General features: G+C 54.3%; 41 protein-coding genes, 1 pseudogene, 4 CRISPR repeat arrays and 1 riboswitch. Of the genes and pseudogenes, 29 read left to right on the forward strand and 13 right to left on the reverse strand.

What is annotated here, in order from left to right; translation table 11 throughout:
• The first annotated feature begins 195 nt into the window (after positions 1–195).
• The 5 genes from aroF (at position 196) to DQG13_RS23985 (ending at position 7,700) form a co-directional block, all read left to right on the forward strand.
• On the forward strand, positions 196–1,254 hold the full coding sequence (gene aroF / locus DQG13_RS23965; protein WP_113022705.1) for a 3-deoxy-7-phosphoheptulonate synthase: 1,059 nt from the start codon (positions 196–198) through the stop codon (positions 1,252–1,254).
• Positions 1,255–1,512: 258 nt separating this feature from the next.
• The gene (gene glnA / locus DQG13_RS23970) at positions 1,513–2,937 is read left to right on the forward strand and encodes a type I glutamate--ammonia ligase (RefSeq protein ID WP_113022706.1); all 1,425 of its coding nucleotides are present in this window, start codon (positions 1,513–1,515) and stop codon (positions 2,935–2,937) included.
• A gap of 161 nt (positions 2,938–3,098) precedes the next feature.
• Positions 3,099–3,254, forward strand: a riboswitch (cyclic di-AMP (ydaO/yuaA leader).
• A gap of 40 nt (positions 3,255–3,294) precedes the next feature.
• Positions 3,295–4,134 carry a stalk domain-containing protein gene (locus DQG13_RS23975; RefSeq protein WP_113022707.1) on the forward strand — a complete coding sequence of 280 codons (840 nt, stop codon included), beginning with the start codon at positions 3,295–3,297 and terminating at the stop codon, positions 4,132–4,134.
• Positions 4,135–4,782: 648 nt separating this feature from the next.
• On the forward strand, positions 4,783–5,865 hold the full coding sequence (gene serC / locus DQG13_RS23980) for a 3-phosphoserine/phosphohydroxythreonine transaminase (RefSeq protein ID WP_113022708.1): 1,083 nt from the start codon (positions 4,783–4,785) through the stop codon (positions 5,863–5,865).
• 155 nt (positions 5,866–6,020) lie between these two features.
• Positions 6,021–7,700 (forward strand): methyl-accepting chemotaxis protein, encoded by a 1,680-nt coding sequence (locus tag DQG13_RS23985; protein ID WP_258525833.1) that lies wholly within the window; start codon positions 6,021–6,023, stop codon positions 7,698–7,700.
• Between the two features lie 22 nt (positions 7,701–7,722).
• Here DQG13_RS23985 and DQG13_RS23990 read toward each other — a convergent pair whose 3' ends face one another.
• Complete coding sequence (locus DQG13_RS23990; protein WP_113022710.1) at positions 7,723–8,445, reverse strand: response regulator transcription factor; 723 nt, start codon at positions 8,443–8,445, stop codon at positions 7,723–7,725.
• A 164-nt stretch (positions 8,446–8,609) separates the two neighbouring features.
• On the opposite strand from DQG13_RS23990, the gene trmL reads away from it, so the two are divergent.
• Positions 8,610–9,074, forward strand: a complete 465-nt coding sequence (gene trmL, locus DQG13_RS23995; RefSeq protein WP_113022748.1) for a tRNA (uridine(34)/cytosine(34)/5-carboxymethylaminomethyluridine(34)-2'-O)-methyltransferase TrmL — start codon at positions 8,610–8,612, stop codon at positions 9,072–9,074.
• Positions 9,075–9,205: 131 nt separating this feature from the next.
• Positions 9,206–9,460: an AbrB/MazE/SpoVT family DNA-binding domain-containing protein gene (locus DQG13_RS24000; protein WP_113022711.1), complete on the forward strand. Its 255-nt coding sequence runs from the start codon at positions 9,206–9,208 to the stop codon at positions 9,458–9,460.
• Between the two features lie 113 nt (positions 9,461–9,573).
• Here DQG13_RS24000 and DQG13_RS24005 read toward each other — a convergent pair whose 3' ends face one another.
• From DQG13_RS24005 to DQG13_RS24020, 4 genes are all read right to left on the reverse strand, one after another.
• Positions 9,574–10,653, reverse strand: coding sequence for a phosphodiester glycosidase family protein (locus DQG13_RS24005; protein WP_113022712.1), 1,080 nt, complete (start codon positions 10,651–10,653; stop codon positions 9,574–9,576).
• A complete protein-coding gene (locus DQG13_RS24010; RefSeq protein WP_113022713.1) occupies positions 10,650–11,081 on the reverse strand; it encodes a hypothetical protein in 432 nt (143 codons plus the stop codon). Before DQG13_RS24010 ends, DQG13_RS24005 begins: the two co-directional genes overlap by 4 nt.
• Before the next feature lie 113 nt (positions 11,082–11,194).
• A complete protein-coding gene (locus tag DQG13_RS24015; protein WP_113022714.1) occupies positions 11,195–12,790 on the reverse strand; it encodes a response regulator in 1,596 nt (531 codons plus the stop codon).
• A complete protein-coding gene (locus DQG13_RS24020) occupies positions 12,768–14,582 on the reverse strand; it encodes a cache domain-containing sensor histidine kinase (RefSeq protein ID WP_181592963.1) in 1,815 nt (604 codons plus the stop codon). Before DQG13_RS24020 ends, DQG13_RS24015 begins: the two co-directional genes overlap by 23 nt.
• A gap of 166 nt (positions 14,583–14,748) precedes the next feature.
• On the opposite strand from DQG13_RS24020, the gene DQG13_RS24025 reads away from it, so the two are divergent.
• The 5 genes from DQG13_RS24025 to DQG13_RS24045 all read left to right on the forward strand — a co-directional run bounded on the left by DQG13_RS24025 (position 14,749) and on the right by DQG13_RS24045 (position 20,303).
• A complete protein-coding gene (locus DQG13_RS24025) occupies positions 14,749–15,696 on the forward strand; it encodes a carbohydrate ABC transporter permease (protein WP_113022716.1) in 948 nt (315 codons plus the stop codon).
• Positions 15,696–16,532 carry a carbohydrate ABC transporter permease gene (locus tag DQG13_RS24030; RefSeq protein ID WP_113022717.1) on the forward strand — a complete coding sequence of 279 codons (837 nt, stop codon included), beginning with the start codon at positions 15,696–15,698 and terminating at the stop codon, positions 16,530–16,532. The genes DQG13_RS24025 and DQG13_RS24030 overlap by 1 nt, the downstream gene beginning before the upstream one ends.
• A 245-nt stretch (positions 16,533–16,777) precedes the next feature.
• Complete coding sequence (locus DQG13_RS24035) at positions 16,778–18,037, forward strand: ABC transporter substrate-binding protein (protein ID WP_113022749.1); 1,260 nt, start codon at positions 16,778–16,780, stop codon at positions 18,035–18,037.
• A gap of 164 nt (positions 18,038–18,201) precedes the next feature.
• Entirely contained in the window at positions 18,202–19,473 is a 1,272-nt protein-coding gene (locus tag DQG13_RS24040; RefSeq protein WP_258525834.1) for an MFS transporter, read from the forward strand.
• Positions 19,474–19,604: 131 nt separating this feature from the next.
• Complete coding sequence (locus DQG13_RS24045) at positions 19,605–20,303, forward strand: CTP synthase C-terminal region-related (seleno)protein (RefSeq protein WP_113022718.1); 699 nt, start codon at positions 19,605–19,607, stop codon at positions 20,301–20,303.
• Between the two features lie 660 nt (positions 20,304–20,963).
• Here DQG13_RS24045 and DQG13_RS31610 read toward each other — a convergent pair.
• From DQG13_RS31610 to DQG13_RS24060, 3 genes are all read right to left on the reverse strand, one after another.
• A complete protein-coding gene (locus tag DQG13_RS31610) occupies positions 20,964–22,022 on the reverse strand; it encodes a polysaccharide deacetylase family protein (protein WP_258525835.1) in 1,059 nt (352 codons plus the stop codon).
• A 65-nt stretch (positions 22,023–22,087) separates the two neighbouring features.
• Positions 22,088–22,795: a DUF2161 domain-containing phosphodiesterase gene (locus tag DQG13_RS24055; RefSeq protein ID WP_113022719.1), complete on the reverse strand. Its 708-nt coding sequence runs from the start codon at positions 22,793–22,795 to the stop codon at positions 22,088–22,090.
• Between the two features lie 57 nt (positions 22,796–22,852).
• The gene (locus DQG13_RS24060; protein ID WP_113022720.1) at positions 22,853–23,434 is read right to left on the reverse strand and encodes a thermonuclease family protein; all 582 of its coding nucleotides are present in this window, start codon (positions 23,432–23,434) and stop codon (positions 22,853–22,855) included.
• 361 nt (positions 23,435–23,795) lie between these two features.
• On the opposite strand from DQG13_RS24060, the gene DQG13_RS24070 reads away from it, so the two are divergent.
• The 7 genes from DQG13_RS24070 to DQG13_RS24100 all read left to right on the forward strand — a co-directional run bounded on the left by DQG13_RS24070 (position 23,796) and on the right by DQG13_RS24100 (position 34,087).
• Positions 23,796–24,479 (forward strand): DUF6483 family protein, encoded by a 684-nt coding sequence (locus DQG13_RS24070; protein ID WP_113022722.1) that lies wholly within the window; start codon positions 23,796–23,798, stop codon positions 24,477–24,479.
• A gap of 764 nt (positions 24,480–25,243) precedes the next feature.
• Positions 25,244–27,472: a formate C-acetyltransferase gene (gene pflB / locus DQG13_RS24075; RefSeq protein WP_397334016.1), complete on the forward strand. Its 2,229-nt coding sequence runs from the start codon at positions 25,244–25,246 to the stop codon at positions 27,470–27,472.
• Between the two features lie 295 nt (positions 27,473–27,767).
• Positions 27,768–28,016, forward strand: coding sequence for a (2Fe-2S) ferredoxin domain-containing protein (locus DQG13_RS24080; protein WP_220094440.1), 249 nt, complete (start codon positions 27,768–27,770; stop codon positions 28,014–28,016).
• 2 nt (positions 28,017–28,018) lie between these two features.
• Entirely contained in the window at positions 28,019–29,713 is a 1,695-nt protein-coding gene (locus tag DQG13_RS24085; RefSeq protein ID WP_113022723.1) for a [Fe-Fe] hydrogenase large subunit C-terminal domain-containing protein, read from the forward strand.
• A gap of 4 nt (positions 29,714–29,717) precedes the next feature.
• Positions 29,718–30,890 carry a SpoIIE family protein phosphatase gene (locus DQG13_RS24090; protein ID WP_220094441.1) on the forward strand — a complete coding sequence of 391 codons (1,173 nt, stop codon included), beginning with the start codon at positions 29,718–29,720 and terminating at the stop codon, positions 30,888–30,890.
• Between the two features lie 109 nt (positions 30,891–30,999).
• Positions 31,000–32,025 (forward strand): TRM11 family SAM-dependent methyltransferase, encoded by a 1,026-nt coding sequence (locus DQG13_RS24095; protein ID WP_258525836.1) that lies wholly within the window; start codon positions 31,000–31,002, stop codon positions 32,023–32,025.
• Between the two features lie 166 nt (positions 32,026–32,191).
• Complete coding sequence (locus DQG13_RS24100) at positions 32,192–34,087, forward strand: PrkA family serine protein kinase (protein ID WP_113022724.1); 1,896 nt, start codon at positions 32,192–32,194, stop codon at positions 34,085–34,087.
• Between the two features lie 77 nt (positions 34,088–34,164).
• Here DQG13_RS24100 and DQG13_RS24105 read toward each other — a convergent pair whose 3' ends face one another.
• Positions 34,165–34,497 (reverse strand): helix-turn-helix domain-containing protein, encoded by a 333-nt coding sequence (locus DQG13_RS24105; protein ID WP_113022725.1) that lies wholly within the window; start codon positions 34,495–34,497, stop codon positions 34,165–34,167.
• A gap of 169 nt (positions 34,498–34,666) precedes the next feature.
• Between DQG13_RS24105 and DQG13_RS24110 the strand changes: the two genes are divergently transcribed.
• Together DQG13_RS24110 and DQG13_RS24115 are read left to right on the forward strand one after the other, a co-directional pair.
• Positions 34,667–34,933, forward strand: a complete 267-nt coding sequence (locus tag DQG13_RS24110) for a hypothetical protein (RefSeq protein ID WP_113022726.1) — start codon at positions 34,667–34,669, stop codon at positions 34,931–34,933.
• A 56-nt stretch (positions 34,934–34,989) separates the two neighbouring features.
• Positions 34,990–36,960 carry a methyl-accepting chemotaxis protein gene (locus DQG13_RS24115; protein WP_181592964.1) on the forward strand — a complete coding sequence of 657 codons (1,971 nt, stop codon included), beginning with the start codon at positions 34,990–34,992 and terminating at the stop codon, positions 36,958–36,960.
• A 797-nt stretch (positions 36,961–37,757) separates the two neighbouring features.
• On the opposite strand, the gene DQG13_RS24120 is transcribed toward DQG13_RS24115, so the two are convergent.
• Together DQG13_RS24120 and DQG13_RS24125 are read right to left on the reverse strand one after the other, a co-directional pair.
• Positions 37,758–38,969, reverse strand: a complete 1,212-nt coding sequence (locus DQG13_RS24120; RefSeq protein ID WP_181592965.1) for a DUF4097 family beta strand repeat-containing protein — start codon at positions 38,967–38,969, stop codon at positions 37,758–37,760.
• Positions 38,966–39,298 (reverse strand): PadR family transcriptional regulator, encoded by a 333-nt coding sequence (locus DQG13_RS24125; protein WP_113022729.1) that lies wholly within the window; start codon positions 39,296–39,298, stop codon positions 38,966–38,968. Before DQG13_RS24125 ends, DQG13_RS24120 begins: the two co-directional genes overlap by 4 nt.
• 212 nt (positions 39,299–39,510) lie before the next feature.
• On the opposite strand from DQG13_RS24125, the gene DQG13_RS24130 reads away from it, so the two are divergent.
• The 4 genes and pseudogenes from DQG13_RS24130 to DQG13_RS24145 all read left to right on the forward strand — a co-directional run bounded on the left by DQG13_RS24130 (position 39,511) and on the right by DQG13_RS24145 (position 46,416).
• Positions 39,511–40,158 carry an SGNH/GDSL hydrolase family protein gene (locus DQG13_RS24130; protein WP_113022756.1) on the forward strand — a complete coding sequence of 216 codons (648 nt, stop codon included), beginning with the start codon at positions 39,511–39,513 and terminating at the stop codon, positions 40,156–40,158.
• Positions 40,159–40,845: 687 nt separating this feature from the next.
• A CRISPR array of direct repeats spans positions 40,846–43,896; the repeat unit is 33 nt; unit sequence GTCGCACTCCGTATGGAGTGCGTGGATTGAAAT.
• Between the two features lie 331 nt (positions 43,897–44,227).
• Positions 44,228–45,109 (forward strand): annotated as a pseudogene (locus tag DQG13_RS24135) (suppressor of fused domain protein); the annotation flags it as partial.
• Positions 45,110–45,233: 124 nt separating this feature from the next.
• Complete coding sequence (locus tag DQG13_RS24140; RefSeq protein ID WP_113022731.1) at positions 45,234–45,971, forward strand: tRNA(His) guanylyltransferase Thg1 family protein; 738 nt, start codon at positions 45,234–45,236, stop codon at positions 45,969–45,971.
• A 1-nt stretch (position 45,972) separates the two neighbouring features.
• Positions 45,973–46,416, forward strand: coding sequence for an ATP-binding protein (locus tag DQG13_RS24145; protein ID WP_113022732.1), 444 nt, complete (start codon positions 45,973–45,975; stop codon positions 46,414–46,416).
• A gap of 539 nt (positions 46,417–46,955) precedes the next feature.
• A CRISPR array of direct repeats spans positions 46,956–48,798; the repeat unit is 33 nt; unit sequence GTCGCACTTCGTATGGAGTGCGTGGATTGAAAT.
• A 196-nt stretch (positions 48,799–48,994) separates the two neighbouring features.
• Here the strand turns inward: DQG13_RS24145 and DQG13_RS24150 are convergent.
• Together DQG13_RS24150 and DQG13_RS24155 are read right to left on the reverse strand one after the other, a co-directional pair.
• Entirely contained in the window at positions 48,995–49,969 is a 975-nt protein-coding gene (locus tag DQG13_RS24150) for an aldo/keto reductase family protein (RefSeq protein WP_113022733.1), read from the reverse strand.
• 479 nt (positions 49,970–50,448) lie between these two features.
• A complete protein-coding gene (locus DQG13_RS24155; RefSeq protein WP_181592966.1) occupies positions 50,449–51,825 on the reverse strand; it encodes a response regulator transcription factor in 1,377 nt (458 codons plus the stop codon).
• Between the two features lie 17 nt (positions 51,826–51,842).
• On the opposite strand from DQG13_RS24155, the gene DQG13_RS24160 reads away from it, so the two are divergent.
• From DQG13_RS24160 to cas6, 4 genes are all read left to right on the forward strand, one after another.
• Entirely contained in the window at positions 51,843–52,181 is a 339-nt protein-coding gene (locus DQG13_RS24160; protein WP_113022735.1) for a glycosylhydrolase-like jelly roll fold domain-containing protein, read from the forward strand.
• A 189-nt stretch (positions 52,182–52,370) separates the two neighbouring features.
• Entirely contained in the window at positions 52,371–53,306 is a 936-nt protein-coding gene (locus tag DQG13_RS24165; protein WP_113022736.1) for a bifunctional helix-turn-helix transcriptional regulator/GNAT family N-acetyltransferase, read from the forward strand.
• An 18-nt stretch (positions 53,307–53,324) separates the two neighbouring features.
• On the forward strand, positions 53,325–53,492 hold the full coding sequence (locus DQG13_RS30980; protein ID WP_181592967.1) for a hypothetical protein: 168 nt from the start codon (positions 53,325–53,327) through the stop codon (positions 53,490–53,492).
• Between the two features lie 143 nt (positions 53,493–53,635).
• The gene (gene cas6 / locus DQG13_RS24170) at positions 53,636–54,445 is read left to right on the forward strand and encodes a CRISPR system precrRNA processing endoribonuclease RAMP protein Cas6 (protein WP_258525838.1); all 810 of its coding nucleotides are present in this window, start codon (positions 53,636–53,638) and stop codon (positions 54,443–54,445) included.
• Positions 54,446–54,721: 276 nt separating this feature from the next.
• Positions 54,722–56,104: direct repeats of the CRISPR family, unit length 33 nt.
• A 421-nt stretch (positions 56,105–56,525) separates the two neighbouring features.
• A CRISPR array of direct repeats spans positions 56,526–57,571; the repeat unit is 33 nt; unit sequence GTCGCACTTCGTATGAAGTGCGTGGATTGAAAT.
• Positions 57,572–57,671 lie beyond the last annotated feature (100 nt).

Raw genomic sequence — 57,671 nt, forward strand, 5'->3', positions numbered from 1 at the left:
GACGCTAGCCGGTGACAAAGGCTTATAGCCGCAGAGCAAACCACCCGTTTGACGGGTGGTCATGATTGCATGAAAAAAAGTATGAAAAAGGGCTTGACGCGGGGAGTAGAATAGTCTATATTTTCTTTAACGATTAAAAGCGACGAAGCGCACAAGCGTTGAAGCGAAACAATTAGCTAAGGGAGAGTGCCAGGGATGATCGTAGTCACTTCGAATAAAACCAGCCAAGAACGGATTAATGAAATCGTCCGTTATATAGAAAAGCACGGTTTGAGCGCACATGTTTCCATGGGAGAGGACCGCACCGTTATCGGCATCGTCGGGAAATTTGATTCCCAGCTTGCCGAGCATCTGCGCCAGATGTCGGGTGTGGAGCAGGTTGTCCGCATCTCCAAGTCCTACAAGATGGCCAGCCGGGAATTCCATCCCGCGGATACCGTTATCAAGATCAAGGGTGTGGAAATCGGCGGCAGCGAGCTGGTGATTATGGGCGGTCCCTGCGCGGTGGAAACGCCGGAGCAGATCGACGAGATTGCCCGTCTGGTGAAGCTGGCCGGCGGCCAGGTTCTCCGGGGCGGCGCCTTCAAACCCCGCACAGGTCCTTACAGCTTCCAGGGCATCGGCACCGAGGGACTCAAGTGGATGAAGGATGCCGGCGACAAGCACGGCCTTCTGACCATCACTGAGGTGATGACTCCTGAATATGTGGATGTTTGCGCCGAATACGCGGATATTCTCCAAGTGGGCACCCGGAACATGCAGAACTTCGACCTTCTGCGCAAGCTGGGCACCATCCAGACTCCGGTCCTGCTGAAGCGCGGCTTCAGCGCCACCTACGACGAGTTCCTGAATGCGGCGGAATACATTCTGGCCGGCGGCAACCCCAATGTTATGCTGTGCGAGCGGGGCATCCGCACCTTCGAATCCTACACCCGGAACACCCTGGATTTGGCGGCGATTCCCGTGTTGAAGTCCCTGTCCCATCTTCCGGTCATTTCCGACCCCAGCCATGGCACCGGCCGCAGAGAGCTGGTTGTGCCCATGACCAAGGCATCAGTAGCCGCAGGCTGCGACGGACTGATTATCGAAATGCACACGGACCCGGACAATTCCATGACCGGCGACGGCGTACAGTCCCTTTTCCCGGATCAATTCTCCGATCTGCTGGCTGATCTGGAGAAGCTGGCTCCCTTGTGCGGGAAGACCCTCAGCACACGCAAGGAACCGATTCTGGCCGGCTCCTGGAAGAAGTAATATTCGGATTTTGAAATTCCAAATTCATGTAGAAAAGGCTTATTTCCCTGGTGCTCCAGTGGAATAAGCCTTTTTGGGGTGATTTTGTGAAGGATTCATTATGGGGTGTGAACAATGCTGACATGTGCCAAAAAAATACCTTACATAAGTATTGACGCCCTAAAATGAAGGCTATATAATAATGGCAAGTTAAGTAGAAACTTGAACAATGATCGCCATTTCAACGGTGAATGTTCGGAATTAGGGAGGGTAATTATCATGTCTGTTCAAAAAGTACTGGATACCATTAAGGAAAAGGGTATTGAGTGGGTTGATTTTCGGTTTACTGACATTGGCGGCAAATCCCATCACTTGTCTATTCCCGCTGTAGAGGTAGAAGCTGAGACCTTCGAAAACGGCGTTGCATTTGACGGCTCCTCTATTGTTGGCTTCCGGGGCATTGAAGAATCCGACATGGTAATGATGCCGGACACAGAGTCCGCTTTTGTTGACCCGTTCACTGCACATCCCACGCTTGTTCTGCTTTGCGACATTTATACTCCGGACGGAGTGCGTTATGACCGTGACCCCCGCAGCATTGCGGTAAAAGCCGAAGAATATCTGAAAACCACCGGAATCGGAACAGATGCATTTTTTGCTCCTGAATCCGAGTTTTTTATCTTTGATGATGTGCGCTACGAAAGCGGCATGAACAAATCCTTCTACGAAGTGGATTCCGAAGAAGCGGCATGGAACACCGGCCGCAAGGAAGAAGGCGGCAACCTGGCCTTCAAAACCGGCATTAAGGGCGGTTATTTCCCGGTTGCTCCCACAGATACCCAACAAGACATCCGCTCCGAAATGTGCCGTCTTCTGCAAGAAGCTGGCCTTCGCGTTGAACGCCACCACCACGAGGTTGCCACCGCCGGCCAAGGCGAAATCAACTTCCGCTTCAGCACATTGACCAAAACAGCCGACAACCTGCAAAAGTATAAATATATTGTGCAAAATGTAGCCCGCCAATACGGCAAGGTTGCAACCTTCATGCCGAAGCCGCTTTTCGGCGACAACGGCAGCGGCATGCACGTACACCAATCCATCTTCAACGACGGCGCTCCGCTGTTCTACGAGAAGGGCGCATATGCCAACCTGAGCCAGCTGGCTTTGTACTACATCGGCGGTATCCTGCACCATGCACCGTCCCTGATCGCTCTCACCAACCCCTCCACCAACTCCTTCAAGCGTCTGGTTCCGGGTTATGAAGCGCCGGTTAACCTGGTATTCTCCAAGGGCAACCGTTCCGCGGCTGTTCGTATCCCGATTGCTGCCGTAACTCCGAAGGGCTGTCGCATCGAGTTCCGTACTCCGGACTCCACTGCCAACCCGTACCTGGCTTTCGCCGCAATGCTCTTGGCCGGTCTGGACGGCATCAAGAACAAGATCGACCCGACTGCTCTGGGATATGGTCCGTTGGACAAGAACATCTACGAGCTGGCCGACGAAGAGAAGAAGGAAATCCGCAGTGTACCGGGCTCCCTGGAGGAAGCTTTGGACGCTCTGGAAGCGAACCATTCCTTCTTGACCGAATCCGGCGTATTCACCGAAGACTTCATCGCCAACTTCATCGAGCTGAAGCGCGCTGAAGCCAAGTCTGTAGCTATCCGCGTGCACCCGCACGAATACTCCCTGTACTTCGGAGTATAATTCATACCAACTTTAATGATCGCAGCCCCCGGGTTCATCCGGGGGTTTTTTGTTTGGGCGGGCCAGTCCACGATAAGCGCTTCTCATTTCCGGTAAGAGACGGGAGCGCTAAGCCCAACTGTAATATTTTGTGGGTTGATGGAGCTTTGGCCGGTGTGGTAGCCTAAATAAAGCCGAATCCGGTATAGATGCTTCTATATGAACAACCGGTACGGGGGATGATTTACAGGGGTGAATGAGCGCTTGTTATTTTGAGCGCCTAGGGAGCAACCTTCTTCCCGAACCCGTCAACTAACCTCGGAGGCAGGAGACTCATCCGGCAGCAATGCGGATGAAAAACTCAGGAGGCCCACGTTCATGCCAATGGTCAACAAAATGCAAAAATGGGTTGCAGGCGCATGTGCTGCAGCAATTTCTTTCTGTGCCTTTGCGGTTCCCGCTGCACATGCTGAAGTATCCCCGCTGGCGGAAACGCTTACTGTCAAGGTGCAGGTCAACAGCAATCTGATTCAATTTCCCGACGCCCAGCCCTTTATTGATGACCAGGGACGTACCCAGGTGCCTGTACGCTTCGTAAGCGAGGAGCTGGGGTATCAGGTGGATTGGTCCCGCCTGTCCGACGGACAAATCAATGTGCAGCTGAAAAATGACGCGGGGAAAACCCTGACCCTGGAAACCGGCAAATCGACGGCTGTGGTGGACGGTAAAGCCGAAGCCATGGACACGGCTGCGGTGCTGCGGGACGGCAGGGTGTATGTGCCCTTGCGGTTTATTTCCGAGTCAAAGGGAATCCGGGTGCAGTGGGACTCCAACAATTTTATTGCCATTCTCAATGAAGACGGCAACTACCATGCTCCGGCCTGGTATGCGACGCGGATGAAGCTGCTATCCACGTTTACGGCTACGGCATACTCAGCTGATCCTAAGGAAAACGGCGGCTACGGAGCGGTGGATTACTTCGGCAATCCCCTTAAGGTGGGAACCGTCGCGGTAGACCCGGCAGTTATCCCGCTGGGAACCAAGCTGTATGTGGAGGGGTATGATTTTAACGGCCTGCCGGCAGGCGGCATGTATGCGGAGGCGACGGACACAGGCAATGCCCTCAAGGGGAACCGGATCGATCTGTTTGTGCCGGGGTCCCGGGAAGAACTGAAGAAGTTTGGGTTCCAACAGGTCAAAGTATATCTCCTTCCCTAAAAACCACAAACACAAAATGCCAGCCATCCGGAGCAATCCGGGTGGCTGGTTGTTTTTGAGGGGGAAGGCGACGACGGAGACGGCGACTGCAAACGGACGGGTGGGCGAAACGGTGGATGAGAGGCGATGGAGACGGTAACTGTAATCGGACGGTGAGGCGAAACGGTGGTTGAGGGACAGCGGCGTGTGCGTTTTTTGGGCGGCTTCGCCCTTTAGTCATCTGTAGCGGAACTCAGCGACTCTTATGGCGGAAAAAAGCGGGGATTTGGATTTTTGCGGAACTGAGCGACTCTTATGCCGGCCTTATGTGGTGAAAATGGGGGTAATGAGGCTGTGGCAGGGGGATAAGGGCTTCTGGGTTCCGTTAGGACACGAATAAGCCTCAAAAGCTGCTTTAAGGGCTGCTCAGTTCCGCTACGCACGTCCGGGAGCAGGGGTACGCAGTGAATGGGAGAAAACTTCACATGAAACCTTTGAAATTGCTTTCGGTTTATTCTTACGATAAAATAAATTTATCGAACGAAAATTTGGTCCGTAATCGCGGTAAAGAATAAAAGAAAATTTATGTGAATGCGCTTAAACCTACTTGATGATCCTATTGAATCTTGCTATCATAGACACAAACGTGAAGGGTTGGTGTGGAATTTCATGACTAGAGCCTATAATTTTAATGCAGGGCCTGCGGCGCTCCCGCTGGAAGTATTGCAGAAGGCGCAGGAAGAGATTGTTGATTTTAAAGGGATCGGCATGTCCATCATGGAGGTATCCCACCGCAGTAAGGAATACGAAGCGGTCAACGACGAGACCCAACAGCTGCTTCTGGAGCTTCTGGAGCTTCCCGCCGGCTACAAGGTGCTGTTCCTGCAAGGCGGCGCAAGCACACAATTCGCGATGCTTCCTATGAACCTGCTCTCCGCGGGCAAGGTGGGCAGCTATGTCATGACCGGTTCCTGGGCGGAGAAAGCCATCCAGGAGGCCAAACTCATCGGAGAAACCCACATCGCCGCCAGCTCCAAGGAAGGCGTTCTACATATCCCCGCTTTGAGCGAAATTGAAATTCCGGAGAACGCGGCATATCTGCACGTCACCTCCAATGAAACCATCGCCGGCACCCAGTATCAGGAATTCCCGGATACCGGAAGTGTTCCGCTGGTATCGGACATGTCCAGCGACATCCTGTCCCGCCGCATCGATGCCTCCAAGTTCTCGCTGATCTATGCAGGCGCACAGAAGAACCTGGGTCCTTCCGGCGTTACCGTCGTGGTGGTGAAGGAGGATCTGTTCAAGGACGCTCCCAAGACCATTCCCACCATGCTGCGCTATAGCACCTATTTGAAGAACAACTCCCTGTACAACACACCTCCCGTATACTCCATTTACATGGTGAATCTGGTGCTGAAGTGGGTCAAGGAGCAAGGCGGCGTAGCGGCTGTTGAGAAGCTGAACCGCGAGAAGACGGATCTGATCTACAACGCCCTGGATAACAGCGGCGGCTTCTATGAAGGCCTGGCACAGAAGGACAGCCGGTCCATCATGAACGTTACCTTCAAGCTGCAAACCGAGGAGCTGGAGAAGGAATTCCTCGCTTTGGCCAAGAAGAACGGCTTCGTGGGTCTGGGCGGCCACCGCAGCGTAGGCCATCTCCGCGCTTCCACATACAATGCCGTACCTTACGCAAGCTGCAAGGCGCTCACGGATCTGCTGGACGAATTCAAACGCACTCACGGCTGATTTATAGACTGTATGGCAGTTTCTCTAACCCGACAGGATGGTTCCTGTCGGGTTTTTGTGTTTTTATGATATCCGTCACAGAACAATTTGTTAAACGTAGGTAAAATAATGTCAAAAAACCTGACGTAACATTGAAGGAAAAGGGCGGATGCATAGTGAGGCTGACAATAGCACGTAAGCTTATTGGTGGTTTTTTGGCAGTAGTATGTTTTATGGTCATTGTCATTGGCCTGTTCTACCGTTCCCTAAGTGACGTCGAAACACGGTTTCATGCATTGGTGGACACGCGGGTAAAGGTGCTTACCCAGGCCCAATTGATCCAATCCGCAGGTCTTCAGCAGAATGACTACATCCGGGAATATTATTTGACCCAGACCCCGGCTTCAATCGAGCGGATGGCCGAAGCCAATAAACGGGTCATCAGCCTGGTGGAGGAGACGCTCCCCTTTGTCAGCTCCGACGAGGATGCAGAGCGGTTTGAACGCTTGAAGGCTCTGGCGCTGGATTACAAGGAAAGAGTGGACGCCGCATTGGCGATGCCGGCGGACAAGGGCCTGCGGGAGGCGGAGTTCAGTGTATTCCCGGTGGCGACTCAGCTGGCCATACTGGCGGAGAACATGGCCAATGACCAGTTGGCCTTGATGAATCGGGAGCAGCAGACGGTGAAGGACTCCGTTTTGTTCGATAAGCAGCTTGCCTTGGGGGCTGGGATCGGCGCAACGGCGGTCTCTCTGGCCATCGGCTTTCTGATCGCGTATGCCATCTCCCGGCCCATCCGCAAAATCACCGCAGCCGCCAGAGAAATTGCCGCAGGCGATCTCCGGCCCAAGGAATTGAATGTGCGGACCAAGGATGAAATCCAAGACCTGTCCGAGGCCTTCCTGGACATGATGGGCCAGCTTCGGGGGATCATCGGCAAGGTGGAGCTGGAAGCCGCGCAGCTGGTTGAGAGCGCACGGATGCTGAGCTCCAATGCCGAGCTGACCGCGGCGGCCACCCAGCATATTACCGGAACGACCCAGGAGGTGGCTGCAGGCTCCGAGCAGCAGGTCCGCGGCGCAGAGGACAGCGCTAGAGCCATGGAGGAAATGAGCCAGGGCATCACCCGCATAGCCGAGTCATCATCGGCGGTACATGAGGTATCCGTCCAGGCCAGGCAGCAGGCGGACGAAGGCAATGCGGCAGCGCAGCGCGCAGTAAAGCAGATGAACACGGTCTATCTGTCCGCAAGCCGAGGGGCCGAGAATGTGAAGAGACTGGGCGAACGTTCGGAGCAGATCGGGGAAATCATCGGGGTGATGTCGGGCATCGCTTCCCAAACCAGTCTGCTTGCCTTGAATGCTTCCATTGAAGCCGCCCGGGCGGGAGAGCAGGGCAGAGGCTTTGTGGTGGTGGCATCGGAGGTGAAGAAGCTGGCTATCCAGTCGGAGGAGGCCGCCAAGCAGATCAGCGGGCTGATCCGCGAGGTGCAGCTGGAAACGGCTGCGGCGGTGAAAGACATGCAGGAGGGAATGCTGCAAAGCCGGGAGGGGCTGGCTGTGGTGGAATCGGCGGGAGAGGCCTTCGGCAACATCCGCACCGCCATCATTGAAGTGGCGTCCCAAATCGAAGAAGTGTCCGCCACCGCCCAGGAGATATCTGCCGGCACACAGGAGGTGGCAGCCTCCGTAGAGGAAACCTCCCGCATTGCCCGGCAATCCAGCCGGCAAATCCAGGAGGTTGCATCCACCACAGAGGAGCAGCTGGCCTCCATGCAGGAGATCACCGCCTCCGCCAATTCCTTGAACAATATGGCCGAGGAGCTGCAGCAGGCGGTTTCCAACTTCAAGCTGTAATAGCCTGCTTTTTGCCGAGCCGTCAGGAGGTGGAATACTCCCTTGCCGGCTCGCGCAGCTTATATCCCACATTGCGTACGGTAACAATATATTGGGGATTTTTTGCATCCGTCTCAATTTTGTCGCGAAGATGGCTGATGTGCACATCGACAATCCGGGTGTCCCCTACGAAATGGTAGTCCCAAACGCCCAGCAAGAGCTGCTGCCGCGACAGCACCATGCCGCGGTGTTTGCACAAAAAGACCAGCAGCTCAAATTCCTTCGGCGTCAAATCCAGCGGCTTCTCATTCAGCAGCGCCTCACGCTGCTCAGGCGAAACCAGCAGCCCGCCCACCTGGTAAGCAGGGGCCGGCTCCTGCTGCTCCTCAAGCCCGTGCATCCGGGCCCGCCGGAGCAAGGCGTGAATCCGGGAGACCAGCTCCATCGGACTGAAGGGTTTGGTCATATAATCGTCAGCGCCGTTGTCCAGTCCGGCGATTTTGTCGTTTAGCTCCTGCATGGCCGACAGCATAATAATCGGGGTGCGGATGCGGGAATTTCTCAGCTTGCGGCATACCTGAATGCCGTCCAGCTTGGGCAGCATCAGATCCAACACTACCAGATCGGGTTTAAAGGAATGGACCGCCTCAAATACCGCTTCCCCATCCATGACGCACTTGACATCATAACCCGCCTGCTTCAAATTGAAGTCGATGAGGGTGGAAATGGAAGGCTCGTCATCGACAACCAATATTTTTGTCTTCATGGCGACTCTCCTTTGGCTTTTCGGACAAGAAAATGTCTATTGTTTCATCCAGTATGACAGCTTCCTGCTAAGGCGGTATTATGGGATCGTAAAGCTAGTGTAAATTTTTCTGAAAAATGTTGTATAATAGAAAGCCGGAGTCTTAATTTTGCGAGGTGACCATCGTGGCTTTTCATATTGTGCTGGTAGAACCGGAAATTCCGGCAAATACCGGCAACATTGCGCGTACCTGCGCCGCTACGGGGACGCATCTTCATTTGGTGCGGCCGCTTGGCTTTAATACCGATGACAGAACCCTGAAGCGTGCCGGACTGGACTACTGGCATGCGGTGCAGGTTCATTATCATGACAGCTTTCAAGAGGTGAAGGAGCTGTACCCGGAGGGCCGTTTCTTCTGCGCCACCACCAAAACGGACAAGCTGTATACGGACATGTCCTACCGGGACGGGGACTTTCTGGTTTTCGGCAAGGAAACCAAGGGTTTGGGACCGGACATTATCCAGGCCCATGCCGATACTGCCATCCGGATGCCCATGACCGATGCCGTGCGTTCCCTGAACCTGTCCAATTCGGCTGCCATTATTTTGTATGAAGCCTTAAGACAAAACGGGTTTTTGCAACTGAAATAAATCAGCAAACCTTCTATTTACATATTTTTTTAACAATTTTAAGTCAATATTTATGTTTCTAGCAGGGTTTTTTGTATTAATATTGAATTGTTATAGAGCAAGAATAATTATCTTTTAAGGGAGGGGACGTCATGAAACCAGCAGGTGTCGTGCGCAAGGTAGATCAACTGGGCCGCATCGTGTTACCGAAATCGCTGCGGAAACGGTATCAAATGAACGAAGGTGATCCCGTAGAGATTTTGGTTCAAGGCGACCATATTATCTTGGAACGTTACCGTCCGAGATGTGTATTTTGCGGGTCCATGGAAGAAGTGACAGACTTCAAGGAAAAACAGATTTGTTCCGCTTGCCTGCGCGAAATGAACATGCTGTTGAAACAGGCTTGATCCGTTTCCAACGTTCCAAATAAAAAGCACCACGCCCGGCTTTTTGGCCTAAGCGTGATGCTTCTTTTTTTGTGAACATGCGGCGGTGCGCTTGTTCATTCGGGGGATTATTATCACTTGAAAAAAACAAAGTGGGTAGGCATGGAGCGCATCCGGCCGTTGTCCGAGGGGCGGTTGATCAGCTCGCTGCCCCAGACCAGGGTGGAGGAGCCGCCCCCGTCCAGATTGTAAGCATCGCGGATGCCCATCTGCTGCAGCTTGTCCTGCAGCTCCGATAGAGATGCTCCGGCGCTGCCCCGGTCGTCGCCGCCGTCTGTCACAATGAACAGCAGCTGGTCATTCTTGAAATTGCCCACCACTGTACGGGCGGCCCTGTACGGGCTGGTCATCCATTTGACGGGAATGGTCTGCTTCTTGCCGTCCTTCAGCAGAATGGGGGTGAAGGAGGCGCCAAACTGGGGCTTCAGCCTGTCCAGCTCCTCCTGCTTGCTGAACATGCCGCCGATGAGCTGGCGCTGGTCGTTCAGGCCGACAAAGCTTAACTCCTGGGAGGGGAAAAAGCCGTACACGTACTTGCCGTTCTGAATCGTATTGCCAGTGGGGTAGCGTTTGCCGGTGCCGCTTTCATCGGCGAAGCCCCCTGCATTCACTCCGGCGATTCCGCCAAGACGGTTGACGGCGGCCAAGGTGGTTTCGCTTTTGCCGATTTTGTCTCCGGCCAGGGCCATCTTCATGGCCTTGTCCGTTTTCAGCTCCGCCTTCAAGGCGTAGCCCTTATAGGAGGAAGCGGAGAAGGAATAGAGCTTCAGATCGATATTGCCGGAGGAGGCCGAACGGATCGGCGCGCCCAGCACATTGGAGATCCGCCGCTCAAAAATCTGCGCAGGCTTGTTCGTTTGCTCCGAGGCTGTCTTCAGCATCAGGGAAACCTGGGCGGCGCTTTCGTTATACAGGTCGTAGTGCTTCAGAATGGTAGACTGAATGGCGGAGCTGTCCTGGGAGGCTTTCTCCAGCTTGCCGGCGAGGCCGGCGGTATCCTCGGACAGATTCACCTGGGGCAGCTCCGCGGAAGACATGGCGGCAATGGGAGGCATCAGCCGGGTGCTGTCGGTAAACAGCATCCAGACCGCCATTCCCAGAAAAGGAGCGGTGGCCAGAAGAAACAGCCGGTTGATGGCTTGTTTATGGTTCATTTCAGCACATCCAGATTATGCTGGAGCTCCTCCAGCTGTTTCTTGACCTCGGCCAGCTGGGTATAAAGCTGGTTGCTGTTGTCGGTTTTGCTGTTGGCGCTGTCCCTGGTAAAGGCCAGAAGCTCATTCAGGGAATCCACCTTGGTCTGGAGCTGGGCGATCTCGGTTTGGAAAGCGGCCTTCAGATCGCCGATCTGGGTCTGGTAATCCTGCTGGATGGCTTCCAGCTGCGTCTTGTTCTGCACTGCAATCTGTTCCGCGATTTGGCCCCGGAGATGATCGCTGTAGGCTTTGGTCCCCCATACCCCCAAAGCGATCAAAAAGACCCAGGCCATCAGAAGAATGGCGTAAGTATGCTTCTTTTTGGAAGTGGTGGATTTGACGCCGCGCATATACGTCTCTTGTCTGGCGTCCAAAGGCAAGCTCATGAACATGTCACCTCAAGGAGAAATTTAAATTGTCCGCCATTAGTATAGCATAGGTCTTCCGCCAGGGGCGAGGGACTTTAGTGGCGATTGCTGTCAGAGAGGTGAAGAAACGGTTACGATCTGTCGCCTCTTCCCGAATTCCTGCGGTATTCACCGGGAGATTGGCCGGTGAGCTTCTTGAACACCTTGCTGAAATATTTTTCGTCCTGATACCCGACGAGAAGGGCCACCTGACACAGACGGAAGTCCGGATTCAAAAGCAGCAGCTTGGCTTTTTCGATGCGGATGCGGGCAATATAGTCGGACAGGTTTTCTTTAAGCTCCTGCTTGAATTTGCGGGAGATATATTCCCGGCTGAGATAGAAGCGGTCGGCTATGTCCTGAAGGGAGATTTCCTCCTCGGCATGCTCCCGCAGGTAATGGGCAATTTCATAGATGGCGTGCCTGTCCTCCCGAAGCTGCCGGGTATGAAGGTCCGCCAGTAGCAGCAATTGCCCGGCAGTCCGGCGCTCCCACTCCGGCAGCGACAGGCTGCCGTCCGGCTCCAGGGGAATGGCGGGCTCCGGCAGCTCCGCGCCGTCCTTGGCCCAGCGCGCCTGAAAAAGCGCAAATTCCTGCTTCCACAGCTCCAACTGGTCCACGGTAATGCGGCTCCACTGCCGGATATCCGCGAAGAGCTTGCCCGCCGCCGCCGCAATTTTCTCCTCGTGGGCGCTTTGGACAGCCAAACGCAGCTCCTCCTCATACTCCCGGAAGGGAAGCGGACGGAAGGCAGGCTCCTGCCCGGGCAGAGCCTCGTGAGTCCATCCCTCGCGCTTCAGCAGATTGCGGCTGCGCAGGGTTTGCAGCGCTTCCCGGTAGGCGGTGGACAACCCCTGGGGAAAGGGGGCGGCGCGGCTGAGCCCCATATCGAAGCTGCCGCCAAGAGTCTGCCGGATGCCGCCGGCAATGCGCCGGAGCTCCTCGCCCGCGCTGCCGGTGCGCCGCCAGATCAGCAGCACGATGGCGCCGGCGCCGTCCCCATGACGGAAGGCGTGGCCGGTTTTGTCCCGGCTGAGGTACTCGTTGCAGATATTCAACAGCGAAAAATAGAGCAGATCCATGCCGGAGGCGAACTTGCGGCGGATATCCGGCGGGATGTCCGACAGCCCGATAACCCCTATCCGGCACTCCCGGTTGTCCGGGGAATACCCCAAATCGCGGATCAGACTGTCCTTCAGCTTCCCGTAATAGGAGACGTCCTCCAGCAGATTGGACAGCATCCGCTCCCAGTACACCGGCTTAATTTGGTTAACCTCCATATTATGCTCCTGCTGTCTGCGCTCCGACTCCGCCTCCAGCCGCCGGCTGTCCACCGCCTTCTGAATGGCCTCCGCCAGCTCTGCCGGATCGATGGGCTTGAGCAGATAGTCCTGCCCGCCGCATTTCACCGCCGTGCGGACCAGCTCGAAATCATCGTGGCCGCTGATGACAATCACCTTGGTGCGGGGGCAATGCTCCTTGATCCATTCAAGCAAGCCTGTGCCGCCCATCCCCGGCATCAGCATATCGGTGAATACCAGATCCGGCTGAAGCGCGGGAATAAGCCGGACCGCCGTTTCTCCGTCCTCCGCCTCCTCCACGCCGGTAATGCCGAAGGAAGGCCAATCCGCCAAAAGACGGATGGCGTGCCTCACATGCTTCTCATCATCCACGATCAATGCCTTCATGATGCAAACCTCCTTCTTGAAGCGGAATATAGAGCTCCACACGCAAGCCGCCCTCTTCCGGCGATTCCACGGTCAGAACCGCTTGCGGATTATAATACAGCCGGATGCGGGCAATGACATTCAGCAATCCGATGCCGCTGTCCTCTCCGTTTTCGGCAGCCGGCCCCTGGCGGAGCTTCTCCCGGAGAGCCGCCAGCTCCCCGGCGGACATGCCCTTGCCGTTGTCGGTTACTTCGATCCGCAGCTCCTCATCCGGGGACAGGCTTGCGGCGATGAGGATGCGTCCGCCTGCTGTGGAGTCGTAGCCATGCTTGAAGTAATTTTCAACCAGCGGCTGGAGAATCATCTTGGGAACGGGAATGGCCAGAGTACCGGGCTGCGCCCTGATTTCCACCTGGAGCTTCTCGTCGAAGCGCTGCTGCTGAAGCTCCAGATAACCCTTGACATAATCGATCTCCTGCTGCAAGGACACGATGGTCTTGTCCGTATTCATCTGATACCGCATCATCCTCCCCAACGAGGCAATCAGGGCGTAAATCCGGTTCTCCCCGTGCTGGAGGGCCAGGGTGCCGATGGACTGCAGGGCATTGTTGAGAAAATGCGGGTTGATCTGGGCCTGGAGCGCCTTGAGCTCATTGATCCGGTTGGCCAGCTTCAGGGCGTATTCCCGCAGAATAAGCTCGTTTAGGGACTGCATCATAATCCGGAAGCGGCGGGCCAGAATGCCGATTTCATCTGTGCTTCTGGAGTCGATCTCCACATGGAGCTGGCCGGCCTGAATTTTATTGATGGCGGAGATCAGCGACTGGATCGGCGCGGTGAAACGGATGGAAATCATAACGGTGGCGATAATGACAATAATCAGAAACAACGTGTACACTCCGGCGTTGATCCGGGTGAGATCGCGGGCATCCTCGTACAGATGACTGTAGGGAATCTGCTTGACCACGGTCCATTCCATAAAGGGGGTTTCCATCTTCTGGTAGATGCTCATGCCGCTAAAATCCCCTTCCTTCCATTCGAAGCTGCCTTCATCGGCGGTAAGCTGGGTATGCCAGCTGCTTGCCGGTTTGCTGCCCCATTCGGAAGGGAGCTTGCTGTAAACAATTGTTCCATTTTCATCCAAAATGTACAGGTTTTCATATTGGGGATTATACAGCTGGGTGCAAATCCGCTCCAGAAAATCCGGACGCAGATCTACCGACATCAGGCCCAGCTGCTGAACCGCGGGCACATTATAGATGGGGCGGTGCAGGGTGAATACCGGGTAAGGTTCGTTTTTGGGAAAATAGCTGACGCCGTAATCATGGGCCGGATGGGTGGCCTCCATATAGGATTGGTAGCCTGCAAAAGACCGTGGCTCCGCCGTAGTACCGGCGCGCTCCCGGGGGGAGCTGACCAGGCGGCCGTTGACATACAGGAAATGCTCGCCGGATTCATACAAATCCAGATGGACCTGGGCTATCTCGCTGACGGAGCGGCTGACCAGCTGTACCGCACGGAGCAAATCGCTGCGCTGGTCAATATTGCCCTGATAGCCGCTTTGCAGGATGTTGAACACCCGGTAATCACTGTAAGCGCTTAATGTAGCCTGATCGATAATACTGAGATAATGGATCAGATTGGTTTTGCCCTGAAAGATCAGATTGCGGTTCTCGTGGATGGTATTCTTCCTGACGGTTTCCTTGTTGTACGAATAGGTGATGAGGATGGAGGCGGCGATGGGAATAATGGTGGCGATGAGCATAAACAGAATCAGCTTGTTGCGGATGCTCCCCTTGATCCGAATCATGGGCATAAGCTCCCTTCCAAAAGCGGGCCAGGTCAATATTTTACACTTTACTTGTCATCTGGCGATGTGTTCTCCCTATACGGCTTTTTCTATACTTAGTGTATAAGGAATTGCGCACCCGGTAAAGCCTCATTTGGGGCCGGGAGCCTGGAGGGGAGTGTCGGATATGACAAACGGACAATGGGAGGAATCACTTGCGCCTGCCGCAAGGGCAGCGGATGCTCCAGGCGGAAGAAGAGCCAGGCGGCGCAGAGAGTGGGGAGTGCAGCTGGTATTTGTGGGACCCGCGTTTGTGTTTTTCAGCGCCATCGTGCTGCTCCCTTTTTTCCTGGGGATGTATTATTCCTTCACTGACTGGAATGGGGTCAACTCGGATATGGCCTGGGTGGGGCTGGAGAATTTCAGGCAAATTTTTACCGGGGACCGGGCTTTTTGGGAGGCGTTTTCGTTCACGGCCCGCTTCTCTGTATGCAGCGTAGTATTGATGAACCTGCTTGCGTTTGCGCTGGCTTTCCTGCTTACCCGGCCTCTCAAAACAAGGAATATTCTGCGCACTATCTTTTTTCTGCCCAACGTGATCGGAGGATTGCTTCTGGGCTTTATCTGGCAATTTATCTTCATCAAGGGTTTCGCCTCCATCGGCGCAGCCACCGGAATCGGCTTCTTCGAGCTTCCTTGGCTGGGGGATGAGCGGACCGCCTTCTGGGGCATTCTGATTGTGAGCATCTGGCAGGGAGCCGGTTATCTGATGATTATTTACATTGCCGCTTTGGTCAATATTCCGGCTGAGCTGCTGGAGGCCGCCCGGATCGATGGGGCCACTGTCTGGGACACCTTGAAGAATATTATCCTTCCCCTGGTGATGCCGGCGGTTACGGTTTGCCTGTTTTTGGCTATCTCCTGGGCCTTCAAAATGTTCGATCTCAACATGTCCTTGACCAAAGGGGGACCCTTCCGGTCTACAGAATCCGTTGCGCTTAACATCTATGCCGAAGCCTTCCAGAATAACCGCTACGGTCTGGGGACGGCCAAGGCGCTCCTGTTCTTCCTGGCGGTAGCGGCCATTACCGGCCTGCAGGTCTTCCTTACCAAGCGCAAGGAGGTGGAAGTATAATGAATACAAGCCGGTCCTACAATTCCCGGATTTTTGTGGCGGAATGTTTGGCGATTCTGCTGGCGCTGGTGTTTTTGACCCCCTTCTATTTCGCCGTCATCAATTCTTTCAAAAGCTTCGGCGATCTTCTGACCGATTCCGCCGGCTGGCCCAAGTCCTGGCATCCGGGCAACTATTCCCGGGCGTGGAGCCTTCTACGATTTCCCCGGGTGTTCGGCAACTCGCTTCTGATCACAGTAATCGCCAATGCAGGGCTGGTGGTGATCAGCGCCATGGCCGCCCACCGGATGATCCGGGTGCCAACCCGGTTTAACAAAGGGGTGTTCGGCTTATTCGTCGCCTCCATGATTATCCCGTTCCAGTCCATTATGATTCCCCTGGTCAAGGTGGTCAGCGCGCTGGGCATCCAAAACAGCTACGTGGGTATCATTATCTGCTATTTCGGCTTTGGCACCATGCTGTCGGTGTTTCTGTATCACGGCTATATGAAATCCATCCCCAAGGAGATGGAAGAATCCGCTGTGGTGGACGGCTGTTCCCCCTACGGCGTATTCTGGAGGATCGTGTTTCCCCTGCTGAAGCCGATGACGGTTACGGTGCTGCTTCTAAACAGTCTGTGGATCTGGAATGACTTCCTGCTGCCTCTTCTGATCCTGAGCAGTCCCGGCCTGCGGACCATCCCCCTTGCGGCCAGCTCGTTCTTCGCCCAATACACCAAACAATGGGACTTGGGTTTGGCTTCGCTGGTGCTGGGCATCATTCCGATTATTATCTTTTTCCTGGCCATGCAAAAGCATATTATTGAAGGCATTACCGCCGGCTCTGTAAAGGGATAATGGCTCGGGTGAAAAGGGATAGTGGCCCGGATGAAAAGGGATAGTGGATCAAGTGAAATGGATGTTTGTCACATTTATGTGACTGTTTAACAATATCTTGCACCTTTTTGATCAATCCCGGAAGTGGGATGCCCCGGGGCGGTCCTCTATAATCGGATCAGAACCATAAACCAAGGTAAGAAGGGGAGATTTCGGTGAAAAAGAAATGGATAACGGCCGGTGTGGCATTGACTCTTATTGCAGGTATGGCGGCAGGCTGCGGGGGTGGAAACGATACGCCTGCGGCGGCAGGCTCCGCACCGGGGGCAGCCTCGCCGGCAGCCAAGAAGAATGTGACGGTGAAGATCTTCCAGTTCAAGGTGGAAATTGCCGAGCAGATGAACCGGATGAAGGCGGAATATGAGGCGTCGCATCCCGGTGTCAAGCTGGAGATTGAAACGGTAGGCGGCGGAGCGGATTACGGCGCGGCGCTGAAGGCCAAGTTCGCCGCCAATGAAGCCCCGGATATTTTCAACGTGGGAGGTTATTCGGAACGGGATGTGTGGCTGGAGCATCTGGAGGATTTAAGCGGCGAGCCCTGGGTCAAAAATGTGGTGGAGGTGGCCAAGGAGCCGATGCTGAAGGACGGCAAGCTGTACGGCATGCCGCTGGGGATTGAAGGCTACGGATATGTGTACAACAAGGACCTCTTTGCCAAGGCAGGCATCAAGGATACCCCCAAAACCTTGAGCCAACTGGAAGAGGCGGCCAAGAAGCTGCAGGCGGCGGGCATTACCCCGTTTGCCAACGGTTATCAGGAATGGTGGATTCTTGGCCTGCATAACCTGAATGTGGCTTTCGCCAACCAGAAGCCCAACCCCGACGCCTTCATTAAAGGCTTAAATGACGGCACCCAGAAATTCAAGGGCAATGCGGTGATGGAAAGCTGGCTGAAGCTTCTGGACCTGACCCTGAAATACGGCAACAAGAACCCGCTGACCACGGATTACAACTCCCAGGTGACCCTCTTCGCCAAAGGGGAGACGGCCATGATGCAGCAGGGGAACTGGACCCAGGTGCAGATCAACGGCATTAACCCCAATATTAAGCTGGGCTTGCTGCCTATGCCTATCGGCGAGGATGCTGCGGAGGGCGACAAAATTCTGACCGGCGTCCCCAATAACTGGGTGGTGTGGAATAAGTCCAAAGCCAAGGAGGAGGCCAAGGAATTCCTGAACTGGATGGTTTCCTCGGATGCGGGCAAGAAGTACATTACCAAGGAGTTCAAGTTTATTCCGGCCTTTACCAATATTCCCGCCGATCCGGCGGATCTGGGGGACATCGCCGCGGATATTACCCGGTACTCCAAGGACAACCGGCTCCTCTCCTGGAACTTCATGAAGTTCCCCGACGGGGCGGGACAGGAATTTGGCGCTTCCATGCAGGCTTATGCGGCGGGGAAGAGCTCCAAGGAGCAGCTTTTTGACGCATTCCAGAAAACATGGGATAACCTAAAGAAAAAGTAAGGGAGAACGTGCGAATACTGCCTCCGGCTGAAGAGCCGGGGGTTTTTTGCGGTTATGGGGGCCATATGCCCCTTCGCGGCGGCTCAAGGATGCGGATGCTGTGTTACAATATGAGTGAAAGAAGAGGAACTGTCTTTATAACAGCATCATGGGAGCGGATCAATTTGAGGGCAGGTTTGCAGGGGTTCATCAAAGGCTTGGGGGCAAGACGCACGGTTGCGCCGCCTGAGCGCAGATTGGGCCGGGAGGCGAAGGTATCGCTTCTGATCCATTCTTTTTTTCAATTCGGCGCTTCCATGTCCGGTGTTTTTCTGAACCTGTATTTGTGGCGGCTGACGGAGAGCATCTGGGTGAACGGCATGTACAACATCATCAACTACGCCGTTGCTCCTTTTGCTTTTATGCTGGGGGGCTGGCTGGCCAAAAAAACCGACCGGATGTATTCCTACCGGCTGGGGCTGCTTCTCATCTCCGCCTTCTATATCTGCGTGGTGGCGGCGCAGGAGCTGGTAGCGGAATGGTATCCGGTGTTTGCCGTTTTCGCCAGCTTGTCCAGCGCCTTCTATTGGGTGGGCTATCTGGTTCTGATGTACGATGTTTCGGATGAGCGGAACCGCATCCACTATCTGGCCATGAACAGCATTTTCTTCACCCTGGCCGGTCTGGTGGGGCCCGCATTGGCAGGCCGGGTCATTGCCCTGAACGACGGGCTGCACGGCTATATTATCGTGTTTGGCATCGCCTTTTTCATGTTTCTGCTGGCCGCCGTGGGCAGCCTCAAGATCAAGGCCAAACCCTCCCGGCACAAGGCTTATTATTTGAAGCATACGCTCTTAATGATGAAGCGCAGCCCGGAATGGATGAGGGGACTGTGGGGATTTTTCGCCATGGGGCTGCTGCAGGGCATCATGCTGTTTTTGCCCAATATCCTGCTGTATCAGGTTATGCCCCGGGAGGATCATATCGGCTATATGAGCGTGCTGTTTTCCCTCATTACCATTGCCATGGGGATGCTCATCTCCCGGTTTGCCAAAACGGAGCATACCACCCTGTACCTGTGGATTTCCGGGGGTGGTTTGATTGCCGCGGCGTCCCTGCTTTTGGCGGGATTGTCCCTGTGGTCGGTCATTTCGTTCATGGTGCTCTACTCCTTCTTCAACCCGCTGCAGGGCAATACCTTAACCTCCCACTACTACAACCATGTGGGCAAGCTGCCCCTGAAGGGCAATTTCCGGGTGGAATCGGTGGTGCTGCGGGAGACCTTCCTCAATGCGGGACGGGTTATCTCCATCGTAGTGCTGATCCTGCTTCTGCAGGAGGTGGCAGGCCGGCAGTTGGCCTTCATTCTCTTGGGCGGCGCGGTCTGCCAGCTGATCCTGCCGATGCTCATCGGGCAGAAGAGCGCGGGAACGAAGCGGCAGGCGGGACGGGCTTAATTGTAAATCGCGAATACCCCGATAAAGCTCCCGACAGGCTTATGCCCTGGCGGGTTTCTTTTTTTTGGGGAAGCAGGAATTTCCCGGACCGGATGAGAATTCTCTAGGATTAACGAGAAGGAGGGAGCAAGATGAGAAAAACCATTGCTGTGGTTGGGGAATTCCGCGGAAATTCCAAGCCCCAGGCGGCGCTGAATGCCGCGTTGGAGGATATCCGGGACGGCTTCGGCTATCCTGTGGATTACGAGTGGGTGGATACGGATGAGGTTGAGCGCAGGGGAGCCGCGCTGTTGAAGGGCTACGCGGGCATATGGAGCGCGCCGGGCAGCCCGTTCCGCAGCCTGGAGGGGACGTTGGCCGCCATCTCGTATGCAAGGCGGAATAAGGTGCCGCATTTGGGCACTTGTGCAGGCTTTCAGCACACCATTCTGGAGTATGCCCGGAATGTGCTGGATATTCCGGAGGCGCAGCATGAGGAGTACAATCCGGATGCGGATGTGCTGTTTATTACCCGGCTCGCTTGCTCCCTGGCGGGGCAGGAGCTGGAGATTCTGCTGGAGGAAGGAACGTTGGCCTATTCCTGCTATGGGGAGAAGCAGGCCACGGAAAGCTACTACTGCAACTTCGGCATCAATCCCGGGTTCAGGGAGAAGCTCACCCACAGCGGCTTGCGCCTATCCGGCAAGGACCGGGACGGGGAAGTCCGGATTGTGGAGCTTGCCGGCCATCCCTTTTTTGCCGCCACCTTGTTCGTCCCCCAGACCCGCTCCACAAAGGAGAAGCCGCATCCGCTGATTCTCCGGTTCGTCCAGGCTTGTGCGGAGCAATAGGCGGTGTGCATAACGGCAAAAACCGGCTGTTTTGCCTGCCATAACGGAACGGTGATCTTCCGTATGGCGGTAAAACGCCGGTTTTTTGTTACCCCATCGGAAAGTTGAACTTCGTTAAAGCCATAAAGCGAAACGAAGAGCATTGTGATTGGCAAAAACTACGTCTAAGGACGTACCCGCTTCTTCGAAAATACTCCGATAGGAGTTTTTCTCCCATATCTATTTCCGGCTGAAGCGAGTTTAATGCAAAAGTGCACTTATTTCATGGATCAGCCGCTGAAACGGAGGGGCCATCATGCAAAAGTGCAGTTAAATCACGCGGATTTCAGCTTTTGGGGCGGTTTCAAGCGAAAATAAGTGCACTTTTGCATGAAGAGAGCGAAAAAGAGGGCTCGCGGCTAAAAATAACTGCACTTTTGGCATGATAGCATTGGTAGGATATGGATCACGCGCAGTCTATACAGAACTCAGTGAGTCTTGCTGTCCAATAGATAGCTGAGTAGTTACAAATATGCTCGAAAAATCATATGCAGCTTCAGCACCGGGAGAACGTGGCCCCTGCCGCAGGTCATCCGTTTCTCCGAAGTGCTTCGTAAACGCGGTCGCTCATCCTCGAAATGCTCCGATAGGAGTTTTTATCAATGGAGATGAAAGCTTCTGCTACCACTTGGTCAGCTTGCGGACCAGGGCGGACAGATCCTCCTCGCCGTTGACGAACACCCGCTTCAGCTTGTAGGGATGCTGTTTGGGGGTAGTTTTGCCCTGATCGATGGTGAAGGCGTAGCGGAAGCCGTTGTCCTTGAGAATCTGGAGCGTCGTGTTATTGTACTCGCCGTAGGGATAGCAGAACACGTCAGCCGTTACCCCCAGCTTTTCCTCAATCTGCTTCCGCGCTTCGGTAATCTGCCAGGCCTGCTCCTCCGGTGTCAGCTTGGTCAGGTACGGGTGGGTCATGCCGTGGGGCATAATGTCCCAGCCGCTGTCCCGCAGATCCTCGGCCTGCTCCCAACTGATGAAGCGCTTATCGTCCATCACTCCCGGGGACATGAAGAGGGTTGCGGGAAAGTCCAGCTTGGAGAGCAGGGGCATGACCGTGCTGTGGTTATCCACATAACCGTCGTCGAAGGTCAGCAGCACCGGTTTTTCGGGAGCGGCCGTCCGGCCCTCCATAATATCGGAAAACTCCGCCATGGTTAAGGGGTGGTAGCCGTTATCGGCCAGATATTGCATCTGCTCTGTGAACTTGGCGGGGCTGATCACCGCGGTGCTGCCCGGCATAACCTGAACGCTGTGGTAATACAGCACCGCAATGGAAACCTTGGGACTCCCGGAGCCGCCGTTATAGACGGAAGCGGTGACGCTGGTCCCGGCTGTCGCAGGCGTGGTTGATGGCGCAGCGGGGGACGGGGGCCCGGAGGAGTCCGGGGCTGCGGCCAGGGTGGAAATAGCGGCGGAAGCCTCCGGTGATGGTGATGCGACCACCGCCTCTGTGCCGATTGCTGCGGCAAACTGGTCAGGGGAGGAGGCGGTCTCCGTTTCTTCTGCCGCCGCCCCGCTCTCTGCGGGGGATGGGGAAGCGGGCTCCGCCGTTTGCGCCACCTGGGCCAATGCAGGCTCAAAGGGCTTATCCCCCATATCAAACAAAACCGGAACGGCCACCGCTGCCAGAAGCAATACGACGGCGCCTGCATACAAAGCTGCGCGTTGACTCATTTTCATAGCAAGAACCTCCCTAAAGGTTAACGTGCCTAGAGTCTATCCATTCGATTCAGGGCGCCCGCGGCTTAATCGGGTACCGTCCAGCCGTTTACAACTGTTTCGTATAAGCGGAGAGCTTCCTTGCCTGTTGGCGTGAGCTCATACGTGCCCCTGTTCACCCGCCGGTACCATCCGTAGTAGTTTTTTTGGAGAATGGAGGCGATTTTGGGGCTGCCGGTCAGCTCCCGCAGGCGCGCCGTGGTCAAAGGACCGTGGGTGTCCATGGCCAGGGCGCAGCGGAGAGCGGTTTCCCGGTAGCCGGTGACCAGCTTCCGTCGGGTGCTGCCGCCCACGTTGTAGTCGGCGGAGCGCTGGCGGAATTCCGCTACGAGGCTTGCGGTGCGCCGGGCTGTCCGCTTGGGGGCGTACGGCTCCGGGTCGCACTGGATGTGTACGACGGGTTTCTTGGTTTTGTAGAAGCGGACGGTGAGCAGCCCAACGCCGATCCGCCGGCACAGCCGGGCAATATCGTTCCAGGCCAACCCGTGGGGAGCGCGTCCGGTGGGGCTCATCTCCACGGCCAGATATACCCGGTCGGAGGTGCGCAGCCGGTCCAGCCCCTGGATCAAAAGCGGCAGGTTGAAGCTGCGCTTCAGCTCCACAATAACCGGGTCTTCTCCGTTTTTCAGCGCCACCAGATCGCAATGCTTCACCTCACCCCTGACCTCGTAGCCCTTGGCCTCAAAAAAATGCTTCACCGGCGCGTATAGCTCTGTTTCGTGTTGAATAGCCATGCTGATGCTTTCCTCCTGAACAAACTGAAAGTTGAATGCGCCGGCGGGGCTTGCGGCTCATTGCCGGCTTTGCTCCCGAGGCGAAGAGGAAGGGGAGGGAGACTCCCGGAAGCCTCTGTCCGATACATAGTTCTCCAGGCTCCAGATGCCTTTGCCTTCGGCCTGGGCTTTGGCGGCTATGCCGCGGAAGTCCTCCACATACTTCACATCCGGCGGAAACACCGCCACACGGGCCAGCCCCTCCTCCAGCAGCAGCCGGTTCACCATTTTGTCATCCAGCCATACATAATAGAGGGAACGGCCATAGGTATCCTTCGCCGATACATCCCGCTCCAGCCGCACCTTCTTGCCGGTCAGGAGCTTGCGGGTGAATGCGGCCGCTTCCGCACCGAAGGGCTGGGGCTCCTTCTGCCCCGGTTTGTTGATTTCCGGCGTATCCACCAGAATCATCCGCACCGTTTCCTTGCGGCTGCCGATGGAGACCTGGATGGTATCCCCATCGATGGTTCTTGTAACCGTTGCCTCTGCCGAACCGCCGATTCCGGGGGAGGCCGTCCCTGCAGGAACAGCTGCACCCCGTTCGCTGGAGCAGGCAGCCAGCAAAAGACAAAGGGTCCATATCCATCCCCATTTTTTCATGTTTTCCGTCTCCTGAGCCAATTGGTGTTCACACAGTCCGCCTCACCGGATGGGGGACGCCGCTGGTGTACCTTGTATTTACCCGAATCCATGGGGAAATTAATCCATTCCCATTTACAATTCCACAAGACTTGGCATATTTCCTGCACGCTCTTTCAACGGTGGAAAATAGAGGCAGGCGGAGTCCGGGGGAATCATGGTATAGTAAAAGGAATGAATGTGGAGCTCCCATTGGAGCCGATGCTCTATTTTATGCGGGAGACGGACAAGGTTATGATGAAGATATGATCAGGGACTGTCTTAACACTCCGAGGGCTCCGTGAGCGGGGGGAAGACAAGTCCCCGGGGGGAGGGAATGCGCTTGTTTCAACGGGACTATATTCTGCGCATGATCGAGCAGCTGTCCCAGGTGATGGCCCGGCTCCTGATGCTTAAGTCTCTGGAGGAGCGCCAGGAAGCCCTGGTTCTGCTGGAGGAATTCTACGGCAAGCTGCGTCTGCCTCCGGCCCGGCTGCTCCTGCGTATGCCCGACCCGGAGCTGCTTGCCCTGATCAGCACCAACGGCCAGCCTGATCTGGACAAGGCTGTTGGTCTGGGAATGCTCCTGAAGGAGGAGGGCCGGGTCCATGAGTCTATGGAGCAGTATGGGGAGAGCGGGGAGCGTTTCCGCAAGGCGCTGTATCTGTTTCTGACGGCGGAGCGCCTGGGTGCGGATATGCCCGGCGCGGACTGCCGCGGCTTGATTGAGGAGACCCGGGAGTTGCTGCGGCCATACTTTATTCCGGAGCATACGCTGCTGCTGCTGCTGGATTATTACACCTCCGCGGGACAATATGCCTTCGCCGAGGATGCGCTGTTCGAACTGCTGGAGCAGGAGGTGTCTCCGGCCGGACGACAGGCGGGGGAACGCTTTTACCGGATGCTCCAGGAGGTGCCCGACGAGTCGCTGGAGGAAGGCCGGCTGCCCCGCCATGAGCTGGAGCAGGGCCGCGCGGATCTGCGGCGGCTGGCGGAGCGGGGGGACGCAAACTCCCGCTTGGGATGAGGCGACGGCAGCAGCTATTCCGGTCCGCAAGAAGGAGCTTGAGATGATAGAGGAAAGCTGGATGATAGCGGAAAGCTGGATGATAGCGGAAAACCGGCTTCCGCTATTGGCTTGTATGAAGCATAGTCGGGCCCGGGGGTGGCTCTGGTGCATGTGATGCGGACTCAGGTGAAAAACCGGCTTTTTTTCTTCCACGCGGACAGACGATCCGTTATGAGGCGGAAAACAGCCGGTTTTGGCGGTCCATCGGACATTTAACGGATCGTGAGTCCGCGAAATCCTCAAATGGGCACAAATTTGAAAATTAGCGGAACGTATGTCCGGATAGCTGTCCATTCAGGTTTGGGAGCCGCCCCACACTCGATTTATATCCGCCCCTTCCGCATCTGCCTCCCGATCGCCCCGCCAGCATCCGAAGCATACGCCCAGTCCCATCCGAATCCTCCCGCAGGAGCTATGCCGCCAAAAAAATGTTTCAACGGTCTGTTATACCATTCTTAATTGTCTGTTTTCTTGAGAATGAATCGACAAATTTTTGTAACAGTTCGTTCACAAACCTGGCCTCAAATTGTGAAAAGGGTGTAACATTATCCAATGAAAGCCTTATTATTCGGGATTTATTGGGATTTTACCCCTGTTTTCATTCACAAACGTGTCACCATTCTGTCTCTTTTCCTTTTGGCGAAATAGGTGTATGATTTGAATATAGTAATTGCTGTTATATAAATTAATTAAATCTGTTTTATTCGGAGGGAATGAAGATCATGAAACAATGGGAAGGATTCCAAGGCGGCGCATGGGAAAAGGAAATTAACGTCAGGGACTTCATTCAGCAAAACATCACTGTGTATACCGGCGACGATGCATTTCTTGCACCAGCTACGGAAGCAACCAACCAATTGTGGAAGCAAGTCATGGAACTCTCCAAGCTGGAGCGGGACAATGGCGGCGTTGTGGATATGGACACTGAAGTGGTTTCCACTATCACCTCCCACGGCCCCGGCTACCTGAACAAGGATCTGGAGACCGTAGTCGGCGTGCAAACCGACAAGCCCTTCAAGCGCTCCCTGCAGCCCTTCGGCGGCATTCGTATGGCAGAGCAGGCTTGTGAATCCTACGGCTACAAAGTAAGCGAAGAAATTACCCGGATTTTCACCGAAATCCGTAAAACCCATAACCAAGGCGTATTCGATGCCTACACCGACGAAATGAAGCTGGCCCGTAAGGCCGCCATCGTCACCGGTCTTCCCGACGCTTACGGCCGCGGCCGGATCATCGGCGACTACCGCCGCGTTGCCCTTTACGGCATCGACCACCTCATCGCCGAGAAGAAGAAGGACTTGGCCAACACCGGCCTGCGCACCATGAGCGATGATGTGATCCGTCTGCGCGAAGAGCTGAACGAGCAAATCCGCGCCCTGAACGAGCTGAAGAAGCTGGGCAAGGCCTACGGCTTCGACCTGTCCCAACCGGCGCAAACCGCGAAGGAAGCTTTCCAATGGCTGTACCTGGGCTACCTGGCCGCCATCAAGGAGCAAAACGGCGCTGCCATGAGCCTGGGCCGCACCTCCACCTTCCTGGACATCTATGTAGAACGCGATCTGAAGGCAGGCGTCATCAACGAGCAGCAAGCCCAAGAGCTGGTTGACCACTTCGTCATGAAGCTGCGTCTGGTCAAGTTTGCCCGGACTCCGGAATACAACGAGCTGTTCAGCGGCGACCCCACCTGGGTAACCGAGTCCATCGGCGGCGTTGGCTTGGACGGCCGTCCGCTGGTCACCAAGAACTCCTTCCGGTTCCTGCATACTCTTGACAACCTGGGCCCGTCCCCGGAGCCGAATCTGACAGTGCTCTGGTCCACCCATCTGCCGGAAGCCTTCAAGGACTACTGTGCCAAGATGTCCATCAAGACCAGTGCCATCCAATATGAGTCCGATGATCTGATGCGCAATGAGTTCGGCGACGACTATGCTATCGCCTGCTGCGTATCCGCTATGCGCGTCGGCAAGCAAATGCAATTCTTCGGCGCCCGCGCCAACCTGGCCAAGGCTCTCCTGTACGCCATCAACGGCGGCGTGGACGAGAAGCTGAAGATCCAAGTAGGCCCGAGCTTCGCTCCCATCACCTCCGAGTACCTGGATTTCGACGAAGTGATGAAGAAGTACGACGCCATGATGGAATGGCTGGCTGAGCTGTACATCAACACCCTGAACTGCATCCACTACATGCATGACAAATACAGCTACGAGCGCATCGAAATGGCGCTGCACGACACTCATATCCTGCGCACCATGGCCACCGGCATCGCCGGCCTGTCCGTAGCAGCCGACTCCCTGTCCGCCATCAAGTACGGCAAGGTCAAGACCATCCGCGACGAAAATGGCCTGGTTGTAGACTTCGCCACCGAAGGCGAGTTCCCGAAATACGGCAACAACGACGACCGTGTGGACCAACTGGCTGTTCAACTGGTCGAGTCCTTCATGACCAAGCTGCGCAAGCACAAGACCTACCGGAATTCCGTCCACTCCATGTCCATCCTGACCATCACCTCCAACGTGGTGTATGGCAAGAAGACCGGCAACACCCCGGACGGACGCCGCGCCGGCGAGCCGTTTGCACCTGGCGCCAACCCGATGCACGGCCGCGACGAGAAGGGCGCATTGGCTTCCCTGTCCTCCGTCTCCAAGATTCCGTATCAATACTCGGTAGATGGCATCTCCAACACCTTCTCCATCGTGCCTCATGCGCTGGGCAAGGACGACAAGAGCCAAATCAAGAACCTGGTCGCCATCCTGGACGGTTATGCCTCCAAGCACGGCCACCACTTGAACATCAACGTGTTCAACCGCGAGACTTTGATGGACGCCATGGAGCATCCGGAGAAGTACCCGCAGCTGACCATCCGGGTATCCGGCTATGCCGTTAACTTCATTAAGCTGACCCGCGAGCAGCAGCAAGATGTCATCCACCGGACCTTCCACGCTACCATGTAATAAGGAAGTCTGGCTTCGGGCCTTCCGGGGTTTGTGCCTAACCCAAGCCCCGGAGTCCGTTTGAACACCGCTATGCTCTATAAGGAGAGAAGCCTGCACATATGCAGGCTTTTGCCTGTTTTTATGTTTACGGATTACGTTTACGGTCATACCCGCGGCTAGCCGGACAAACAGGGATAGGCCGGAGCGGATGGAGAAGCCTCGGATTTGGAGTGGACCGCCATGCAAATTCGAGGTCTTTATTCCGCAATTCATGTGACTATTTTCACAAGAGCAGAGAAAAGGAAGATGCCGGTTGACAAAGCAAATATCCGTTTGTATCGGGAGCTCCTGTCATCTGAAAGGGGCGTACCGCCTGATTGAGGAGCTGCGCCAGCTGATCGCCAGCCGCGGGCTGCTGGAGGAAGTGGAATTGAAAGCGAACTTTTGCGCGGGCCGCTGCCAGCATGCCGTTTCCGTGCAGGTGGACGGCAATCCCTGTATCCAGGTCAATGAGGAAGGCATCGGGCAATTCCTGAAGGAAGTGCTGGAGGAGAGAGGATAACCATGGGACTGCTTCATTTCCAGGCCGCCAATTGCAAAAATTGCTACCGGTGCATCCGCACCTGCCCCGTTAAAGCCATTGAATTCAAAGACAACCAGGCCCGCATTGTGGCTGAGGATTGTATTTTTTGCTGCAGATGTATGAAGGAATGCCCCCAGAACGCCAAAACCGTGGAGTCCGATGCAGGCAAGGTGCTGCGGATGCTCCAGTCCGGCGCCAATGTCATCGTCAGTTTGGCGCCTTCCTTTGCCGGGTTTACCCCGGACCCTCACGGATATATCCGCCGTTTGTACCGGGCCGGTTTCTCCCAGGTGCGGGAAACAGCGGAGGCCGCGGAGGAAGTCTCCCGCTGCTATGAGGAGGAGTTCCGCCGCAAGGGGCGGCTTATCACCACCGCTTGCCCCGTGGTTGTGGAATATATTGAGAAGTACAGCCCCCAGTGGACGCCGTATCTGGCCGAGACGGATTCGCCCTTAATGGCCCATGCCAAGTGGATCAAGGAGCGTTATCCCGATGCCAAGGTAGTATTCGTAGGGCCCTGCTATGCCAAAAAAATGGAGGCCAACCAGCAGCCTGGTTATGTGGATGCAATGCTGACCTTCGATGAAGTGGAATGGCTTCCTCTGCTGACCGCAGAGGAGGAGGTTTCTGCGGCGGCGGCTGCAGCAGCGGCCGTACCCGCCGATGTGCCGTCTCCATTAATGGAAGCCCGGCTGTACCCCATTGACGGCGGAGTAGTGGAGACCACCTTCAAAACCGGCAGCGAGCAGCCGGCTTCCACCCGCCTGCGGGCAGTGTCCGGCATCGAAAACTGCCGCAAGCTTTTGTCCTCCCTGAAGGAGCTGCCGGAGGGTTATTTCCTGGAAATGAACGCCTGCGAAGGAGGCTGCATCAACGGTCCCGCCGCGGGAGATCATATTCATCCTCTGCTGAAGCAGGACCGGATTCTCGCCTACCGGCAGCATCCGGCTCCCCAAGGATCGGCTCTGCCCATGGAGAAAAAGGACATGATCCGCCGCTCCTTCCGCGACCGCAGCAAGGCTCCTGTGCGGTACTCCAAGGAGGAAATTCGGGATATTCTGTTGAAGCTGGGCAAGGAACGGCGGGAGGATGAGCTGAACTGCGGCGCCTGCGGCTATGACACCTGCAAGGACAAGGCGGAGGCGGTGCTGGCCGGCAAGGCTGAGCTGTACATGTGTATGCCCTATGCCCAAACCCGGGCGGAGTCCTTTGCCCATGTCCTGCTGGAGAAGACACCCAACGCGGTGATAGCGGTGACTGAGCAGCATTTGATCAAGGAAGTGAACGCCGCTGTCGGCGTATTTTTTCACACGGATTCGCAGCAGCTATTGGGCCTGCCGCTGGAATATCTGATTCCCGCCGAGGAAATTACTCTGTCTCCCGGTGAGCACGCGCGCAAGAAGCTGTATTTTCCCGAGCTGCGCAAAACCGCCATTGTGTCTGCCGCCTACGTGCCGGAGCAGCAGCTGTATCTGGTGATTCTCCATGACCTGACCGAGCAGGAGCAGGAACAGGAGAAGCTGCGGGCGTTGAAGCAGGAAACGGTAGAAATGGCCCAGCGGGTCATTGAGAATCAGATGCGGGTGGCCCAGGAAATTGCCGGGCTGCTGGGCGAGACCACAGCGGAAACCAAGGTGACCCTGACCAAAATGAAGCGGCTTCTGCTGGAGGAGTGAGACCATGGCGATGATGGAGCATCGGCTGTTTGCGGATGTGGGCGCCAGCAGCCTGAACAAGGCCGGGGAGGAGCTGTGCGGGGACAAGGTGCATATTACCCGGACCCCGGATTCGGCGGTGATTGTGCTGGCGGATGGTTTGGGCAGCGGAGTGAAGGCCAATATTCTGGCCACCCTGACCTCGAAAATCGCCGGGGATATGCTCCGGATGGGGATGGATATCGAGGATGTGGTGGATACCCTGACCCAGACTCTGCCCGTATGCAAGGTCCGAGGGGTGGCCTATTCCACCTTCACCATCTTTCAGGTGTTCGCCGACGGGCGGGCGTATCTGGTGGAATACGACAACCCCTCCACCTTCTTCTACCGCCAGGGCAAGCTGGAGGAGCTGTATTATCTGGAGCGGACGGTGAACGGCAAGATCATTAAGGAGTCCCGCTTCCGCGTCACCGAGGAGGATACGGTGGTGCTGGTCAGCGATGGCGCGGTTCATGCCGGAGTGGGGCAGATTCTGAATCTGGGCTGGCAGTGGAGCCATATCGCCGAGCATCTGGGCAAAATTGTGCGGGAGACAGCCTCCACCCGGGCGGTGGCCCGGCAGCTGGCGGAGGCCTGCGAAGCCCTGTACTGCGGCAAACCCGGGGATGACACCACGGCGGTGGCGGTGCGCTTTCGGATGGCCAGCCCTGTGACGCTGTTGGTGGGACCGCCCAACAATCCCGAGCTGGACAGCCGGATTGTGCGGGAATGGTTCGACCGCCCCGGCAAAAAGGTGGTCTGCGGAGGCACCTCCGCCACCATCGCCTCCCGGGAGCTGGGCGTGGAGCTGGAGGTGGACTGGTCCTCCGCCACCGACCCGGATATCCCTCCGGCGGGGAAGCTTGCGGGAGTGGATCTGGTGACGGAAGGGGTGCTGACCCTGCGCAAGGTGCTGGAGCATCTCCAGGCCTACCGGGCGGGGGGCACCCTGGACCGCAAAAACAACGGCGCCTCCCGGCTGGCCCGATTGCTGCTGCGGGAGGCCACAGAGATTCATTTTATTGTCGGCACAGCCATTAATCCGGCGCATCAGAACCCTAATTTTCCCCAGGACTTGAATATCAAGCTGCGGATTGTCAACGATATGATCCGTACCCTGCGGGAATTGGACAAACCTACCTCCATCACTCTATACTAAGATGCCGGGGCAGGGCGGATGCCTTGCTCCGCGTGACGGCTCCGCTAGGCCGTGTTTGCAAACACGCCCTAGGACCGTTGCGGGAGAATGATGCAGTGAGGTTAATAAGTTGAGCGCAGATAGGGATATGAACATGAATGGCGTTGCCGATATGGATTTGCCGCAGTATCTGTATACCTTTGCATGCAGGGAAGAGGAGCTGGAGCTGTGCCGGATGGAGCAGCGCGCTCTATTCGGCAGGGAAGCCTGCCCGGGAGGCTGGCTGGCCTCTTCCCGTTTGCTTGAGCCGGGCCGGAGCCCCTTTATCCGGCAGCGGCTTTTTGTGCGCAAGCGGGCCTCCTCCCTGGAGGAGCTGGTTGCCTGTGCGGAGGGCTGGAGCATGGAGGGGAGGACCTTCAAGCTTCGCTACGTGCCAACGGCGGAGAACGGCTTCGATTACGGCGCGTGCAGGCAGATTGAGCGCAAGGTGGGAGCGGTGATCCGCGGCAAGGCGGAAATGCGGCAGCCGGAGACGGTACTGGGGGTCACCGATACCGACGGTGGCGGCTGGCTCCTGGGGGAGCTGGCGGATAATCCGGCGGTATGGCTGGCCCATCAGAACAAGCCGCAGAGCTACTCCACCGCCCTCAGCACCCGGGTGGCCCGGCCGCTGGTGAACATTGCCCTGCCTTGGCCGGATCGGGAGCTGGCCGGCAAAACCCTGCTGGACCCCTGCTGCGGAATGGGCACGGTGCTGATTGAGGCTTTGTCCATGGGCGCAACGGCCTCGGGCTCCGACGTGAACCCGCTGGCTGTCCAGGGGGCCAGGGTCAATCTGGCTTATTTCGGGTATTCCGATGTGGTGAAATTATGTGACATTGCCCATGCCGAAGGCGCATATGATGCAGTGATTGCCGATTTGCCCTACAATCTGTGCTCCAAAAGCCCCCGGGACGAGCAATTGGCCATTCTCCGCCATGCGGCAGGCCTGTCGGGCAGGATTGTGCTGGTCACCACGGAGGCGGAAGAGCTGGATGAACTGGTGGCCGCAGCGTGTCTTCTGGTGGAGGACAGCTGCCGGATTCCCAAGGGAAAGCTGGTCCGCCGGGTTCTGCTTTGCCGCCTGTCCCACACGCCCCAGCCCAAAATTTCATAAAATTCGGTAAACTCTCCTCCCCGGTCTGCATATTTATTTATTACATTCCATTTGGGGGATTGTCTTGGATTGACTGCCGGGAGACAGATTGTTCATGTCAGCTAACCTTCAACGAAATGTCAGGATGCTGCCAAGAGATGCATGAGTGATCGGGAGGAGGGTTACCATGAGTATTTTCAAGAAAATTTCGGATTACCGGGCGGAAAACGAGCGCCTGGCGTGGAAAGGGACCTTTGCAGAGTATTACGAACTGGTGAGGAAAAACCCGAAGCTGGCCATGACAGCCCATTCCAGGGTATTCCACATGATCGCCTCCAAGGGCACCGAAGAGCGGAACGGCCAGATTCGCTACAAGTTTTTTGACAATGATATCTTCGGGCTTGACCGGGCTCTGGAGAAGCTGGTGGAGGAATATTTCCATTCTTCTGCCAGACGTCTGGATGTCCGCAAACGGATTCTGCTTCTGATGGGGCCCGTCAGCGGCGGCAAGTCCACATTGGTCACCATGCTCAAAAAAGGGCTGGAGGAATACTCCCGCACCGACGACGGCGCTGTTTATGCCATTTCCGGCTGCCCCATGCACGAGGACCCGCTGCATCTGATCCCGAGCGAGCTGCGGGCGGATGCGGAGAAGGAATTGGGCGTCAAGATTGAGGGCAATCTCTGCCCCTCCTGCCAGATGCGGCTGAAAACCGAATACGGCGGACGCATCGAGGATGTAATGGTGGAGCGGGTATTTATTTCCGAGGTGGACCGGGTGGGCATCGGCACCTTCAGTCCCTCCGACCCCAAATCCCAGGATATTGCCGACCTGACAGGCAGCATCGATTTTTCTACCATAACCGAATACGGCTCTGAATCCGACCCCCGCGCGTACCGTTTTGACGGTGAATTGAACAAGGCCAACCGGGGGCTCATGGAGTTTCAGGAAATGCTCAAGTGCGACGAGAAATTCCTCTGGAACCTGCTCTCCCTGACGCAGGAGGGCAATTTCAAGGCGGGGCGCTTCGCCCTGATCAGTGCGGATGAGCTGATTGTGGCCCATACCAATGAATCGGAATACAAGAGCTTTATCGCCAACAAAAAGAATGAAGCGCTGCAGTCGCGGATGATCGTGATGCAGATTCCTTATAATCTGAAGGTCTCCGAGGAAGAAAAAATCTACGCCAAGCTGATCCGCCAGTCGGACATGAACCATGTCCATATCGCCCCCCACGCCTTGCGCGCCGCCGCGATCTTCTCCATCCTGACCCGGCTGAAGGAAACCAAGAAGCAGGGGATGGACCTGGTGAAGAAGATGCGGATGTACGACGGCGAATCCATTGAGGGCTACAAGGAAGCGGATCTGAAGGAGATGCAGAACGAGTATGCCGAAGAGGGCATGACGGGCATTGACCCCCGCTATGTCATCAACCGGATTTCCAGCGCCTTGATCCGCAAGGATGTGCAGTGCATCAACGCCCTTGATGTGCTGCGGGCCCTGAAGGACGGCCTGGACCAGCATCCTTCCATTACCAAGGAGGAGCGGGAGCGGTATCTCAACTTCATCTCCGTAGCCCGCAAGGAATACGACGAGCTGGCGAAGAAGGAGATTCAGAAGGCCTTCGTCTATTCCTTCGAGGAGTCCGCCAAGACTCTGTTCAACAACTATCTGGATAATATTGAAGCCTTCTGCAACTGGCAAAAGATCAAGGACCCTCTTACCGGGGAAAATGTGGACCCGGACGAACGCCTGATGCGCTCCATCGAGGAGCAAATCGGCATCAGCGAAAATGCCAAAAAAGCCTTCCGGGAGGAAATTCTGATCCGCATGTCCTCGTACCAGCGGAAAGGCAAAAAATTCGAATACAACACCCATGAGCGCCTGCGCGAGGCTATCGAGAAAAAGCTGTTCACCGATCTGAAGGATATCGTGAAGATTACCACCTCCTCCAAAACACCGGATGAGCAGCAATTGAAGCGGATCAATGAAGTGACGGCGCGGCTGATTGAGGACAACGGCTATTGCCCCGTATGCGCCAATGAGCTGCTGCGGTATGTGGGAAGCCTGCTGAACCGGTAATAAACAGACGCCCGGCATCAAAGAGAAACGGCAGTGCCTCCTTTCTGGGTCGGAAAGAGGCGCTGCCGTTTTACTATTCATTGGCTTTCATTTTTGGTCATACTGGTTTTCTTGCGGTGCCGGATGGTCTGAATGAATGCATCAGCCAGCTCCCGTTCTTCATCTGTCCAATGATCGGCAGCGGTGTAACGAGCCTTTCCCTCACTGATGTAATGATCTCTGCCCAGAATATAATCAATCGTTACTTCAAAATAATCCGCAATTCGCCGGACCAATTCCAGGGATGGCTCGCGCTGGTCGCGCTCGTACATGCCAATGGCGCTTTCACTCAACTGAAACAGCTTGCCGCATTCCTTCTGTGTGAGCCCCCGCCCCAGGCGCAGGCTGCGAAGTCGTTGACCGAATGTCATGGCATCATCACCTACCGGAATCATAGCATATCATGTGGGCCAAAAAGAGAGTGCAGACAAAATGTGTTGACTATGCACGGAATGTAACGCTATCATGAAGATTGAACTTATAGGGAAAGTTGGCACTTTGGGAAGATTCGGGATAATTCAGGACAATTCGGGGGTACCCATGAACAATAGTTTTTATAAAAGTCCGGACCAATGGCTGGCCGATCAGCGGGACAAGCTTATCCAAGAGGGGGACCTCTACCGGACAGTCGACAACAATTGCATGCTGACCATTCAGGGAGAGGAAAAGGTTCTGGATCTGCTTATGCGGCTGGCCGGGGATGCGGGCAGCTTATTGCTGCTGGAGCAGTGGTATGCCGAGCGGCTGGAGACGGCGGGACCATTTTCCAATATCCATAAAAATAAAGCTTTTCCTATGGAAGGATAATGTAGAATTATGTCGAATTAGTGAAGGAATCTTAAAGTGTTGGAGGAGGTATGCCTGTGTCGGCAATTTTGCGCAACATGAGCTTAAGACTGAAATTGATCCTGTCCTTTGCCGTCATCCTGTCCGTCCCTGGCTTAATCATTGGGTACATCTCCTATGAAACCGCCAAATCCCGGCTGGCCGTTCAGCTGATCCGCAGCGCGGACGAGAATGTGGCCCTGCTGGACCGGGTTATCGAAAGCGAAATTTCCGGGCGTATTAAGGATATAGATTATTTGGCGGGTCTGGTGGATAAGGAGGATTTGCAGGGCAGCGGCCAACAAGCCAGAGCTTATCTGGAGGAATACATAAAGCTCCATCCCGAAATGAACACCATCTTTATCGGAACGCCGGATAAACGGTTTTTGAACGCGCCCAAGGCGGATTTGGGGGCGGATTTTGATCCCACCTCCCGCCCGTGGTACCAGACGGCGGCCAAGGACAGCTCCAAGGTGGCCATTGCTGCCCCATACATATCCAAAACCACAGGCGACTTCGTGATTTCCCTCTCCAAGGTGCTGCGGGACGGCTCGGGCACCATCGGCGCCGAGATCAAGCTGGCCAATCTGGAGGCGATTGCCCAGCAGGTCAGTATCGGGCAGCATGGCTTCGCCGTCCTTCTGGACCAAGAGCGCAAGGCCATTGTTCATTCCGAGTTTGCAGCGGGCGCTGATCTGACGGGCTCCTGGGTGGAGCAGGTATTTGGCGCCGACAGCGGGGAAACGGTGTACGACGACGGCTCCGGCGCCAAGCGCATCCGTTATGCCACCAACGCCCTGACCGGCTGGAAAATCGGCGGCGTCATCGAGGAAGCGGAGGAGTCTGAGCAGGCGGCCCCCATTTTGCAGAAAACGCTTATGGTGCTGGCTGCCGCTTTCCTGGTGTTCGGCGCATTGGCCATGGCCATTATCTGGCTGATTATCAAGCCTGTCCGGGATCTGGGCGCTGTGGCCGCACGAATCAGCGAAGGGGATCTGACCCAACGGGCGGAGGTCCGCGGCAAGGACGAGATCGGCCGGTTGGGAAGCAGCTTCAACGCCATGGCGGACTCCCTCTCCAGCCTGCTGACCCAGGTGCAGGATGTGTCCATGCAGGTGGCCGCTTCCTCCCAGGAGCTGACGGCCAGCGCCGAACAGACCTCCAGGGCCACGGAGCAGATTGCCGGGTCCATCCAGGAGGTGGCGGAGGGCGCATCCCGCCAGGTGGAGCATGTGGAGCAAGGCGCCGGGTCCATCCGGCTTATGGATCAGGGGATCGGCCGGATCGCTGAAGGGTCAGAGGCCGTTTCCCAATCCGCCGGAGAAGCCTCCCTGCATTCCAATGAAGGGTTGGCCGTTATGGAGGAAGCCATCCGCCAGATGAAGCGGGTGGAGCAGGAGGTCAGCACCTTGAATCAGGTGATGGGCCAACTGGACGAGCGTTCCGCGGCCATCGGCGAAATCGCCGCCGTTATGACGGATATTGCCCAGCAAACCAATATTTTATCCATCAACGCTTCGATTGAAGCGGCCCGCGCCGGAGAGCATGGCCGGGGCTTCGCCGTGGTGGCCCAGGAAGTGAAGAAGCTGGCGGAGCAGTCCCGCAGGTCTGCGGAGGAGATCGCCGTGAGAATCGGAACGGTCCGCAGGGATACGGACACTGCCGTTCAGGCTACCGTCATTGTGGTGGAGGGGGTGGGCCGCGGCTCCGAGTCCATCCGCCATGCCGGCGAGCTGTTCGACACCATCCGGAGCATGTTGGAGCAGGTAGCGGAGCAGTCCGATGCCATGAACCAGACGGTGGGCATGATTGCTGAGGAGTCGGCCAATGCGGTGGAGGCCATGGCGCAAATCTCCGAAACCACTGCGGCCACGGCGGACAATACCCATGACGTATCCTCCGCGACGCAGGAGCAGCTGGCGTCCATGGAGGAAATTGCTTCCTCCTCCAACGCGCTGTCCCGGCTTGCCGAGGATATGCAGCAGCTGATGAGCCGCTTCAAAATGTAACGGAATTAGCCCGGAATGCCAACTGTTGTGTGGTTGGCGTCCGGGCTTTTTTTGGCATATCGCAAAGATCGCAAAGTGATAATTCCAAAATGTCCAAACGAGGAGAACAAGCGGCTCGGTAAGCTTCGGTAAGCTTCTGTAGTCGTCCAAACGGACACAGAATCCGTTATTTGGCAGAAAAATGCTGGTTTTTCATCTGAGCGGACACAGGATTCGTTATGTGCCGGAAAAGGGGCGGTTTGGGAGGGTGGTAGAGGAAATAGCGTATCGTGAGTCCGCAAAATCATCAAAAGTCTGCATTTTGGGAAAATAACGGCTTTTGTGTCCGGATAAGCGGACCTTCATAACGAAGTGCAGCCGTAAGGCGTGCTATACGCCGGAATGGCAATTTTAGCCGGGTTGAGGGAAGCGCCATCCGGGATCATGGGCGGTAGGGTCAACTAATCAGGCGGAACCTGTGCCAAAGGCTGCCGGTCATACAGGAGAGTGGGCTGGTCAGCCAATTCGGCCCCTGAAGTGAAATAGCGGAAGGTGATTTTCCGCTATTTATCATTAGCTGCTCCGAATGGAGGGATAACGGAAGAAGAGCTTCCGCTATCCCTCCATTTTCCTCCGGTTATGCAGAGGGGTGGCGGGAATAGGGGAAAACAGGCTTCCGCTATCCTCTCTATAACCGCCGCCCGCCGCAAATAGCGGAACTACGCAGGGCTCTATTTGCAGACTCCCCCGGTGAATCCCTTTGCAAGAACAAACGGAGGCTCGGAGATAGCGGACCTTGGCGCGCGCTTTTGCATCGGTCAGTTGACAGGCCCCACATGCAGCGGGCCGGAGATGCTGGTCAGGGTCAGGCTCCGTTTGCTTTCTCCGGTGGTGCCGGAGCATTGCCGCTTCAGCTTGCCGGTTGCGGCTCCTTCGTAGCCGCAGCTGACGGAGCCGGTGATGGAGCTGAGCTCATAGGCGAAGGGAAGCTTGGCATCCGCAGTCAGATTGACATTGCCGGATATGGTATTGACGGAGCCGGAGCTTTCCCAGGAGGCGCCGGTAATCTGCACATTCCCGGAGACAGATTCCACGCCGAAATCTCCGCTTAAGCCGCCTACGCTGATTTTTCCGGACACATTGGCCAGATTATGGCTTTTGCCCTTCAAGCCTGCCAGATCGATGTTTCCCGAAACCGAGGTTCCGCTAAAATAACTAACCTGGAGAGAGGGACCCTTGACTGAACCGGATACCGTGGCTACCTCCAGATCCTCCATCGGGGCCTCCGGCAGCCGGATGCGGAGTGTGGTGCTCCTGCCCTGGGGCATCTGCTGCTTCTTGGCTTCCGTCGGTTTGACGAAAACCCGGAACGTATCCCCGCTGCTATCCGCCCCAAACTCGTAATAATCCGTCCAGTCCTCGCCCTCCCGGACGGCAATTTGGCCATCCAGCAGTGCCTGGGGTTTGGCATCCTTGGCCGTTTCGATTATCACCTGCGTGTCCACCGTCTCGATCCGCACGGAACGGATTTCACCTGTTGCCTTCCGTTCCTCCTGTATGGTTACCGTTCCGCCGGGTTTTTTGGCTTCCGGACTGGCGCCGGCCGCATAGGCTTTTAGCGCTTCATTCAACTGCGCAACCGTATCGACAAGGCTGGGGCTGGGACTTGGGCTGGCAGCGGGCGAAGGGGAGCTGCTTGACGGGACTGCCCGGATATCCACCAATGCCCAAACCAGGGCGAGAAACAAAAGGGCGCAAATGGCCGGGATGGCCATTTTTCGCCAACGGGGGTAGGACTTTGCTGTTGCTGAAGGTGCTTCCGGCAGTGTGGCCCGGGAACGGTAATCCGCCAGAATGTCCGCTGCCAATGCTTCGGGGGCTCCGAGAGAGTCCGCAATCTCCTCCGATGTTTTCCCCTCGGCTTGCGCCAGCCGGAAGTGCTCCCGGTAGTCCTGCAGAATCTCCTCGCGCTCCTCCTGCGGAATGTCCTGCAGAAGCTGCTCCAATTTTACTAAATACGGGTTGCTCACGAGCGGTCCTCTCCTTTGAAAAATGACTCCATAATCCGGTTCACACCGTTGGAAAAACTGACCCATTCGCTTACCAATTCATCCCTGTAAGCCTTGCCCTGCTCCGTCAGCCGGTAATACTTGCGCGGAGGACCCTCGTTGGATTCCTTCAGGTACGTGGAGAAGTACCCCTCCTGGGTCAGACGCCGGAGCAGGGGATAAATAGTCCCCTCCGAGATTTGAATATTGTCCGAAATCATATTGACCAGCTCATAGCCGTAATAATCCTTTTGCCCGGCCATCACCAGCACGCACAGCTCGAGAACGCCTTTTTTAAACTGCGTATTCATGTGATGCCCCACCATCTCCTAATATTTGCCTGAGTCTATTATATAAAAAGGTATCGTGTATTGCAAGGTACTGTGCAAACAATAAATGCAAAGGCTTGTCCGTTTTCCGACAATCCTTCTTTGGAGGGTCGCCGAATGGGGACGGCGGGTTTATAATGGACAGGAACGTTTTTATCCAACATATATATTTTGGGAAAAGAGGGAACCAAGGCATGCTTATCGGCAAAGGAAGCAAGCTGTTGATGATCGGGGATTCGGTTACGGATGCGGAACGCAAACGCCCGGTGGGAGAAGGCCGGGGAGAGGATATCGGCAAAAGCTATGTAGCGATTGTAAACGCTCTCTTGAACAGCGCCTGCCCGCAGGAGCAAATCCGGGTGGTCAATATGGGGGTTTCGGGAAATACGTCCCGCGATCTGCTGCAACGGTTTCAGACGGATGTGCTGGATTTGAACCCGGACTGGCTGACCATCATGATCGGCATCAACGACATCTGGCGGCAATTCGACGCGCCCCTCCGCCCGGAGGTCCACGTGTATCCGGAGGAGTATGAGGCCAACCTGAACAAGATGATGGAGCTGGTCAAAGGCAAGGTCAAACAAACCGTGCTCATGAGCCCCGTCTTCATGGAGCGGAACCGCCAGGATGACATGCGGGCCACGCTGGATACCTACATCGCCATCATGAAAAAAACCGCTGCGCGTCATAACGCCTTGTTCATCGACGTGCAGTCCGCCTATGAGCAGGTGCTGGAGCATATGCACCCCATGAACATTGCCTGGGACCGGGTACACCCCAATATGACCGGGCACATGATCATCGCCCGCTCCTTCCTCAAGGCCGTAGGCTTCGAGTGGTAGGTTCGGACCGGATAACCGTTGTCATTGTAGGAGCAGGGCACCGCAGCCTGCTGTATGCTTCCTGCAGCTGTACCAGGCCGCAACCGAATATGGACGGACGGTAATGGTCTGTCATGTCCTGCGGTATGCTCCGTTCTACCATGCCATCTCATCCGGCATCCCGATCCGCGTAAAGGGCATGAGTACACGGAAAAACGGATCGAGGTTCCGGTTACCAGCGACAGCCACGGCGGAGGAGACTTATTGCTTGTCGCCGATTTTGTGAGTGTGCTGCGGGGACAAGAGCCGTCCATTTCCTCCACTTCTCGGGAAAAGTCGCTTTACGGGCATCAGATCGGCTTTGCTGGCGAGCAATCGCGTTTGGAAGGCAGAACCATCCAAATCGGCGGTATATAAAAAAGCGACGGGCCGCCGACCGCGGCAGCCATGATGATAGCCGCTGCGGTCGGCGTTCTACTTCGTATGGGAAGGCATGAATGAATTTCAACATTCAAGGAATGACAGCTGGTGCGAATGCCAAGCTCCCATAAAAACCCCGGCTCCTTCGCACCTCAGATATTGTCGAATTTAAACGAAAAAGATTAACGCTCAAAAATGTCAATATCTATGCTATACTTTTTTTATATGCGCTACAGATATCCTCGCGCAAGCTATCTTGATTTTGGATTGATCGTAGCTGTTTTTGCTGTCGCACTCCGTATGGAGTGCGTGGATTGAAATCCTTGAATTTGTATACATTTTCGTGTTATTATTGTCGCACTCCGTATGGAGTGCGTGGATTGAAATTGACCGGCCAAGGTAACAGAACACTCTCTGATGGTCGCACTCCGTATGGAGTGCGTGGATTGAAATAGCTCTATGGATTCCTGCATCGGGACATAGGTGGTCGCACTCCGTATGGAGTGCGTGGATTGAAATTTCGGGGGTTGGTCTGATGACGCGGCGTAAGATCGTCGCACTCCGTATGGAGTGCGTGGATTGAAATGGGTTGGACGATGATCCCAGCACTGGGAGCCGTGTCGCACTCCGTATGGAGTGCGTGGATTGAAATAGCTTTTCAAAAGCCGAATGGAGTCCAACGGAAGTCGCACTCCGTATGGAGTGCGTGGATTGAAATTTCGCTTTTCTATTGTTTCTTGGATTCTTACATGTCGCACTCCGTATGGAGTGCGTGGATTGAAATCGGCGCGGCGAATTCCTAGCGCTGGAATGGACGGGTCGCACTCCGTATGGAGTGCGTGGATTGAAATAGTATGAACAGCGTTATCAAAAAGGCAAGGGTCGTCGCACTCCGTATGGAGTGCGTGGATTGAAATTTGCTGAAGAACTGGGTCATTTTGAAACAAGCAAGTCGCACTCCGTATGGAGTGCGTGGATTGAAATCCGCGAAGACAGCAAGGCCGTCATAAGCTTCAGCGTCGCACTCCGTATGGAGTGCGTGGATTGAAATTTGGCCTGTCCCCGGGTCAACTATCACCCCTCCTGGTCGCACTCCGTATGGAGTGCGTGGATTGAAATCGATCCCTTGAAACTCTGGTATACTTCACTTTTGTCGCACTCCGTATGGAGTGCGTGGATTGAAATGAACGTAGGAAATCGCACCGGCGTTGCAGAGCGCGTGTCGCACTCCGTATGGAGTGCGTGGATTGAAATGAGTACGCGGTAACGTTTGTGATTAAGCCCAACGGTCGCACTCCGTATGGAGTGCGTGGATTGAAATCGTAGTTAATCGACGTAAACGGAATCTGACCGCCTGTCGCACTCCGTATGGAGTGCGTGGATTGAAATCTCCCGGCGGGCATCGAAATAAGCGAGAGCGTCGTCGCACTCCGTATGGAGTGCGTGGATTGAAATGTATTCTCACGGATAAATTCGGTTGCTGACGGATGTCGCACTCCGTATGGAGTGCGTGGATTGAAATAATACCGCTCATCCATTGGTCACCTCCAAAGCCAGTCGCACTCCGTATGGAGTGCGTGGATTGAAATACTCAGGTGATCCAGACAAAATCCGCCGATGGAGTCGCACTCCGTATGGAGTGCGTGGATTGAAATATACTGGAGCATCTTTTCTGCATTCATGCCAGCGTCGCACTCCGTATGGAGTGCGTGGATTGAAATAGGGCCATGTGCCGCTCATTGATCCGTTCGTGAGTCGCACTCCGTATGGAGTGCGTGGATTGAAATAGGGTTGGCATGCACATTTCCAATGACTACCCCATGTCGCACTCCGTATGGAGTGCGTGGATTGAAATCGGTGATGTTGGCATTCGTTGCCGTGAGCACGCGTCGCACTCCGTATGGAGTGCGTGGATTGAAATCCGGAGCATCCCAGTATGCTGCACAATAAAAAATAGTCGCACTCCGTATGGAGTGCGTGGATTGAAATTATAGCTTTGACGACGCATCGCACGTCCTTACGCGTCGCACTCCGTATGGAGTGCGTGGATTGAAATGATTAAGCCGGCTGTAATGTGACCCAGGTCTGCGTCGCACTCCGTATGGAGTGCGTGGATTGAAATCTGCCTGACGAATTAGTTCATTAATCAACAAACAGTCGCACTCCGTATGGAGTGCGTGGATTGAAATTACGACGTTCACCATTTCCTCAAGGAGGATCGCTTGTCGCACTCCGTATGGAGTGCGTGGATTGAAATTGTGAATGCCATAGCCAGAATCATTTTGAGTTAGTGGTCGCACTCCGTATGGAGTGCGTGGATTGAAATTCCTTGATGTAGTCCCGAATGTAGAAATGAAGCTGTCGCACTCCGTATGGAGTGCGTGGATTGAAATGTATGGTGAGGACTGCCACCATAAATATAGCTACAGGTCGCACTCCGTATGGAGTGCGTGGATTGAAATATCTACCTTGCTTAAGAAATATCGCGCAACGGCAAGTCGCACTCCGTATGGAGTGCGTGGATTGAAATTATGCAATAGTGTCATCAGCCCCGGAAACGGTGGCGTCGCACTCCGTATGGAGTGCGTGGATTGAAATTTAGCCCCGACCTTGTGGTATTCGTGAAAAATAAGTCGCACTCCGTATGGAGTGCGTGGATTGAAATACGATATCGATATACTTGATTTGATTGGCCGTGTTGTCGCACTCCGTATGGAGTGCGTGGATTGAAATGTATTTTATGCAATAGTGTCATGGCACCTTTAGCGGTCGCACTCCGTATGGAGTGCGTGGATTGAAATAGCCCGGTCTGGAGCGCCAACGACTGATCACTCGCGTCGCACTCCGTATGGAGTGCGTGGATTGAAATACCAGGAAGGAGGTGAACATACATATGGCTGATAGTCGCACTCCGTATGGAGTGCGTGGATTGAAATTTTTGACGATGCCAGCAAGGTGCTGACGCTCCGGTCGCACTCCGTATGGAGTGCGTGGATTGAAATCCTGGGACGGATGAGGACAGCTACGGCAAAACGCGTCGCACTCCGTATGGAGTGCGTGGATTGAAATCTTAGCGTAAACTTTACCGCCGTGGATTACGTACGGTCGCACTCCGTATGGGGTGCGTGGATTGAAATTGGTACAGCTGACGATGCAGCTGCTTTTAGAGGCGTCGCACTCCGTATGGAGTGCGTGGATTGAAATAGCGGAGCGATGGCTCCGCCATAGGCTGCTGCACTGTCGCACTCCGTATGGAGTGCGTGGATTGAAATATCCTGCTCGGACGGCCCGCCACGATCAAAGCCTGTCGCACTTCGTATGAAGTGCGTGGCTTGAAATGTGCTTATTTGCAAAAGATATAGGATTTTCTGACCGGCCTCCTTTGAGGCCTTAAGGATGACAGGGTTGTTGCGGCTGCCGAAGCAGCCCGAGTATTTCGCTCCGCGCGTGATGTTCGTGATCAATCAGCTCATTGGCGCTTAATTTGTGCATTGGGTCCCTCCTTTTTGCATCTGCGGCCCCTGCCGGTCTGTTGCGGGTTTAGTGTATCATGTAACAAAGCGGCATGTACTGGTTAACAAGCGGGAATTGGGAGGGAACAAAATGAGCGAGAAAGAAGTAGAAGCAGCCGGCTGGGGCGCAATTGAGGAACAGATGAAGAGACTGTTTTGTCACCTTCGGGTTCTCGGAGTTGTATGAGAAGGAATCCGAAGACCCGAATTACAGCGGTTACGGATTCGAGTTGACCTTCCGGCTGGTCCGTTCTGCCGAAGAACAGGAGCCTCCGGCTTGGGCAATGAGCCTGCTGCAGAATATGGCCAGATATGTGTTCTCCAGCGGCAATGTTTTTGCTTCCGGACATTATCTGGATGCTAACGGCCCTATCTGCCTGGGAGCAGATACCAAGCTGACTGCGTTGGCTTTTACGGATGAACCTGAGCTTCCGGTCATTGATACACCGAATGGGCGGGTGGAGTTTTTGCAGATGGTGGGGATCACGGGCGATGAGCTGGAAGCCATGATGTCCTGGAATACAAACGCGTTTCTGAAGGCCTGCCACGAAGTGCTTCCCGGGTATATCACCGATCTTTCGCGGGATTCGCTGCTTCGCCATTCCGGCATAACCGAAGCGTTGAAGCAGGGAATTGGGCGTGACGGGTCCAATACGGGCTTCTTTTTTGTGGACCAATTGGATTGGGAGCCTGCCAAAAACCGTCTGCTAAGCAAGGCGCCCGCTGTCCTGACCATGGGGGCAAAGCAAGCCGGGACGGTGGCCAAGCTTCTGCGAGGCCGTCTTTTGAAGGATAAGGAGCTGACCCTGACCAGCCAGAATCTGCAGGTTGTACTGGGGGCGGCGCGGGATACCGGTTACAAGGAAGGCGAGAAATATGTCCGCATCGGTCTGAGTGAGGCTGCTGTCCAGGAGCTGTCGGTCATGCTCCGCCCGGTGGAGGGAGAGTTCAAGCTTTCCACTTTCAAAGGACTGATGGTGCGGGTGAGGAAGACGTATATTAAGGACCAAGAGGGCAATGTGGTGGACACCATTGGCTGACCGGCGCTGACGGCAGCGGTGGCAGAGCGACTATTTATTCCCGGTTTGTAATAACTCCCGATAGAGGAGGGAATCCCAGGAGATATGCCGAAAACGTAGAAAAACTATTATCTCCGGAGGTCTTATGCAAAAAGATGACTTTGGAAATCGGATGAAGGGGTACGAAGACGCATACCGGATAGGCTTGCCCCGCAGAATGCCTGTGATTATCAGGATAGATGGTACACATTTCCACACTTTTACCCGCGGGATGGCCAAGCCTTTTGATGAAGGCTTGATCCACGCCTTTTGGGAAACCTGCAAGTATCTGGCTCAGAATATAATGGGCTGCAAGCTTGTATACCATCAGAGTGATGAAATCTCGCTGCTCTTGACCAATTACGATAAGCTGACAACCCAATCATGGTTTGAAAATAATCTGCAAAAAATGGTGTCCGTGTCGGCATCGATGGCAACGGCCAAGTTTAATGAAGTGATTCACACCTCATATCCCCACAAACCGTTAGCTCATTTTGACAGCAGGGCCTGGATTGTACCACACGACGAGGTTGCAAACTATTTTCTATGGAGGCAGCAGGATGCCACCAAAAACAGCATATCCATGCTGGCGCAGGCGCATTTTACCCAGAAGGAATTGCAGGGCTTATCAGGCAAACAACTGCAGGACAAGCTGTTTGTGGAGAAAGAGATGAATTGGAATGACCTGCCTGTCTGGCAAAAACGCGGTGTATGTATTACCCGGCAGCCTTATCTGAAGGGGGAAACCGTGAGAAGCAAGTGGGAAGTGGACCACGAAACGCCTGTATTCTCCCAGGACCGCAGCTATATTAACCAATATGTGTATTTGGAAAAGGAAGATTAAAGTGGAATGCGTTATTTTTATTGGAATTCAGGCATCAGGCAAATCAACGTTTTATAAGGAACGTTTTTTTGCGACTCATGTACGGATTAATCTCGATATGCTGAAAACACGGCACAGAGAGAATGCGTATGTTATGACCTCGATTCAAACGCGGCAGTCTTTTGTCGTAGACAATACCAACCCCACGAAGGAAGAACGCGCCAAATACATAGAAGCTGCAAAAGCCGCGGGATTCCGGATCATTGGCTATTATTTTGAACCGGACTTTCACACCTCGGTGGGGCGTAATGAGCAGCGGACTGGAAGCGGCAAGGTTCCGCCAGTCGCCATTAAAAGCACTATAAGCAGGATGCAACAGCCGGAGCCAGAAGAAGGTTTCGATGAATTGTATGTGGTCCGGTCAGGGCAGGGGGAATTTGTCGTTGAGCGTCTGGTGCAGGAGTAGCTTACGGGCGCGAATGTGAAGCTCCCATAAGAATCTGCGGAATGTATGAGTTATTAACATACAAGAATTGAATTATCTTTATCGATGAATCATATCTATTTTTGCTGCCGCACGCATGGAGTGCATGGTTTGAAATCCAGTATTACGGAGAGAGCCGCGGCGGATGCGGGCATTAAAATGCAATACAGGAACGAATATTGATTTGACAGAATCTAAACCTATGAGTAACGGGTACCAACGTCGTCTGGAAAATGTACTGGGGAGGACTTCCGCAGTTCTTAGGGAGGGTCTTTTTTCCGGGTTAAAATCTGGCCCCAGGAATTCATAATGGATTTCAAAATTCAAAAGAATGGCGACTGGTGCGAATGTCAAGCTCCCATAAAAACTCCGGCTCTTTCGCACCTCAAATGTTGTCGAATTAAAACGAAAAAGATTAGCCCTCAAAAATGTCAATATCTATGCTATACTTTCTTTATATACACCACAGACATCTTCGCGCTATCTATCTTGATTTTGGATTGATTGCACCTTTTTTTACAGTCGCACTTCGTATGGAGTGCGTGGATTGAAATCCCACCCTGCTGCTGTTGTTCGGTGCCTCGTTTGGTCGCACTTCGTATGGAGTGCGTGGATTGAAATTTGGCTTCGGCGGCCGGATCATCGACAAAGGAGAGTCGCACTTCGTATGGAGTGCGTGGATTGAAATCTCAAGCTCTTGTACCCCAACGGCATCCGTCCTGGTCGCACTTCGTATGGAGTGCGTGGATTGAAATCAGTTCCACCGGTTGGTATACCACCAGTTCCGCCGTCGCACTTCGTATGGAGTGCGTGGATTGAAATCAGTTCCACCGGTTGGTATACCACCAGTTCCGCCGTCGCACTTCGTATGGAGTGCGTGGATTGAAATGCCAAGAGCTGCTGCCCATTCGGAGCCGATGGATGGTCGCACTTCGTATGGAGTGCGTGGATTGAAATAGCACCGTGGCCGCGTACTTATCCGCCCCCTCACGTCGCACTTCGTATGGAGTGCGTGGATTGAAATAGCACCGTGGCCGCGTACTTATCCGCCCCCTCACGTCGCACTTCGTATGGAGTGCGTGGATTGAAATAGCTTAAACACCTACGGGAGATCGAACGTAACGGGGTCGCACTTCGTATGGAGTGCGTGGATTGAAATCTGATCCATAGGCAACGCCGCGTCACTCGGTATCGTCGCACTTCGTATGGAGTGCGTGGATTGAAATACTTTCAGATAGCCGCCGTTGAATTTGTCGTTTGTCGCACTTCGTATGGAGTGCGTGGATTGAAATTTTCAAATTCTCCGGAGAAAAATTTGTCTCCTTATGTCGCACTTCGTATGGAGTGCGTGGATTGAAATATTTGAACCTCGGCCTGCTTTTCATCGAAGTCTTGTCGCACTTCGTATGGAGTGCGTGGATTGAAATCCCACTACCACAGGAACCAGTTGCAGCATCCATGGTCGCACTTCGTATGGAGTGCGTGGATTGAAATCCCACTACCACAGGAACCAGTTGCAGCATCCATGGTCGCACTTCGTATGGAGTGCGTGGATTGAAATTTTCTAGCCCAGGCGCGTGCGCGGGGTAGATCGTAGTCGCACTTCGTATGGAGTGCGTGGATTGAAATAAAACCTGATCGCACAATTAGCGATTGTTGGTATGGTCGCACTTCGTATGGAGTGCGTGGATTGAAATAATGTAATAATTGCATATCCACATTCCTTTTTTAAGTCGCACTTCGTATGGAGTGCGTGGATTGAAATAGCTCCTCAACGGATGCAGCAGCCGCCTTTGTGGTCGCACTTCGTATGGAGTGCGTGGATTGAAATTGTTACTTGCGGGAGGGATAGTCATGAGCGTAGTCGTCGCACTTCGTATGGAGTGCGTGGATTGAAATGGTATCATCGTGCGCCACATGATATTTTGTTTCGTCGCACTTCGTATGGAGTGCGTGGATTGAAATAATCAAAAACCGGTCCCCCGCCAGGATGGTCCGGTCGCACTTCGTATGAAGTGCGTGGATTGAAATTCTTGGATTTTTTCAGTGATATATTGAATCATGGTCGCACTTCGTATGAAGTGCGTGGATTGAAATTGAATCCGGAAAAAAGGGTGGGACTGGATTAGAAGTCGCACTTCGTATGAAGTGCGTGGATTGAAATTTCATAATCGTTAGCGCTTGGGCTAACTCCTTGGTCGCACTTCGTATGAAGTGCGTGGATTGAAATATCGATGGATGGAAGAGGAGAATGGTCAATGGGAGTCGCACTTCGTATGGAGTGCGTGGATTGAAATATAAAACTGGCATATCCAGTAGTCTGGCACACGGGTCGCACTTCGTAAGGGGTGCGTGGATTGAAATATCAATTCCGATAAATGAGGAGATCGGCAGCCTAGTCGCACTTCGTATCGCCCTTCCCGTAGTGGTTATGTGTAACTTCCATTCCACAAGATGGGGCGATTTTTTGTGCCTATTTTTAGCGTTCAGTAAAAACGGGGCATCCGGCGGTCAGTTCTCACTGACTTTCTGGATAGCCCCTTTTTGTTCTACGCATATGTCATCGCATAGGTGCAAAGTCTTTCACTTGCGATAAAATATTGTCGATATGCTCCAAGGTGTCGGAAGAGAGCTCAACGCCAACTGCTTTAACATTCTCTTCAATTTGTGCTGGCTTTGTTGCACCGATCAAAGCGGAGCTAACCCCCTGTTGCCGAAGCACCCACGCAAGCGCGAGTTGAGACAACGAAAGCCCAAGTTCCTTGGCTACATTCTCAAGCTGTTGAACAACCTGCAGCACCTCATCACGAAAATAACTCTTGATTACGCCATTAATCGACTCGTTTGCGCCTCTGCTATCCGCGGGTCTCGGTTGGCCGGGTTTATATTTTCCTGTCAGTATGCCTTGTGCCAGCGGAGAGAACACGATTTGTCCAACCCCCTCACGAATGCTCAAGGGCATCACCTCTTGTTCGATGTAGCGCTCAAACATATTGTAAATCGGTTGGTTAGAGATAAGCGGGTTTAACTTCAATCTACGGGATATATCGACGGCATCGGCAATTTGCACCGGACTCCATTCACTAACTGCAGCGTAGAGGATTTTTCCTTGGCGCACCAAATCGTCCAGAGTCCGCAGCGTCTCTTCCAAGGGGGTTTCATTGTCGTAACGATGGCAGAAATAAATGTCGATATAATCGACTCCCAGCCTTTTTAAGCTTGCATTGCACTGCTCCATAATATGTTTGCGTGAAAGCCCCCGGTCGTTAGGTCCCTTATCCATGGGAAAATACACCTTGGTTGAAAGTACATAGGCGGATCTTTCATAATGCTTCAACACAGCGCCCAAAGCTTTCTCACCTTCGCCCCGGCCATATGCGTTTGAAGTATCAAAGAAATTAATGCCATTGTCGAATGCCGTACGAATGCAAGCTTCCGCAGCTTCTTTCTCCGTCGCTGTTCCATAAGTCAGCCAGCTTCCGAGTCCAATTTCACTTACCTTTAATCCACTTGAGCCTACTCGTCTATATTTCATTTTCATTCATCCTCCTTATCCGTTCAAGGAGATTATAGTAAATCCAAACTAATTTGGAAAGTACGCAAAACTTGCTTAGTTAGTTACTTTTAAGTAAGCAATCCAGTGCACGTCCTATTGCGACAGATCAGGATCACCCCATAAAAATTGTTATTACGCCTTCTTGCCATTCATAGTCATCTGGGTTAAGGACAAAATGAGGTCAGCAATAACACGAGGGTCTTCCTCGTCATTGGATTCCAGCCATTGGTTAATAACCCAGGATCAATGAAAGGGAAGGGGCGGTTCTGGCCGCCTATCCGCTCCGTTCCAAGAAAAATGAAGGACATCGCCGCCCATGTCTGCGTCCATTCCAGTTACTTGTCCGGCCTGTTCTAATTTTGCAGCCAAAGCTACTACACCCATCTGTTTAAGCAATTCACTGGAAAAACACCCTTTCAGTACCGCCGGGACAGCGCAGTCCTTTAAAGGGGGGACATTTAATTATTTTTATATTCCTGGGGCGTAAAGCCCGTAAGCCTCTTGAAGGTTTTGTAGAAATGCTTGACATCGGAAAAGCCCACCATGGCCGCCACTTCATTGGCTTTGTAAATCCGCTCCTTGAGCAAGCTCCGGGCCATCCTGATCCGGTAATGGATCAGATAATCGGTGAAGCTGGTTGCGGTATGGGCTTTGAACAGCTTGCTGAAATATTCCGGAGTCAGATGCACATGGTCCGCCGTGTTTTTCAACGACAGCTTGCCGCCGTAATTGGCGTGGATATGCTCCAGCGCTTTTTGCACCAGCTTGTTGTCGGCCTCGGCATCCTCCGATTTGGCCCGGATCAGCCCGATGCAGGCGTCCAGAATGCGGCAATGCCACTTCAACAGGCTGTCCATGTCGGAATGGCGGCAGGAGTCGTGGTACAGCGCAACCTCGTCGCCCAAGGTATCTTCGGTGTCGATGTCCAGCAGGCGCATGGTTTTGCAATACAGCACGATGCATTGAAGGTTCAGCTTGCGGATATCCGCCGCATCCCCTTTGGCCGAATGGACGGATTCAAACAATTGGCCCAATACTTGGTGGGCCTCTTCGGTCATCCGATTTTCCATATAGGACATCAGTTGGTTCTCCATAACGGGAGTCAGCCATTCCCGCGTGTTGGCGTCCGCAGCCGAGCCGGGGGTAATCACCCGGTTTCCCCCCAGGACCAGCCGTTGCATGATCTGGTGGCTGGCTGTGCGGAAGGAAAGATGGATGTGGCCCGCCTGCTCCACCTCCTGGCCGATGCCGATTGTAGCCGTATATTTGGTATAAGCGGAGATGCTGTGATTCAGATGGCGGCACAGCGCATAAATGTTCTCCTCCCGGGCGGCGGCCTCTTCGCTGCAGTAATGAAGCAGCAGCCCGATGCCGTCATGCACATCAAAGGCCTGGGCCGTTATGCCATGCTGTCCGGCAATCTCCAGCACGATGTTCTCCACGGCGAATCGGGCCAGCGCCGGATCGTTGTATACCGGTTGGGGGGAGCGGCTCAGCTCATGGTACTGGTCGATGCTCAGATACAGGATGCGGAAGCGGTTTTTGGTCCAGGCAGCCTGCTGCCGCTTTTTTTGCTCCAAGTCGGCTTGGATCTTATCCAGGGCTTGCTTTAGCTCCGCTTCCTTTACTGGCTTCAGCAGATAGGCCACGGCCCCCAGATGAAGAGCCTGCTTGGCGTAATCGAACAAATCGTAGCCGCTCAGAAAAATGAACCGCACCTCCCCGGCCAGCTCATTCACCCGTTCCATCAGCGTCAATCCGTCCATCTCCGGCATGCGGATATCGGCAATCACCACCTGCGGCCGCTGCTCCTGTATGCATTCATAAGCCTCCATCGGGAGAGCTGCCCGAATTGACGGATCTGAACCAGCCGGACCGGCTTCCCGCATTTTCCGGCACGTTCCGGTATGAAGCCCAGTTGGAGTGGACGGCTGCTGAAGGCAACGGTCCAGTATGGCTGGAGCTGGGACAGGTTTATGAGACGGCCCAGGTATGGATCAACGGAGAAGAGGCCGGCATCCGCATTTGTCCCCCGTACCGTCTCGAAGTGGGAGGCCATCTTCGGGAAGGCGCCAATGCCATAGCCGTGGAGGTCACCAATACGCTGGTGAAGCAGGAGACCGATCCTTTCTCCCGGTTTGCCCAGTTGGAGCCCGGCGGGTTGCTGGGTCCCGTGCGACTGGTTTATTGATTGGGTATAATCCGAAGGTTTGTCCGCTGGAGGATAAACCTAAATAAGGCAATATATGAGGTTTTGCTGTGGTGAATACTGCGCAGAACCTTTTCCACATCGGAAAGTTAACTTCGCTAACATATAGTTGACTTAGTCAAATAAAATTGCTACATTTGCTGTAATTCAGCAAACTCGGGGAGGCTCTTCATGAATTACGCCAACACATTGGTACACGTGATTCGCAAATTCAACCGCTTTTACACCAATATTCTGGGGCTGCTGGAGCAGCACTTGCCGGACAGCGATTTTTCCCTGTCGGAGGCGCGAGTTCTCTACGAAATCGGCCATGTGGAAGAGTGTACGGCGAGGATGCTCATTGACCGGCTGAGAATGGACGCCGGTTATTTGAGCCGAATCCTGAAGCGGCTCGAGAAGCTGGAGCTGACCTACCGGGTCCAATCCACGGAAGACGGCAGATTGTATTATCTTTACCTGACGGATGCGGGGACAAGCACTCTTTCCAAGCTGGACACCCTGTCCAATCAGCAAATCGGCCGATTGGTCGGCCATTTGAAGGATTTTCACAGCAAAAGGCTGGCCGGCAGCATGACTGCCATTGAACAGATTTTGTCCGACCAGTCCGGTGATGTGCGGCAGAGCATTCAAATCCGTAATGAGCTGAGGCCCGGCGATGCGGGAACGCTGATTCACCTGCACGGCTGGATTTATGCCCAGGAATGCGGGTACAATCACGACTTTGAGGGTTATGTGTGCAAGACCTTCCACGACTTTTTTGAGAGTTACCGGCCGGAAAAGGATCGGTTCTGGTTTGCGGAGGCGGGCGGAGAAATGATCGGCGCCATTGCCATTGTCGGACATTCCGCTGACAGGGCCCAGTTAAGGTGGTTTATCCTGCATCCGGATTTCAGGGGACTGGGGCTGGGAAAAAAACTGCTGAATCAAGCGCTGGATTACTGCAGGGAAAAGGGGTACCGGCATATCTTTTTGGAGACAACGGACGATCAGAAAACGGCGATCGGCATGTATGAGAGCGTTGGCTTCGGCAAAACCGGCGAACAAGCCAACCAGGCATGGGGCGTACGCCATGTGGAGCAGCTCTATGAGCTGGAGTTGCCGGAATAGAAAAGGGAAGGCAAATTCATGACAATATCATCAACAGGCGCTATGTCTGTGATCCATCCTTCTACCTCGAAGGGGCCCCTTCACTTCAAGAGCCTGACAGAAGCTGAGCTTAGTTTGCTGCTGCTGGCTATGGATATCAGCTTGTTGCCTGACGCAAGCCGCTATAATGTTGCCGACAAGCCATAAATGCCATTTTTGCTGACATTTATTTTTCTAGAGACTGACCTACCACACATGAATTGGAGTATGATATGAAGCCGCAGCCGTTACTGTTTTCACTGGAGTATCTTCCGCTTCTGATCCGTCTGGAATGCAAGGAGGCGGCTAGCTTGCCTCCATTCCTGGGTTCAACGCTGCATGGCGTATTGGGGTGGGAGCTGGCCAAGCATCCGGCTTTGTACGCCTATTTGTTCGAGAATAAACGTTTTGGCGGAGCCGGGCAGGATATTGTGAATCCTTATATGATCGAGCCGCCCCGGTTCAAGGCCCATTACCAGCCGGGAGAGTCACTGTGCTTCAAGCTGGTCCTATTTGGAGATGCCGTGGGTTTGGCTGAAGAGGTGGTCCAGGCGCTGGCTCGTCTTCGGCAGTTCCGAATCGGCGCGGCGCGCTGCCTGTTCGAGCTTCGGGATATTTTACACGGAGAGCAATATGGGCCGATCTGGCAAGAAGGGGGCTTCCGGAGAGAAGCGCTTGTAGCGGAAAATATCGCGGCTGTATCGGCACAGGAGTTGGCCTCCTGGTGCTCTGTTCATCTGGTCACGCCTCTTCGTATTCGCCGCGGCGGCGCTCTGGTGCAGAAGATGGACTTTCCAACCCTGATTCGGTCCATTACCAAAAGAATTGGCTTGCTTGTCGAGCGTTACGGAGGAGCTGTGGATGCTGCCGCGGCCTCAGGAGCCTGCGAGCTTGCGAGCGAAATCCGGATGGCTTCCCATGCGCTGTATCTGAACCAGATGCACCGTTATTCCAATCGCAGGCAGGAGTCACTGGACTGGAGCGGCATGCTGGGGGCCATGAGCTTTGAAGGGGAACTGACGGCTTTCACTCCTTGGCTTCACGCAGCCCGTATTCTGCACATTGGGCGCAACTCTACCTTTGGATGCGGCCAACTGGATATTGTTTGTCGGTACATGTAGTTTTCATGTGTTGCTGAGAAACATAGACAAGTTTGATGCCACCAGATCAGATGCCACTGCTGCTAAAAGCTGACGACTCCCTCCGGTGAAGGCTGGTGCGAATGCCAAGCTCCCATAAAATCCCCGGCCCCTTCGCACCTCAAATCTTGTCGAATCGAAGAGTGAATAATCCATTTCCGCTCGTGTCAACATCTATGCTATACTTTATTTGGCACAAACAGCAGACCAAACAGCCGAATTGTTCGCAGAACGCTCTCAATTGGGCCTGTTTTTGCAGTCGCACTCCGTATGGGGTGCGTGGATTGAAATAGACAGCGAATGAACGGTTGAAACTATATGCTGCAGTCGCACTCCGTATGGGGTGCGTGGATTGAAATCAATTATTTGCTTTGGAAATATATGATCGTTGCGTGTCGCACTCCGTATGGGGTGCGTGGATTGAAATAATCCGGTCAATATGCTCCACAACAGCAACTCATGTCGCACTCCGTATGGGGTGCGTGGATTGAAATAGCGCTCTTTTGGTTAATTTAGACCCGGCGCTGTTGTCGCACTCCGTATGGGGTGCGTGGATTGAAATATTGACATTTATATGGCGAAGGAGCAAGGGCTCGAGTCGCACTCCGTATGGGGTGCGTGGATTGAAATTTCAACCAGCCACCCAGCAGGCGGCCGATCTCCGTCGCACTCCGTATGGGGTGCGTGGATTGAAATTTTTTTGTCCCCTGGATCATCTGGAAGCACATGAGTCGCACTCCGTATGGGGTGCGTGGATTGAAATAATTCGTTTGTGGAAACGTTCCTGAAAAAGCGGGGTCGCACTCCGTATGGGGTGCGTGGATTGAAATCAAGGTGCTCCTGATTTCGGGAGCCTTGGCTCCGTCGCACTCCGTATGGGGTGCGTGGATTGAAATGGCGGTGAAGTCCTTGCCGTTGTCGATCTTGATCGTCGCACTCCGTATGGGGTGCGTGGATTGAAATGTTCGGCCAATCACATTCCGGGTGAGTGAAGCAAGTCGCACTCCGTATGGGGTGCGTGGATTGAAATGATTGGGATATTTGCCGCATTGGTGTTTCGATAGACAGTCGCACTCCGTATGGGGTGCGTGGATTGAAATCAATTCGGATTAGCACTTGCCGGCTTAACGCTATAGTCGCACTCCGTATGGGGTGCGTGGATTGAAATGCCACGCCGTCTCCAACATATTTAAATGCCGGGTGTCGCACTCCGTATGGGGTGCGTGGATTGAAATGGACCATCCACATCGACGACAGCCGGAACATCACATGTCGCACTCCGTATGGGGTGCGTGGATTGAAATGCTTTTACGGCCATCAGACGCGTCTAGGTCGTGCGTCGCACTCCGTATGGGGTGCGTGGATTGAAATAATCAGCCGTTGCGGCAGCGGCAGACGCCTATGTGTCGCACTCCGTATGGGGTGCGTGGATTGAAATAACATGCAAGGGGAAAGCCCGGAGATAATCGCCCAGTCGCACTCCGTATGGGGTGCGTGGATTGAAATCGCAATCTCCGCAATAATTGTTGTATTTCATCAGTCGCACTCCGTATGGGGTGCGTGGATTGAAATCGTCGAAGCCGCCGGAAAAGGACGATTTTGAAAAGGTCGCACTCCGTATGGGGTGCGTGGATTGAAATGTTTCAGTGGAAAGAGCTTTCAACGGGCCGAGGCGTCGTACTCCGTATAGGGGGAATTATAGTGCAATACAAGAACGAATATTGATTTGAAGGGTCTAAACCTATGAGTAACAAGTACTAACATAGCCTGGAGAATGTACTGAGGAAGGCTGCCGCAGTTTTTAGGGAAGAACCTTTTTTCTGGTTGAAATCTGGCCTCAAGAGTTCATAATGGATTTCAAAATTCAAAAAAATAGCGACCGGTGCGAATGCCAAGCTCCCATAAAAACTCTGCTTCCTTCGCACCTCAGATATTGTCGAATTAAAACGAAAAAGATTAAATCTCAAAGATGTCAATATCTATGCTATACTTTCTTTATATACACGCCAGACATCCTCGCGCTATCTATCTTGATTTTGGATTGATCACACCTTTTTTTGCTGTCGCACTTCGTATGAAGTGCGTGGATTGAAATTCTGGGTTAACATGGAGTACAGCGTACCGGATCAAGTCGCACTTCGTATGAAGTGCGTGGATTGAAATAATCGGCTCAACGAGTTTATGGCCGTGATGCAGCCGTCGCACTTCGTATGAAGTGCGTGGATTGAAATGTTTATCTCCTGTAGGCAATAGCTGCCTTATATCTCGTCGCACTTCGTATGAAGTGCGTGGATTGAAATAAGCCGCCGGCAGATGTATACCCACCAACATTGGTCGCACTTCGTATGAAGTGCGTGGATTGAAATCGATGCTCTTTGCCGAAGGCTTCAGCCACAGTCGTCGCACTTCGTATGAAGTGCGTGGATTGAAATAGCAATATATCGACCTTTGCCGAGAGTCCTGCGCGTCGCACTTCGTATGAAGTGCGTGGATTGAAATCATATATAGACATCCACCACGCCCAGGTTTTCCGGTCGCACTTCGTATGAAGTGCGTGGATTGAAATTTCCTGTCCCATACTTCCCGTCCTCCTGTTGACGGTCGCACTTCGTATGAAGTGCGTGGATTGAAATCGCTTGTTCAATATTCAGCACAATGGTTTTCGTCGTCGCACTTCGTATGAAGTGCGTGGATTGAAATTGTTAACGCCGTTTTTAATCTGGCCACTTTGTTTGTCGCACTTCGTATGAAGTGCGTGGATTGAAATTATTTATGGTAGTTTTCATTTCATCATGCTCATTAGTCGCACTTCGTATGAAGTGCGTGGATTGAAATACCCTCAAGTGGGGATGATGGTGGGGGTAGTGGACTGTCGCACTTCGTATGAAGTGCGTGGATTGAAATTGACCCTGTCCCATGGCACGCAGTACGGTTCGTATGTCGCACTTCGTATGAAGTGCGTGGATTGAAATCTCGATCTGCTTGGTCATGGCCTGGGCGATTTCTTATCGCACTTCGTATGAAGTGCGTGGATTGAAATCTCGATCTGCTTGGTCATGGCCTGGGCGATTTCTTATCGCACTTCGTATGAAGTGCGTAGATTGAAATATTGTTTTACCTCCAATCTAGCAATACTGTTGGTTATCATATTTCGTATAGAGTGCGTAGTTTGCAATGGCAGCCAGTGGCGTTTTTTTGCTGGGGGACG

Origin of the sequence: Paenibacillus sp. YN15 (genome assembly GCF_003285005.1) — a bacterium.
GTDB lineage: Bacteria > Bacillota > Bacilli > Paenibacillales > NBRC-103111 > Paenibacillus_AR.

Bases quoted from the DNA above. Each gene is read 5' to 3' on its own strand.
- aroF (WP_113022705.1), top strand. From the start codon at position 196: ATGATCGTAGTCACTTCGAATAAAACCAGCCAAGAACGGATTAATGAA.
- glnA (WP_113022706.1), top strand. From the start codon at position 1,513: ATGTCTGTTCAAAAAGTACTGGATACCATTAAGGAAAAGGGTATTGAG.
- DQG13_RS23975 (WP_113022707.1), top strand. From the start codon at position 3,295: ATGCCAATGGTCAACAAAATGCAAAAATGGGTTGCAGGCGCATGTGCT.
- serC (WP_113022708.1), top strand. From the start codon at position 4,783: ATGACTAGAGCCTATAATTTTAATGCAGGGCCTGCGGCGCTCCCGCTG.
- DQG13_RS23990 (WP_113022710.1), bottom strand. From the start codon at position 8,445: ATGAAGACAAAAATATTGGTTGTCGATGACGAGCCTTCCATTTCCACC.
- DQG13_RS24000 (WP_113022711.1), top strand. From the start codon at position 9,206: ATGAAACCAGCAGGTGTCGTGCGCAAGGTAGATCAACTGGGCCGCATC.
- DQG13_RS24005 (WP_113022712.1), bottom strand. From the start codon at position 10,653: ATGAACCATAAACAAGCCATCAACCGGCTGTTTCTTCTGGCCACCGCT.
- DQG13_RS24010 (WP_113022713.1), bottom strand. From the start codon at position 11,081: ATGAGCTTGCCTTTGGACGCCAGACAAGAGACGTATATGCGCGGCGTC.
- DQG13_RS24015 (WP_113022714.1), bottom strand. From the start codon at position 12,790: ATGAAGGCATTGATCGTGGATGATGAGAAGCATGTGAGGCACGCCATC.
- DQG13_RS24020 (WP_181592963.1), bottom strand. From the start codon at position 14,582: ATGATTCGGATCAAGGGGAGCATCCGCAACAAGCTGATTCTGTTTATG.
- DQG13_RS24025 (WP_113022716.1), top strand. From the start codon at position 14,749: ATGACAAACGGACAATGGGAGGAATCACTTGCGCCTGCCGCAAGGGCA.
- DQG13_RS24030 (WP_113022717.1), top strand. From the start codon at position 15,696: ATGAATACAAGCCGGTCCTACAATTCCCGGATTTTTGTGGCGGAATGT.
- DQG13_RS24035 (WP_113022749.1), top strand. From the start codon at position 16,778: ATGGCGGCAGGCTGCGGGGGTGGAAACGATACGCCTGCGGCGGCAGGC.
- DQG13_RS24045 (WP_113022718.1), top strand. From the start codon at position 19,605: ATGAGAAAAACCATTGCTGTGGTTGGGGAATTCCGCGGAAATTCCAAG.
- DQG13_RS31610 (WP_258525835.1), bottom strand. From the start codon at position 22,022: ATGAAAATGAGTCAACGCGCAGCTTTGTATGCAGGCGCCGTCGTATTG.
- DQG13_RS24055 (WP_113022719.1), bottom strand. From the start codon at position 22,795: ATGGCTATTCAACACGAAACAGAGCTATACGCGCCGGTGAAGCATTTT.
- DQG13_RS24060 (WP_113022720.1), bottom strand. From the start codon at position 23,434: ATGAAAAAATGGGGATGGATATGGACCCTTTGTCTTTTGCTGGCTGCC.
- pflB (WP_397334016.1), top strand. From the start codon at position 25,244: ATGAAACAATGGGAAGGATTCCAAGGCGGCGCATGGGAAAAGGAAATT.
- DQG13_RS24085 (WP_113022723.1), top strand. From the start codon at position 28,019: ATGGGACTGCTTCATTTCCAGGCCGCCAATTGCAAAAATTGCTACCGG.
- DQG13_RS24090 (WP_220094441.1), top strand. From the start codon at position 29,718: ATGGCGATGATGGAGCATCGGCTGTTTGCGGATGTGGGCGCCAGCAGC.
- DQG13_RS24100 (WP_113022724.1), top strand. From the start codon at position 32,192: ATGAGTATTTTCAAGAAAATTTCGGATTACCGGGCGGAAAACGAGCGC.
- DQG13_RS24105 (WP_113022725.1), bottom strand. From the start codon at position 34,497: ATGACATTCGGTCAACGACTTCGCAGCCTGCGCCTGGGGCGGGGGCTC.
- DQG13_RS24110 (WP_113022726.1), top strand. From the start codon at position 34,667: ATGAACAATAGTTTTTATAAAAGTCCGGACCAATGGCTGGCCGATCAG.
- DQG13_RS24125 (WP_113022729.1), bottom strand. From the start codon at position 39,298: ATGAATACGCAGTTTAAAAAAGGCGTTCTCGAGCTGTGCGTGCTGGTG.
- DQG13_RS24130 (WP_113022756.1), top strand. From the start codon at position 39,511: ATGCTTATCGGCAAAGGAAGCAAGCTGTTGATGATCGGGGATTCGGTT.
- DQG13_RS24140 (WP_113022731.1), top strand. From the start codon at position 45,234: ATGCAAAAAGATGACTTTGGAAATCGGATGAAGGGGTACGAAGACGCA.
- DQG13_RS24150 (WP_113022733.1), bottom strand. From the start codon at position 49,969: ATGAAATATAGACGAGTAGGCTCAAGTGGATTAAAGGTAAGTGAAATT.
- DQG13_RS24155 (WP_181592966.1), bottom strand. From the start codon at position 51,825: ATGGAGGCTTATGAATGCATACAGGAGCAGCGGCCGCAGGTGGTGATT.
- DQG13_RS24165 (WP_113022736.1), top strand. From the start codon at position 52,371: ATGAATTACGCCAACACATTGGTACACGTGATTCGCAAATTCAACCGC.
- DQG13_RS30980 (WP_181592967.1), top strand. From the start codon at position 53,325: ATGACAATATCATCAACAGGCGCTATGTCTGTGATCCATCCTTCTACC.